The following is a 50,810-nucleotide window of genomic DNA, read 5'->3' on the forward strand; positions in this document are numbered from 1 at the left end:
GCCAGTGGTGATGTGTTGGCCATGGAGCCGGCAAACGCTTTGGTCGATGGAGCATTGGCGCAGTTGAACCAGTGGCAGGCGATCGCAGATACCCACAACAGCCGTGAGCCTGCCAGCCGTGGTCTGGAGAAGCTGCAAGGCGATATAAAGGATTTTCAGGAGCCGGCCATTCTGCTCAGTGCGCCTAAGGGCATTGCTGCCGTCACCCCGGCAGGTCTGTTGCTCAAAAGTGGCGATGCACTGCACGTACAAACGGATGACGATATCCACTTGGCAGCGGCACAACGATTATCCGCGCACGCTAACCAAGGGATTTCCTTGCTGGCGCAGCAGGAAGGGGTGCGTCTGGTTTCCGGCAAGGGGCCCCTGGAAATCGAGTCCCATGATGATGTGCTCAACCTGATTGCCCAGCAGGACATCACCGTTCAGTCAGTGCAGGGCCATTTGCAACTGACGGCCAAGAATGGAATCACGTTGGGCTGCGGCGGGGCCTTCATTCGGATTACCCCGCAAGGCGAAATTCAGATTCACGGCCCCGGCCTCATCAGTATCAGGGGACAGCACCGCTTCAATGGCCCCGATAGCGAAGCATTTCCATTACCAGAGTTGCCAGGTTCCGTGTGCAGGGAGTGCCTCAAACGGGCGCGCGCCGCCGCGCAGGCTTTGACGTTCAGGGGGGAGCAATCATGACCCACGCTCAAGTGAAAGACTGGCTGGAACTGTTGGAGTACGGCTGCACACAAGTCTCCACCACGTACCTGGACATCATCATCGACCAAGCCGGCCACGACGAGCCCATGCTGCCCAGTGTGCTCACCGTGGAACCTCCGCTGCCTTGGCAGTCGCTGTTCGACGGTTTACCGGAAGAGGGCGCTGTAGAGGTAGCGCCGCTGATGGTCCGTGTCGACTTCTCTCAACCGCTGCAACGCCAGTGGCTAGTAGGGCTGATGCATGAGCTGCAGGGACAGGACCAGTTACTGGTGCTGGCATCATTATGGCCTTTCCACGCCTTGGCCGAACACCTTGGCCAGTGCCTGGAGGCACGCCATGGCCGTCGCACCGGATTGCTGAGATTTTATGATCCTAGGGTTTTTCCGTTGTTGTTCAGTCACGTCCTCACGGCGGACCAACAAGCGCCGCTCTTGCTGCCCGCCGTGTTCTGGAGTTGGCAGGATCGCGATGGCAAGGCTCAGTGCTTGCCGGGTGTTGGGGGTTTACCTCTAGATGGCGTGCGGTCGCTGCCGTTATTGCTGAGCGACGACCAGATTCAGGTGTTGAGTTGCTGTAGTGAAGCCACTCTTGCAATCGCCACTGCAGAGGAGGCGTTGTTTGGTGGCAACAGCCCTGAGCAGCGCTTTCAGGCTTGCTACGGCGTGTTGCTGGAAGCTTGTCAGGCAGGCTTGCTGCTTGCTACTGAGCGGACTGCCTACCTCTTTGACAGGGCGGGCAGCGCATGATCTCGAGCAGGTTTTGCCAAACAGCGCAGTCCGACATGCTTGTCGGAGGAACGGATATGCCCGTTCTGAACTGCTCTCCCGTTCCAACATGGAAGCTGCTCATCAACCGTTCGATGCATTGGTTGGGCATGTCCGGACGATCTTCAGTTGTACCGACTCTGTTCCGTCCGGCACAAGCAGGCAACGTAATGCGAGGCAGTTGGTTCGCACTACTAACGGTGGTCGTCAGTCTGGATGCCGAAGCCAGTGCCATCCATGGGATCAACCACACTGATTTGTCCATCAGCCAGTTCAGCGTCAATGGGCGTTCGGGGATTGATGTGATTGGACCCTTCCAAGGTGGTGGAGGTGGATGCTGCTACGTCGTACCAGAACATTGGCAGCCGGGGATGACAGTGGAGGTAGATTGGCAGACGGGGGCGGGGGCGGGAAGCAGTTTATCTAAGGAGTTCCCAGGTTTTGCAGACGAAGCAAAATATGACGAATGGCTTGATAAATTGGAGGCGCAGAGACGCAAACATTCCCGGCAGGTGTTGGTTCCCGATTACACCGATCAAAAAGTATGCGGCATCACCGTCCATTTTTTGCCTTGCGATGAAATACAGGTCACCACTTCCTGTTTTGCCTTTCGCAGCCCCGAATATCCGATCAAGACGCCATTGCTCCCGCAGGCGCCGGAGGTATGCCCGAAATGAAACATGCACCTGTCTGGTATCCGCCAGCGTTCCCAGTTGAAGGGCGTCTGCCGCAGAGCGTCAACCAGGTGCAGGAGAATATCCTGCGCCAGTGCGAACTGGAGCAGGGCTATCACGACGCCCTGTGTCTAGCCGCAGGCTATCGCGTGACTCCTCCCTGCTGCAAAACCCTGCACATCAGCCTTTTCTTCGACGGTACCGGCAACAATCTCAATAACGACCTGATAACAGCCACTACCCCGCACCCCACGAATATAGCGCGGCTATTCCGTGCCACCATCGGCGAGGGTATTGCAGGCGGTACTGGCCACCTTGGACAGCGGGCCGAGGATTTGACCGATGCAGAAGGCACGGGGTATGGACAGTATTTCAAGTACTACATGCCGGGGGTAGGCACACCCTTCGTCGAAGTAGGTGACCTTGACTACACCACACTGGGCCTGGCGGGTGGCAGGCTGGGTGAAGAGCGGATCAACTGGGCATTGCTGATGATCATCGATGCATTGCGACGCACCCTCGGCCAGCCACGGTTGGATAACGAGGCGCTACGAGTCGCGGTCAAGGCCATGGGGACTTGGGTCGGCATGGGCGCGGCTACGGGACGTACCAACCGTGCTAGCCAGTTCGCCAGGCAAATCAGGGCTCTTGAAAAGCCACTGCGCAGTGCGCTGGTACAACCACAGCCTGGCCAGTCGAAATTATTGGGTATCAAGTTGTATGTGTATGGGTTTTCCCGGGGGGCTGCCGCAGCACGGGCCTTTGTCAGCTGGCTGAATGAGTTGTTGCGAGGTAGGTCGCTTTTCAAGGTGGGCGACCTTGAACTTCCTGTCAGTGTCGAGTACTTGGGCGTGCTGGATACCGTGGCATCTGTAGGCATAGCTGATCTGTTGCCAGGTGCCAGCGGTCATATGGGATGGGCTGATGGTAACCAAGAGCTGCCTAGCAGTGGACTGGTCAAGCGTTGTCTGCACGTGGTAGCTAGCCATGAACAGCGCTTGTGTTTCCCGCTGGAGTCAGTCCGACGCCAAGGTGGCTTGTATCCAGCCAACTGCCACGAGGTGATCTATCCGGGAGTGCATTCTGATATTGGCGGAGGATATCCGCCTGGAGATCAAGGAAAGGCGGTAGGTAGAGATGATCGCTCACTACTGTCACAGGTCGTTTTGCATGATCTATACGCAGACGCATTTACGTTTGGCGCACCGTTCAAAGTGCCGGAAAACGCAGTGCCAGTTGGAATTTACTTTGATAGATGGAGAATAATGGATCCCGATATAGCCGGACAATTCTCTATCTCGCCAGAACTCATAACGCGCTTAAATGCTTGGCGAAAATTGACGTTAAATTTGCCTGGTCCGCAACTCTCGACCGGTGAACAATCTACTCAGTACCACCCAATACCCGCAGAAACAATCCTAGAACACGCCCTCCGTTCCCAAATGGGGTGGCTCACCGCCTGGCGCATCGATCGCTACGCTTTCGCCAGCCTGCACGATAGCCCTTTCTACAGACAGTCCACCGATACCCATACCGACCCTATGGAGCGGAAGCGGGCGGAGCAAAACCGCAATGACCAGCAATCAAGGATAGAGAAAAGGCGCAAAGAGCAACTGGCATTGGAGCGCGACAGCTACTGGCCCAGAATTCCGCTTGAGCCCGGTATCGCGGACTTCGATCCTGACATTGCAAAAACTCAGCTACGCGAAGCCGCTCAAGAGTTCGCTGTAGCCTACCGCGATCCGAAACGTTTGGTGTCATCGTTGCACCCGCTGGTTCCTGCCAAGAGTGCCCCAGCGTTCGTCATGCGTGTCATTACTGCTGATGCCCGCCTGGAAGGGCAACAAATGAAGGCAGATGCCCAGGCCAAGGTCCGCCGACTTTTTCCGCCACTGTCCGGTTATCGCAGCCATCTTGATGAAAATACCCGTGGCTTCGTCGATGAGCTGCGCAACGCAACGCTGGCGGAGGGTTTGCTGCGTTCCCTGTTCGATGATCAGGTGCACGACTCCCGCGCGTGGTTTCTTTACTCATTGGGGCGCGAGCCGCTGGGCAGCTATTTCCGTGAACGCATGGTTTTCTTCGGTGAAGCCAGCCGCCGGGAGGTGGCAATGCATACCGAGAGTGATGCCACGTGCGTGGCGGGCATGGAAAAGGGCATGGAGCCGGAGCACATCGCTCAAGCGCAGCAGGCCATAAAAAATCGCTGGGAGGCTTACCATGCAGCAGCCAAGGAGGTGACTGATGGCTTGGCTTGACTCGATTCGGCCTACCGCGAAGCGGGACGCACAAGTGCATCCAAGATCAGGGTTCTGCTTTAGCCTCGGTTCAATGCGGGAACCTCAGTCACGCCCGGCACCCGATCAGGTTCATTCGAAGGGGGGCCGCACGTGAGGCCTTTCATTCGCCAAGGCGACGCATTGCGAGAGTACGGCGGCAAAGTGCTGCGGGGGCGCTATGTATCAGAGGACAAGCCCATCGCCTGTCAAGGCGATGCGGTGCAATGCGCGCGGCATGGGTTGAACCATATCGCCGAAGGCAGTGACCTGATGACGTTCGATAGCAAGCCGGTGGCGCTGGAGGGGCATGCGTGTGCGTGCGGTTGCACGCTTGTTAGTTCGATGCCTGACTCTTTGGTGGCTTCATGAAATCGGCACCGGAGTTCGGCGCCTACCCGCTAGCGCCGCCGCCTGCCTACTCCAGATGGTTGGCCAGTGGATTTGCCCTGCTGGCCCTGGCCGGTGTTAGCAGCAGGGTGCTGCGCTCCTTCCTACAACAGGACTTGGTGAGCCCTGTAGTGCTGATGGTGGCAGGGGTGTGGGGATCGGCTTTTTTACTGCGCGTGTTGCGTTATCGGCTGAATCGCCATAACGCCTCGGTTTACGCCCAAACCGCCCAGCACATTGAGCAGGCCTGGTGGACGCAACATCGGCAACAGGTAGCGCTGCTGGAGAGCGTTTTGCTCGGGCCGCAATGCAGTGAGCCCGCGCACCGAAGTCGGTTTTTCGGTTCCCATCACCCTATGCCGGTGGCAGGGCAACTCGGTGGGGGCGAAGTCCTGCGCCTACCTCAAGTGTTTGGTCCTGATGCCGCTGGCCGCGAATCGCAGTTGGCTAGATTGCTTGCCGTGCAGTGGCAAAAGCAGACGCCGGATTCTGCCAGCTTAACCATTCAAGATTGTTATTGGCACGGGTCCGCCGAGACTTGGCAAGCCTTCTCCGAACAGATGTCGACCAGTTGTCCGCACGTCAAGCTACCCCCTTTACCCGTGGTCTGGAACGGTATTGGCACGCTTGATTCAGTCATCGACAAAATTCAAAACGCGCCTGCTGACACTCGCATTCTCTGCGCTGGGTGTGAGTCGGCCATGCCGGTACCAGGCGCGGCTCTTCCGGCTGGCGAAGCAGCAGTACTGTGGGTATTGGCCTCCGAAGGCCGCATTCGATTTTTTCGAGGTGAGTGGGCCCGCGCCGGCACTGATGCTCTCGATGCAGCAGCCCGGCGTGCATTGCAGCAGGCCGAAATAGAGGGCGTGGTACCGGCATGCCTCGCCACATCTGCGTCGGCAATATTCGATATGGGGAATATGGGCTGGAGCAGTGAGCGATATCCGCAAGAACGGCGTTTTGGTGCATTGCCCGCGCTCGGAGGCATGGTTGTCCAAACACTCGCTGCCTGGCGCGCCGAGATGCACGGCGAACCATGCGCGTGGTTAGCCAATGACCCTCATCACACTCTGGCCCTGGGAATTGTGGAAGCTCATGACTCAACTACTTGAAACCCCGAAAATCGGTGTTTGGCCTACTTTACTGTTGATGGCGCTGGTGATCGCTATATTGGTCAGCGTTGGTGCCGCGGCTTGGTGGTTTTGGGCGGCCGCCCAGATATTTAGCCAAGCCGTTTTGACGGATCTTGTACTCAAGGCGGTGGCATGCTGGGCGCTGTTGTTCAGCATGGCAGTGGTCGTCTGGCACATCATGCAGCGGGGAATTGGCACGCTGGTGAGGCGCCCACATCAACCGTCGTTACCGCCTCCATCTGAAACAGTTGATTCAACACGCGTTGGGAACTTGCGCCACCACCTGCGCCTGCACTACGGCCTGTTCTGGCGCCGCAAAGTCCGCTTCCTGCTCCTGATCGGCGACCCCGCCCAAGTCGAAGCCATCGCCCCCGGCCTCACCGAGCACCACTGGCTGGAAGGCAATGCCACCTTGCTGCTCTGGGGTGGCAACCTCGCCGACACCCCGCCCGGAGATCAAGCCAAATGGCTGAAGCACGTCCGTGCCCGGCGCCCCATCGACGCCATCATCTGGGCCCTCACCGAACCCCAAAGCGCCAACGTCAAAGCCATGAGCTCCGGCGCCCGCTACCTGCGCGACCTGTCCCGTGCCCTGGGCTGGGAGGCGCCGTTGTACCTGTGGCAGGTGTGCCACTACCGTTTCCCCTCGCCGGACGACCCCGCGCAACCGGTCGGTTGCCTGCTGCCACCCAATGCCTCCACCGCAGACCTGACCGCTGCCTTGCAGTCCCTGGTCGAGCCGCTTCGGGTGCACGGCTTTACCCAGATGCAGGGCAGCGGCATCGCGCGGTTTTTTCCTCTGCGCCTGAGCCGGGACCTGGGTGCCACCGGCATCACCCATTGGGCCCAGGCCCTGGCGCCGCTGCTGGCCGAGTTCGCCCGGGGCACGCCGTTGCGCGGCGTGCAGTTCAGCCTGGCGCGTCAGGACGGCCCGGTGCAGGGCGCCGACCACCTGTTGCAACTGGACGGCGCCTGGGGCGCGGTGCTGGGGGATCGGGATGCACGCGGGCGGCGCCTGGGTGGGTACCCGGCGCGAGTGCTGTCCGTGGCCTTGCTGGCCACGCTGGGGGTATGGGCGGTCGGCCTGCTGCTGTCTTTCATCGGCAACCGCGCGCTGGTGGCCGAAGTCGCGCACCTGGCCCAGCAGCCGCTGTCCAGTGTGAAGGCACTCACCACCCTGACCTATGAACTGGACCGCCTGGAATACCGCCGCGAACACGGCGAACCCTGGTACCTGCGCTTCGGCCTGAGCCAGAACCAGGCGTTGATCGATTGGCTGTGGCCCCGTTACGAGCAGACCAGCGCCTTGCTGATGCGCGACGTGGCGGCGGCCAGCCTGGAGCAGACACTGCAGGCCCTGATGGCGGCCCCTCCAGGCAGCCAAGACCGCGCGCGCCTGGCACGCGCAGCCTACGCCCCGCTCAAGGCCTACCTGATGCTCGCGAACCCGGAAAAGACCGACCCTGCGTTTCTGGCCCGTGAACTCGAAGCCCGGGTACCGGCGATGCCGGTGCTGTGGCGCTTCTACGCCGAGCAGTTGCCCGCGCACCCGCAGTGGCGCATCCAGGCTGACCCGGCGCTGATCGCCCAGGCTCGCCAGGTACTGCTGGCCGAACTCGGCCAGCGCAATGGCGAAGCCAACCTGTACCAGCAGGTGCTGGCACGCGTGGGCCAGCACTACCCGGCCCTGCACCTGGCGCAAATGGTCGGTGACACCCACGCCGCTGCTCTGTTCAGCAGCCACGATGCCGTGCTCGGCGTGTTCACTCGCCAGGCGTGGGAAGGGCAGGTGCGCGCTGCCATCGACGAGATCGCCGAGGCGCGCCGCGGACAGATCGACTGGGTGCTCAGCGACCAGCCAGGCAGCGTGGCCGGCGCGCTATCACCGCAGGCCCTCAAGGTCCGCCTCGGCGAGCGCTATTTTCGTGACTTCGGCAACGCCTGGCTGGGCTTTCTCAATGGCCTGCGCTGGCGGCAGGCCGACAGCCTGCCCGATGTCATCGACCAGCTGACATTGATGAGCGACGTGCGCCAGTCACCGCTGGTGGCGCTGCTCAACACCGTGGCCTATCAGGGCCAGGCCGGGGCCCAGGGGCCGGCGCTGGCGGATTCGCTGATGAAGTCGGCGCCGCAGATGCTCGGCAAGCCGCCGCTGCCGGCGCTCGATCAGCCCGCGCCAATGGACGACACCTTCGGCCCGCTTGCACAGCTGCTGATCCAGGGCGACAGCCAACCCGGCCTGCACGCCTACCTGACGCGCATCACCCGCGTGCGCCTGACGCTGCAACAACTGCTCACCGCCCCCGACCCCCAGGCCATGACTCAGGCCCTGGCGCAATCGGTGTTCCAGGGCCACCGCGTCGACCTCACCGACACCCGCGACTACGGCAACCTGATCGCCGCCGGCCTCGGTGCCCAGTGGGGTGGCCTGGGCCGCAGCCTGTTCGTGCAACCGGTGCAGCAAGCCTGGGAACAGGTACTGCAGCCCTCGGCCGCCGGTCTCAACCGCCAGTGGCAGCGGGGCATCGTCGAGCACTGGAACAGCGTCTTCACCGGCCGCTACCCCTTCGTCGCCACTGGCAGCGACATCTCCCTGCCGATGCTGGGGCAGATGATCCGCACCGACACCGGGCGCATCGAGCAGTTTCTGCACCAGCAACTGGGCGGCGTGCTGCGCAAGGAAGGCCAGCGCTGGGTCGCCGACCCGCGTCACGCCCAGGGGCTGCGGGTGAACCCGGCGTTCCTGGCGGCGGTGAACCAGCTCGGCCACCTGGCCGACGTGCTGTACACCGACGGCGGCATGGGGCTGGGGTTCGAGCTGCAGGCCAAGCCGGTGCGCGACGTGGTGCAGACCACCTTCATCCTCAATGGCGAGCGTCAGCATTACTTCAACCAGAAAGAATACTGGCAGCGTTTCAACTGGCCGGGGCGCAGTGACCACCCGGGCGCTAGCCTGAGCTGGACCAGCGTGCACACCGGTGAACGGCTGTTTGGCGACTACCCCGGTACCTGGGGGTTGATCCGGCTGCTGGAAGAGGCGCAGGTCACGGCGCTGGACGACAGCGACACACACTTTCGCATCGTGCTGAAGGCGCCGGACAGCTTGCCGCTGACCTGGCACCTGCGCACCGAACTGGGCAAGGGGCCGCTGGCGCTGTTGAGCCTGCGGGATTTCAAGCTGCCATCGCGGATATTTCTGGCCGAAGGTGAACGGGCCGACGCCTACGCGATGAATGAGGTAACCGAATGAGCCTGAATATGTTGCTGACAACCTGCCTGGGCGACCGTGACGCGGTGGCGCTGGGGCGCGAGCAGGCGGCGCGCTGGTCAGATTGGTTGCTACCCATCAGCGCGCAGGCCCCGGCAGGAAAAGACCCGGGGTATGACGACGACTTCCAGCGCTTGCGCGAAGAAGTGAACAAGCTCTCGGGGGCCGATACCGAGCTGGTCGCGCGGGTGGGGCAGAAACTGCTGGTACATAGCTGCAAAGACCTGCGCGTCGCTACCTATTACCTGTGGGCACGCTTGCAGCACGATGGCGAAGCCGGGTTCGCCGATGGTTTGAGCCTGTTGGCGGCTTTGGTGGAGTGCTTCGGCGCCCACGTACTACCGGAGCGCGCCAATAGCCGGCGGATGGCACTGGAGTGGCTGGCAGGTGACAAGGTGTTGGGGAGCTTGTCGTTGTACCCCGAGGTGGTGCGCACGGAGGCGGAACGTACCGTGGCCGCGCTGGCTTGGTTGGACCACGGCCTGCAGGCATGGCCACCGGAACATCGTCCTGAGCTGGGCACCCTGTACGCGGCGCTGTCGGCGCGGCTGGCGCAGTCTGGCGGTGTCGATGCGGTAGTGCCGCAGCACAGCGCCAGCTTTGAGCCAAGCGGTGTCGCGGCGCCCGTGGCCACCATCACGTCCGGGCGAGACCTGCTCGACAATGGCAAGGCGCTGGCCTCGTACCTGCGCGACCAGCCGCAGGGCTGGCTGGCGGCCCACCGGCTGATGAAAAGCCTGCGTTGGGACACCGTGCATCAGGTACCCCCTCAGGACGCCAGCGGCAATACCCGCCTGGCAGCACCACGCGGCGAATATCGGGCCCAGCTCAAACGCCTGTACCTGCAACAACGTTGGGGCGAATTGCTCGACCAGGTGGAGCGGGTCTTTGCCGAGGGGGTCAACCATTTCTGGCTGGACCTGCAGTGGTACCTGTGCCAGGCGCTCGGCCAGCAACCAGCGCCTCAGGACGGCTGGGCAGGCATTGTCAAACGTGACCTGGGGATGTTGCTGGAGCGCCTGCCAGGGCTGGAAAGCCTGCACTGGAATGACGGCAGTGCCTTTGCCGATGAAACCACGCGTGACTGGATTACCCAGCAAGTCAGCGGCAATCACCCCGCACAGTGGTTGCCCACGGCTCGGCCTGCGGGGCCACCGGGCGAGGATGGGGTCTTCGAGCTGGAGAACGAAGCCCTGGCCCAGGCTGAAAGCCACGGGGTGGAAGCCGCATTGGCCTGGCTGAACGAGCGTCCTGGTGTGCGCAGCGGCTATCAGCATTGGCAGCTGCGCCTGCTGATGGCTCGTGTGGCCGAGCAATTCGGCAAGGCTGACCTGGCGCTGCACCTGCTGGGCGAACTGGACGCCGCAGGGCAGCGCCATGGCCTGGATGACTGGGAGCCGGAACTCGACTTCGAGGTCAAGGCGCGATTGCTCAAGCTGCTGCGCCACAAGGCCCAGCGCAACGACGCCGACAAACCTGCCCTGGTGCGGCGCACCGAGTCGCTGCTGGCAGCGCTGGTGGCCATCGACCCAGTGCGCGCCGCCGTGTTGTGCGGCTGATCTTCAAAAAAGGACGCTTACCTTGAGCATGGACAATTTGACCCTGCAGTACTTCGAGGCGGAGATGCGCTACCTGCGGGAGGCTGGCCAGGAATTCGCCCAGGCGTACCCCGACCGCGCCGCCCACCTGAACCTGGACAAGCCCGGCGCCAATGACCCTTACGTGGAGCGCCTGTTCGAGGGCTTTGCGTTCTTGATGGGGCGCCTTCGGGAGAAACTCGACGACGACCTCCCGGAGTTGACCGAAGGTCTGGTCAGCTTGCTGTGGCCCCACTACCTGCGCACCATTCCGTCGTTGTCGGTGGTAGAGCTGGCGCCAGACATCGCGAAGCTCGGCCGCAGCGAACGAATCGAGCAAGGTTTCGAAGTGCTGTCGCAACCCATCGGTGCCCAGCGCACCCGATGCCGCTACACCACGACCCAGGCCATGACCCTGCGGCCGCTGACGCTGGACAGTGTTCAACTGGCCCATGCGCCGGATGGTCGCTCCCGGCTGTGCATACGCTTTTCCCGCGGCCCGACGGCCACCTGGCGCGACATGGACCTGGGTAACCTGGTGATGTACCTCAATGGCGATGCGCCCCTGGCGACTGCCCTGCACCATGCCCTGACCTTGAACGCTCAAGGTGTGTACCTGCGCTTGCCCGACGATGAGCCACCCCAGGTACTGGACGCGTATTTCGCCCCCAAGGGCTTTGCCGACGAAGACCGTCTCTGGCCCAAGGGCGACAGCGCGTTCAGCGGCTACCAGTTGCTGCTGGAGTACTTCACCTTCCGGGAGAAGTTCATGTTCGTGACCCTGCGGGGGCTGGAGTGTCTGGAGTTACCTGCCGAGGCCCCCTGGTTCGAGCTTGAAGTGGAGCTCAAGCAGGCCTGGCCTCATGACCTGACGGTGAGCCACGAGCACCTGTGTCTGCATGCCGTGCCAGTGATCAACCTGTTCGTGCTGGAGGCAGACCCGCTGGCGCTCGACCCGTTGCAGACAGACTACCTGCTGCGCTCGATGCGTCTTCAGGACGGGCATACCGAAATCTATTCAGTGGACCACGTGACCGGCACCCGAGATGGCAAACGCTACGACTACGTACCCTTTGCCAGTTTCCGTCACAAAGGCGGCATGCTGCGTGACGAGGCGCCTGAGCGGTACTTCCATACGCGGCTGAAAAAGGGCGTGAACGGCTTGCATGACACCTGGCTGGTGCTGGGGGGGGAGGGCTTCGACGAAGACCGGCTGGTGAGCAATGAATCCCTTTCGTTGACCCTGACCGGCACCCACGGGCAATTACCGCGCAAAGCCTTGCAAAGCAGCCTGCTCGACACTGTCATGGCGGCCGGGAAGGCAGGCTTGAGGGTGCGCAACCTCTGCCCGCCGACGCTACCGTGTTACCCGCCCAGCCGTGATCGTTTTCACTGGCGCGTGCTCAGCCACCTGGGGTCCAATTTCCTGCCAATGCTCGATAGCGCCGAGGTGCTGCGTGGCACGCTAGCCCTCTATGAGTGGACTGCGAGTGAGCTCAACAGGCGGCGCCTGGAGGCGATCGTCGAGGTGAGCCACACGCTGACCCAGCGTTTTGAAAAGGGTTTTCTGCTGCGCGGTGTGGACATCGAAATCACCCTCGACGCCAACGGTTTTTGCGGTGAGGGTGACATCCACCTGTTCGGCGAAATGCTCAACCGTTTCTTTAACCTGTACGCCGACATTCACCTGTTCAACCAGCTCACGCTCATCCTGCAACCCACCGGCAAGTGCTTGCGCTGGAGCGAAAATCACAGCCAGAGGATTCCAGGATGAAGGTGCAACGCCTGCTGGCGGTGCTGCAGCCGCGGGTATCACACAGTTCGGTGTGGCGCTTTTGCCAATTGCTGGAGCAAGCCTCGCCTGACCGCCCGCCATTGGGCAGCACCTCGCATCCCGGTGACGATCCGGTACGCTTTCGCCCGGATCCCGGCATGGGCTTTCCCGCCAGCGAGCTCAAGGCCATCGAAACCTGCGTCGAACAGCCCCACCGGCCCACCACTGTGCGTACGCGCCTGCTGGGCCTCTACGGCGTCGACTCGCCGTTGCCCACTGCCTACCTCGATGACATCGCCCAGTGCCGGGAAGGGCATGAAGCGCTGGAAGCCTTCCTGGACATTTTCAACCATCGCATTTTCACCCAGTTCTACCGTATCTGGCGCAAGTATTGCTACCCCGCCACGTTCGCCGCCGGTGGTACCGACGCCACCTCGCAGTGCTTGCTGGGCCTGGTAGGCCTGGGGATTCCGGGCACCGCCAGGCATATCGCCACTCCGCTGTCACGCTTCCTGGCGTTGCTGGGCGTGATGCGCTTGCCCACGCGCAACGCCGAGGGCATCACCGCGCTGGTCAAGCTGCTTGCACCGGGTACCCGTGTACAAGTGACGCCTCACTGGCCGTTGCGCATTCCGCTGGCACGGCCTGCCGGGCTGTGCCAGCGACATCCGGTGAGCCTGTCCCAGGGTACGCCTTTGGGGAGCACCGGCCAGGACGCCAACAGCCAGTTGCAGATGACGCTGCTCACCGAGCACCCGGATGAAGCGGTGGGGTGGCTGCCGGGTGGGCCGTTGCACAGCGACCTCCTGGTGCTGTTGCGTGTCTACCTGGGCTGGCGCTGCACGGCCAGGCTGCGGTTGTCATTGGCGCCTCACTTGCTGCCGACGCCGTTGCTGGGGCGGGCTGGGGTCTTGCTGGGCATGACCGGGGTGCTGGGCAGCGCCGGCGACACCGCTATCACGATCAATCTGGGCCGCTATCAAGGCCTGCAGGAAAACCCGCAACTGAGGAAAACTGAACATGTCGCGTACCGTTTTCAAGGCAATGATGACCGCCGCTCTCAGCATCATGCTCAGCGGCTGTGGCGTGACCCAGGCCGTGAGTGACGGCACTGCGTCCACGGCCCGGGCGATATTCCACAAGCAGGTGGACACCCTGCACCTGGACTTCAGCGGCCGGGAGGCGTTGAACACGGTTGGGCCGGACATGAGTGCGCTGTCGGTCACGACCCTGGTGCGGGTGTACCAGTTGCGTGATGCCAAGGCGTTCGAGAAGGCCAGTTACGACCGCATCGTCGCCAATAGCGAATCACTGCTGGGGCCGGACCTGTTGAACGAACATGCCGTGGTGGTGAAGCCCGCCCAGGGCGCGGTGTTGAATGTGCCACTGGCCAAGGAGGCGAAGTTTGTCATGCTGGTGGCGCTGTTTCGCCAGCCCGACACGCAGTTGAACACATGGCGCCTGACCTTGCGCCGCGACCAGTTGGACCCGGACCACGCACGCCGGCTCGAGCTAGTTGGCAACCGCCTGACGTTACAACCATTGGCCAAGGAGTGACGCATGGACGAGTCAGGCCCATCACTGTATGAGCGCCTCTTGCTTAATTTCACCGGCGAACTGGCGGTGCATGCCGTCAACGAGGAGGACCAGGCTACCCTGTCGGTACTCGACAACCTGCAGCGTATTCTCAATAGCCGCGCCGGCGCGCTCGCCCACCTGCCAGGCTATGGGTTGCCAGACATGGGCCTGATACTGCAGGGCTTGCCGGCTTCCGCCCATGGCTTGTTGGGGACCATGGCCGATACCTTGCTCAGGTACGAGCCGCGCCTGGCGAGTCTGCATATTGAACTGCTACCACAACGACAACCCGGGCACCTGGAGTATGGCTTGGACATTCAACTCAAGTGCGGCGCCAAGGTCGCATTTGGTACCACGCTGGCGCCCGAGGGCAGGGTGTTGGTGCGCCACCTGACGCGCCAGCACTATCTGGCTCGACCGCAGACGATGAGTGAACGCGGGACTGGCGACGGTTGAACGGTGCGGCGCAGGACAGCTCTGGAAAATCCCGCCACTGAGAATCCATTGCAGTTGTAACCTTTTCATTAACAATTGATAATGGTTTGCATTAACCCGCCACGGTTCTGAACCATGTCTTCGACACCCGCCCTCCACGGCCCTGCATTACGCCGCCATGTGCTGCACTGCCTGTTCGGTGACCACCATGGCTGGTTGTTGCAACGCCTGCGCGCTCGCCTGGGTTGCCAGCATGACGCCGCCGACATGGCGGCCGAGACGTTCATGCAGGTGGTGGCCTTGCCGGCCCCCGAAGGCATTCGGGAACCGCGTGCCTTGTTGACTACGATAGCCAAGCGCCTGATGTACGACACCTGGCGGCGCCGCGATCTGGAACGGGCTTACCTGCAGGCCTTGGCGTTGCAGCCCGAGGCGGTGGAACCCTCGGCCGAAGAGCGTGCCCTGACCATGGAAACCTTGCTGGCCATCGACGCCTTGCTCGATGGTTTGTCACCCCGTGCGCGCACGGCGTTCCTGTGCAGCCAACTGGATGGCATGAAGTACGCCGATATCGCCGCCATGCTCGGTGTATCGACCATTCGCGTGCGCCAGTACGTGGCCAAGGGCCTGAAGCTGTGCTGCCGGGAGTTGCTGGAGTCATGAACCTGCCCCGTGCGGCCCTGGAACAGGCCATCGAATGGACCGCGGTGCTTCGCGATGAACCGTTGCCCGCCAGCGATCGCCGCGCCTTTGAACGCTGGCTCGGTGCCGATCCGGCCCACTCGGAAGCCTGGGCGCGGGTGCAGCAGCATCTGCATCGCTCGCTGGGGCCGCTGTCGGCCCGTGACGCACCGGTGCGCCAAGCGTTGCAGGCACCGCGGCCCAGCCGTCGTCATCTGTTGCGCGGCGCATTGGTGTTGGCCGGCGTCGGCATTACCGGCATTACCCTGACACGTCAGGGCATGCCGCTGGCAGATGTTGCTGCCGACCTGCGCACCGGTACCGGCGAACGGTTATCCCGTGACCTGGCCGATGGCAGCCACCTGCAACTGGATGCCCGCAGTGCGGTGGACCTGGCGTTCGACGCCCATGAGCGGCGCGTGGTACTGCGCACGGGCAAGTTGATCATCGACGCCCATGCCGACCCTCGCCCCCTGCGGGTGGTGACTGCTTTTGGCTGTGTGCAGACGTTCGATGGACGCTGCATGGTCGCCACCTACGAAGACCGCGCCCATGTCTGGGTGATGCGCTCCAGTGTCACCGTTGAACTGGGCCGGGGCGGGCAGACGCAGCTGGTACGTGCCGATCACGGTGTGAGCCTGGGCCGCACCCTGCAGCCACTCACGGCCGAGCGCAACGGTGAAAGCACCTGGGGCGATGGCTTTCTCAATGTTGTCGACTGGCCGCTGGGGGATGTGATTGCGGCCCTTCAACCCTACCGCCATGGTGTATTGCGCATCAGCCCCAAGGCGTCGGCCTTGCGGGTTTCCGGGCTGTTTTCCCTGGATAACAGCGACCGGGCACTGGCCTCGCTGGAACAGACCATGCCGGTGCGCGTGCGGCGCTATTTCGATTGGTGGGTCAGCGTCGACACCGTGTGAATTTTTTTTCGAGTGCCTATATCGCTTTTTCGATCTCGCGGGACATAGCTCAAGAACCGCACTGATATGCGGACACACCTGGAGCCCTTTCATGTCCCGCCGTAGTCCTCGCTTCGCCGTTTCGCCTTTGTGTCTTGCCCTGCTACTGGCCGGCGCGCCGCTGTTCACCAGTTCCGTCAGCGTTGCCGCCGAAACACAGGCCACCTATAGCTTCAACCTGCCAGCGGCCCCCTTGGCCACGACCCTGGGGCGCATCGCCCAGTTGAGCGGCCGCGAGATCGTCTACGCGCCCGACCTGGTCAGCGGCCGGCAGGCTCCGGCGGTTCAAGGTGAGTTGAGCACCGAGGTGGCGCTGGCGCGGGCACTGGAAGGCTCCGGGCTGGCATTGCAGAGCACCGATGGCGGCGTGTTGACCCTCAAGCCATTGCCGGTTGGGGCGCTGAACCTGGGCGATGTGAACATCAACGGCCGTTCCCAGACCGATGCCGGTGACAGCAACCAGACCTACGTGGCCAAGCGCAGCCGCGGTGCCACTAAGACAGATACCCCGCTGGTGGAGGTGCCGCAGTCGATCTCGGTGGTGACCCGCAAGCAGATGGACGACCAGGCGGTGCAGGGCGTCAGTGAAGCGATCCGCTACACCCCGGGTGTGTACGGTGAATTCACCGGCGCCAACAATACGCGCGAACAGTTTCGTATCCGCGGCTTCTCGCCGTACGTGTTTCAGGACGGCCTGATGCTACCTTACGGCGAGAGTGGCCAGGGCAGCGTAGCCGAGCCTTATGGGCTGCAAAGCATCGAGGTAGTGCGTGGCCCCAGTTCCATGCTGTACGGCCAGAGCCGTCCCGGCGGCCTCATCAACCTGACCAGCAAGATGCCCACCGAGACGCCGCTGCATCAGGTACAAGTCCAGGGTGGCAGCCATGACCTCAAGCAATTGGGCTTCGATTTCGGCGGCCCGCTGGATGCGCAGAACACCCTCAGCTACCGCCTGACTGGCCTGGTCAAGGACAGTGGTACCCAGGTCGACCACGTCGACAACAACCGGCAGTTCATTGCCCCGGCCCTGACCTGGCGCCCTGACGACGACACCACGCTGACGGTGCTGGCCCAGTACCAGCGCGACTGGGGCGGCACCACCGAACAATATTACCCGGCCAGCGGCACGCTTCATGCCTCGCCCTGGGGGCATATCAGCAGCCACACGCTACTGGGCGACCCGGATTTCGACAAATTGCGGCGTGAGACCTTCCAGCTCGGCTATCTGTTCGAGCATCGCCTCAACGACACCTGGACGCTGCGCCAGAACCTGCGCTGGAGCAAAGTCAACGTCGAGAACCGCTCGGCCTATGGCAATGGTTACGTCAGCGCTACCAGCCCGTTGCTGGCCCGCGCCACCTCGGACATCAAACGTAACCTGCAAATTTTCAACGTCGACAACCAGGCCCAGGCCAACTTCAACACCGGCGCCCTTGAGCACACCTTGTTGATGGGTATCGATTATCGCCGGACCGGCTTGCTGAATACGGCGGTGAACGGCACGTTCACTTCCATGAACCCTTACACGGGTGCAGGTACCGATGGTACCCAGGGTACTACTCGCGTGGGCCGTGACCTTTATCAGACGCTCAAACAGACCGGCATCTATTTTCAGGACCAGATCAAACTGGACCACTGGATCGTCACCTTGGGCGGGCGCTACGACCGCGCCGATGCCGATAGCCATTTCCGCCCTGACGGCAGCAATCCCACCGACCGCTACATTCCCCAGGATGATGACAAAGGCACCTGGCGCGGTGGCCTGGGGTACCTGTTCGATAACGGTCTGATGCCATACTTCAGCTACTCGCAGTCCTTCGACCCGATGCTCAACACCAGCGTCAGCGCCACTACGCCGATCTTCAAGCCGACCGAGGGCGAGCAGTACGAGGCGGGGATCAAGTATCAGCCACCTGGCCAGGACAGCTTTATCACCGCGTCGGTTTATGACCTGAAACAGAAGAACCTGACCACTCCCGACCCCCTCAACATCAACAACACCGTGCAGATCGGCGAAGCCCGCAGCCGTGGGCTGGAGCTTGAAGGCAAGGCGGTGCTCAATGACAACCTCAGCTGGCTGGCGTCCTACACGTACACCGATAGTGAAGTGACCAAGTCGGGCTACCTGACCTCGCTGTATCGCGACAAGGGCAACGAATTGCCGTTCACGCCGCGCCATCAAGCGTCGACCTGGTTCGACTACACCGTGCATGACGGTGTATTGGATGGCTTTGGCCTGGGGTTGGGCGCGCGTTACACCGGCACCTTGTGGGGCAGCAGCGTCAGTTCGACCAGCGCCACTGTCAACCGCATCAAGACCGGTAACATCACGGTGTTCGATGGCGCCGTGCACTACGACCTTGGCAAACTGAGCCAAGGTCTGCGCGGTACCCGCGTGGCCGTCAACGCCAGCAACCTGTTCGACAAGGACTACGTGACAGCCTGCACCAACGCCAGTGCCTGCTACTTCGGCCCGCGTCGCAATGTGATCGCCACGCTGACATACGACTGGTAAACGGCCCGTGGCCGGCGTATGACATACCCGGCATCAGGCCAGGTCCGCTGAATGGGGCCTGGCTAGGGCCGCGACGCCAGCAGGCGCCACAAACCGCGCACGGTCTTCCTGTTCCAGTGGCGCAGGGGGATATCGCGCAAGGTGCTGCGTGCCAGGGGCTTGTCGCGGCTGGCATACTTGAGGAACATCGAGTTGCGAAAGCGCATGCACACCTGTTCGTACTGGGGATGCTCGCGGAACAGGGCGTAGGTCTTGAGTACGTTCTCCACCATGAAACGGCCATTCTTGAAGGTGTTGGTAGGGTGGTCCCGGTATTGGGCCAGCACCTCGCCCAATACGTCGATGCAATAGCCGACCCGCAGGATCGACAGGGTGATGTAGATGTCCTCCAGGCGGATGTCGGGGTCGAAGCCGCCCACCTTGTCCAGCGCCTCGCGGCGGAACATCAGGGTGGCCGCGGCGGGGCCCGGCTTGCGACCCAGGAAGAGGTCGTCGAAGTCCAGGCGTCGAAACGGCAGGTCCCGGTTGCGCTGCTCCCGGGCGCCCATGACATTGCCCTGATGGTCAATCGTCTCGATGTTGGCCGAGCACACGCCCACTTCAGGCTTGCCCTCGAGGTACTGGACCTGGGTGGCGATGCGATGGGGCAGCATGATGTCGTCGGAGCCAAACGGAACGATCAGCGTGCCCCGGGCACGTGCAATGGCAGCATTAAGGGTCGCGGACAGGCCCTGGTTGGCCTGAACCCGCAAGTCGAAACCATGCGCGGCCTGAAGCTGCTTGAGCAGGGCCACGCTATTGTCGGACGAACCATCATCGATGACCAGCAGTTCAATATGCGGGTAAGTCTGGCGAAGCACACTGTTGATACTGGCCTCGATGTAAGGCGCATGGTTATAAGACGCAATGATGACCGTGACCAGCGGTACGTCGGGAACAACATCAAACATGGCACTACCTTCGAAATACCAATACAGGGCGGCGCGATGAATATCAGGCGGTTTGGAATCAGGGCCGGCGGGGCGCTTAGCCATTCAAAGCTGGAGAAACAGGGACTGGAAGCCTGCCATGCCCAGGCATTCAATGCACGTTTTTTATGTATGTATTAGTAACTTGAAGAGTCGGTGTCAGTGGTAATGTCAGGGTAGGTAAAGTTGAGTATTTTTTGCGTACGAAGTTGTTTGGTTTTCATCATGACAGTTTCAAAGTCTACGCGAAAGATAGAGCGTCGGGATGACGCTCAAGTGGCGGGCGGGTCATAGCGCCCAAGGCAGGCGCGCGCCAGCACTGCCAGCACCGCCAGGTTACCGCGCACGCTACTGATCTTGGTCGGCACCTCGCCCTTGGGATAACGCCGCACGGTAGGCAGTTCGACACAGTGGTAACCCAGGCGAGGTGCACGGTATGACAGGTACGCCAGCAGTTCATAGGTCATGAACACATCGCGAAAGATCGCCACCTGAGGGTCCAGCAGTAGTCGGCGACTGTAGGCGCGGTAGCCCTGGGTGGTGTCACTCCAGCGATACCCCGAGGCCCAACTGAGCAGCGGGGCGTGGATGTAGCGGATGGCGAAGTCGCGCGAGGGCGGTGTGTTTTCCGCCACACCGCCCTCGATGAACCGCGACGCCTGCACGAAATCCACGCCGCGGCGCAGGGCCTGGATGAAATCGGGAATGGCCCGCGGGTCGTCCTTGTCGTTGCCGTCGATAGTCACCACGCCTTCGTAGCCCTGGTCCAGGGCGAAGGCGTAGGCGCAGCGCAATTGGGCACTGAGCTTGCCCGGCCCGGTCTTGACCAGCAGGGCCCGTACCCGGGTCTTGCTCAGCAGTGCGCTATTGAGGGAGTCATCCTGGCTGCCGCCGTCGACGATGATGATATCGGCCAGGTGGTCCAGGGCCATGATCGCCATGCGCTCAAGCAGATGGCGGATGCGCTCGCCTTCGTTGATGACGGGGATGACCACGCACCAGTTGCGCTGGCGCCCCAGCCACAGGGGCAGGTCGTAGGTGGGAACCTGGCGTGCGGCCAGTTGGCCGGGTAGAAATTGGGCGGATGTCATGGGCAATACCTCAGGCAACCCGGGCGGTGATCAACGCCACCCCGGCAATAACCAGAAAGACCCCGGCGCCGGTGGTCCAGTGGAAGGGTTCACGCAGCAAGAGCACTGATGACAGCGCCACCGTGGCCACCGCGCCGGCGGTCAGCACCGGGTGGGCGACATTGAGGGGTAAACGTGCCAACGCCGCGGCGTACAGCAGGAAGGCGGCGCCGTACAAGGCCAGGCCGAGCCAGAAAGGCCAGTTCGCCAGGGCCGCCAGGGGCTCGGCCAGGGAGGGGAAGCGCCGGGGAGGCATCATCGCCATTTTCACCAGCACGCTGGCCGAGGCGTTGGACAGAATGCCCAGGATCAGGATCGCCCATTTCATGCACGTACTCCGCTTTCATGGTGTCGGTAATGGCGGGTCGCGGCGTGCAGGGCACGTTCGATCGCCGGGAGTGTGGGCTGGTCGGGTGGCGTGAGCATTTCGATGGTCACCACCTGTTCGGGCAGGTAGCCACGCAAGGCAGTCAGCATGCGGTCATGGTCGGTGCACCCCTCGCCCAGGGGCACAAGGTGCGGCTCGCTGGCGTGTACATGGCCGATCAGGTCGGCGTGCTCATGCAGCACCCGGGCCGGGTCTTCGCCGTTGAGGGTCAGGGCGCCGGTGTCCAATTGCATGCGGATCGCGCCATGGGCCACCTGGCGTACCACTTGCGCGGTTTCATCGCTATCGAGCATGAAATTGGCGCCGTAGCAGGCCGGGTTCGGCTCCAGGCAAATCACTACCCCGTGGTCGTGGGCGATGTCGCCCAGGCGGCGGAAAAAGTTCAGGGCGATCTCCAGGCTGTGCTGGTCATCCAGGCCGGCCCGGTCACGGTTTTTCGGCGAGCCGAACACCAGGCGCCGGGCCCCCAGCCCAGCAGCAATGCGGCACACGGCAGCCAGGTGGTCGAGCATGCTCGCCTGGCTGTCGGCACCGGCAAACAGGTTCAGACCACGGGTGCCAAACAGCAGCGCCTGCATGCCGTAGATCTCGATGCCCCGCGAGCGCCACCACCGACGTACCTGGCTTATCTGCGCCTCGGTGGCCTTGGCCGGGTTGGGAAAGTATTTGCCGGGGGCCACGTCGATCGCATCGATCTGCAGTTGTTGCAGCAGCCTGCTCACGGCCGTGTCCTCGGCGCGGTCCCAGGCAATATTGGAAATGGCCAGCCTCATGCGTGTGCCTCCAGGGGCAGGGCAATGCCCCGCGGTTCAGACTGGGCATAGGCGCGTACCGCCAGCAGGGTATCGCGCGCGCTGTAGGGGTAGCGGCCGGGCGCGCCATACAGGTTGGCGAAACGGCTGTGCAGGTCGTAGCGGGAGGGGCTGGCGCTCAGATGCTGCTCCAGTACCCGGCCGAAACCCTCGCGGGCCAGGCGTGCGACGCTGATGGGTTCAGCACACAGGTGAACCAGCGAGAGGCCGGCCTGCAGCGCGATCTGGATGTCATACCAGAGGTTGACCATGGGGTAGAACTGAAACACGCCACGGCTGTCGACAGCGGCCAGGTTGTTGTTGTGCAGCAGGTCGAACACCACGTTTTTGCGTAGCCCCGGGCCTACCAGGCCAGGCAGGCGCACGATCAAGTGGCACGGGAAATGTTCGGCGACGAACTTTTCCAGGCGCCTGCGGTGCAGGCCATAGGGCTGCAGCCCGGTTTCATCCACGGTGCTGTATTCGTCTACCCCCACGGGGTGGGCAAACACGTCCACCGTACTGATCAGCACGAATACCTTGCAGCGCACGGTGCGCAGGTGTTCGATCAGCGAATCGATGGCATGCAGGTCGGCTTCCGGCTCGCGGTTGGCGAGCCACTTCTGGGCCGGCGCGCCGGCGCATACCAATGTGTCGAACGGCAGGTGATCGATCTCGCCAATGGTGGTGGACCGGTAGTGGGCGGCAAAGGTGGTCTGGCGCAACAGGGTCGAGCCAACGAAACCGGTGTAGCCGATCAGTGCATCGCGGGTCGTGGTCATAGGGGGCCTCGGCAGTTGAGGTGCAACAATTCGGCGTCCGTCACGCTCAGTTCCGAGGTGTAGGCGCAGCGGTACTTGTCCAGGGCGGCTTGCATCAGGTTGCCCACGCCGGTTTCTCCCGGTTGCAGGTCCAGGTGTGACGTCAGGAAGTACACCGAATCACTGGGCCGCTGGGCGAGCAGTTGGTCGATGTCGTTGGCCATGGTGGCCATTTCCTGATTCGGGTCGCGGCGCCGGGTGGTGTCGTCCAGCCGGGTGAAAAAACGCTGACGGGCCAGTCCGGGGTCCAGCAACTGGTAATACTCCAGCGACGGCTGGGCATTGGGGTGCACCAGTATCTCGCTGGGGGGCATGGCTGAGAGGTACTGGTACAGGGCGTTATTATCGGTGTACTGGAAGTTGTCGCCGTCCAGGTTGTTGTGCACGGCCTTGCCGGCTTGCAGCGCCAACAGCGCCAACAGCGCCCAGCCCAGCACCTTGAGGCTTTTGCTCATGCCCTGGGTAAACGTGAGAATGGCGAAGGTATCGATGACCAGGCTCAGGGGCACCATCCAGATCACGTGGCGGGGGTAGGTGGCGGGGTACACGCCTGCGACCTTGCCTGCCAGCACCAGCAGCACCAACACGCAGAAGAACTGGTTGACCCGGTGAATGAAGGTACGCGGTGGGTACACCAGCAGCATCAGGCTCGACACTACCGAAACCGCCATCAGCACCTTGCCATAAGCGCCCAGCAGCGCGTGCAATACGCTTTCCAGCGCGTCCAGCGGGCCAGAGCTGGCGTAGGTGTTGTAGTTGCTGATCTGGTAGGTGGTCAGGTATTTCATGCACAGGTACGAGAGCGCCACGCAAGCGGCGGAGACAACGAAGCCGCCGATTTTGTACAGCCGTTGGCTGCCGTCATCGCGGCTCACGAACCACCAGCACGCGTACGCCAGCAGGCCGCCAGCGATGATCAGGGTGGAAAACCCCAGCAGGCTGATCAGCGCCGCCACCAGCAGGGTCCAGTAGATGTCGTCGTGGTCTTCGGCTTCGCGGATGGCCAGAACGGCCATGAAGCTGCCGCTCATTTCCAGGAAGTAGAACTTGAGTTCGGTGAAGTGGAAACCGGTCGAAAACGAGTTGCCAATCACCGCCACCAGGAACACGAACACGCCCCAGCGATAGGGGCGGAACAGCAAGGCAACCGGTATGGCCAACAGCAGCGACACCGCCAGTACCGACAGGCGCAATGGCCGAATGTCGTAGTGAAACACGGCCATCACGAGCTTGAAGAATACCGATGCCAGTACCGGCTCGGCCTGGTCGTAGTAGGGCAGGGGAGCTGCGAAGTCGGCGGGGTTGCTGATGGCGATGATGTTCTTGAGCAGCATCGCCTCGTCCATCCACACCGAGCGCGCCGACAGTGTGACGAAGATACTGGCCAGTACCAGCAGGGCTACCAGGGTGCAGAGTTTCGACAGTTCAAAGTGCTTCATCATCGAGTTTCTCCAGCACGTCGTAGAGGTTGTCGATTTTGCCGCCCAGTACCGAAAAGCAACCGGGTAGCGTGGCATGGCGTTCGAAGAGAATCGGCCTGCCGTCGTCGTCTTCGTTGCGCTGCAGCACGGTTTTCACTTCGTACAACGAATCCATATGCTGGGCATCGGCTACCGCGGGAATGTAGCGGGCCACGTCGCGCACCATCCGCTCGACCCGGCTGACCCGCTCGTAGTCGCGCAATTTGCGATAGGGGTCCAGGCCGGGCCTGTCCTGCCAGTTCAAGTGGGGGGTGAAGCGCACATGGGACAAGGTATGCAGGCCCCGGGCGGGGAATGGCATCAGGGAAAAGAACGGCCCGTCCATCACCGTGATGCCCAGGCCTGACAAGGCGGGCGGCATGGCCATCAGTGCCATTTCGGTGATTTCCTGCTTGAGGGGGCTGGTAACTCCGGGAAAGTCACCGCCCAGCTGGTTGGTGCCGCTGTAGCTGCAATTGAACACGTAGCGGCTCTCGACGTGGGTCTTTTCGCCACGCTCGTTTTCTAGGTGCACCCGTAGCCCGTCCGGTACCTTGTCGATCGCCAGGGCGCAGGTTCGGTAGTGCACCTGGACCGCGAAACGGTCCAGTTCGCGCAAGGCCCACTCGGCCAGGCGGGTACTGTCGAAGGCGTATTCCTGCACGGCGAACACGTCTTCGATCAGCCGGGTCTGAAACAGCTCGCGCAAATTCGCTGGTGCTTGCTGCACCGGCGCGCCGATGTCGCGGCAGAAACGCTCGAATTGGCGGGCGGTCAACTTGGAGTTGTGCCGCGCGATGGCGTAGAGCTTGGTGAAGTCTTGCCGCACTGCCTGGGGCCAGTCGCGCACGAACCGCGGCAGGTTCACCCGGCTGCGATAGGCCGTGGTGTAGCTGCGGGGGTAGTGGTAGCCATTGTGCACGCGGGCCTGGTTGTTGTAGGAGGCGCGCAGCATCAGCGCCGGCTCGCGCTCCACCAGCAGCATGTGCCTGAACCCACGCTGGGCGGCCAGGTAGACGGCAATGGCCGCGCCGTAGAAACCGCCGCCGATGATCACCGCGTCATGGCGTGGCGGGTGGGCGGCCATCAGGAGAACCGTCCAGTGACGACGACCGCCGAGTCGATGGCGGGCGCCGCTGCTTCTTCGATATTCAGCCGCTCGCGCCGGGTCATGCGCGCGCTGGTGAACTCCTGAGCCACGTGATAACCAGGGCCTTGCTGGGTGGCGCTGGCCATGTTCATGAGGTATTCGCCCAGCACCATCAGTACTAGCGAGATCAGGAAAAACATCCCCGATTGTTGCAGCGACAGGCTGATCCAGCCGGGTGCCACATCAGCCTTGAAGAAGCCGATGGCCACCACGTAGACGCAGTACACCAGGTTCATGACCGCACCGAACAGCGACAGGGCCGTGACCAGGCGCATGGGCCCGCGAGTGGTGGACAGCAGCAGGCCGACCCCGCGGTCGATGTTGTCGCGCAGACGCTTGCGTGGCTGGGGCCGAGGTGGCTCGCTGTAGCGCAAGTTGGCGCGCGCGAAGCCGCCGGTCGCCGGCAAGTGGCGGTAGCCGATCACCGGCTTGGGGTGCTGCAGGATGAAGTTGATCACTTCCCGCGACATCAACCGGTAGGGCGGTGCTTCCTTCGCCAGGTTGATGCCGTTGAAACGGTGATAGCACCAGTGGAACACCCGGAACGCCAGGCGGTAGAGCGGCCCCTGGCGTGGCCGTTGTTCGTTGCACACGAACACCACGTCGGCCCCCTGGCGCGCTTGCTCCAGCAGGTTGGGCAGGTAGCGAATGTCATCGGTCATGGGGTCGATCACTGCCACATGGTCACCCAGGGCGTTTTCAAGCCCAACCCACGATGCGGTGTCGATGTCCACTTCCTTGGTCAAGGCGTAGACCTGCAAGTTGGCAATGCCTGTCTCGCTGCTCAGGTGCTTGAGCACGGCGATGCTGTTGTCCATGGAGGCGTTGTCGACCACGATCAGTTCGTAGTCGCGCACCATGGCACTGACCACCTCGGTGGCGTCCAGCAGCAGGGCTTCAAGAAAGTCGGCATGGTTGCGAACGACAAACACCACCGACAGGAAACTCGGGACGTGGGCCATGGGGGCGGTTCTCTATTCGACGGGGGCGAGGTGCCGGGCAGGCGCAAGCTGGCCAGACGGCATTGGCAATCACGTTGAGGGTGGGCAGTGCGAAGGGGGAAACGGAATAGCGGGTAGGCTACCGCCAGGCAACGCAAAGGTTGCCGCGGGCCTGTCTGAGGCTGGGCGTCAGGTTTTCCATATATGTATCCTGACTTTAAACGTCCTGTTACAACTGAGGCTAGCGCAGCGCCATGATCTTGGCTACCGCTGGATAATTAAAAGCGCCGAATGGCCAACGGCTATCTGGCTGGAGACGGAATGTTCTGTCAGCCAATGGTTGGCTGCACTACGGCCGGATACATCGGGTACCCGTTGCGGGTCGGGGGTTGGCGCCTCTCGGGCTTAGAGCGCTCCATTGCAGGCCTCCACAAAAAAATCTTTGGAAATCATTCCGATGGCTGTAGCCTTCCTCGGCCTGGCGGTCTGTACCACCAGGGAAACAACACCTAGGCTCGCGTAAGCCGGGTGGTATACTCGACTTTCGCGCACAAGCGCCTGCAGGTCTTGCCAACATGACGCAGATTTCCGAACGCCTTCTGGTCCAGGCCCACCTCGACGCCAAGCAGCCCAAACCGCTGACCGTCGAGCAGGAAGCCGACTACCGCGCTGCCATTGCCGCCGAGCTCAAGGCTCAGGATGCCGTGCTGGTGGCGCATTTCTATTGCGACACGGTGATCCAGGCCCTGGCCGAGGAAACCGGTGGCTGCGTGTCCGACTCCCTGGAAATGGCCCGCTTCGGCAAGAACCACCCGGCCAGGACCGTGGTGGTGGCCGGTGTGCGGTTCATGGGCGAGACGGCCAAGATCCTCACCCCCGAAAAGCGCATTCTGATGCCGACCTTGGAGGCCACCTGCTCGCTGGACCTGGGGTGCCCGGTGGAAGAGTTCTCGGCGTTCTGCGACCAGCACCCCGAACGCACGGTGGTGGTTTATGCCAACACCTCGGCGGCGGTGAAGGCGCGGGCCGACTGGGTGGTGACGTCCAGCTGTGCGCTGGAAATCGTCGAAAGCCTGATGGACAACGGCGAGACCATCATCTGGGGGCCGGACAAGCACCTGGGCCGCTATATTCAGAAGCAGACCGGCGCCGACATGCTGCTGTGGGACGGTGCCTGCATCGTTCACGAAGAGTTCAAGTGGCGCCAGTTGGAAGACATGAAGGCGTTATACCCGGACGCTGCGATTCTGGTGCACCCGGAGTCGCCGGAGTCGGTCATCGAATTGGCTGATGCCGTGGGTTCCACCAGCCAGTTGATCGCCGCCGCTCAGCGCCTGCCGAACAAGACCTTCATCGTGGCCACCGACCGCGGCATCTTTTACAAGATGCAGCAGTTGTGCCCGGACAAGATCTTCGTCGAGGCCCCCACCGCCGGCAACGGCGCGGCATGCCGCAGTTGCGCGCATTGCCCGTGGATGGCGATGAATACCCTGGAGCGCACCCTCACGGCCTTGCGCGAAGGCCGCAACGAGATCTTCGTCGACCCGGCGCTGATCCCCAATGCCGTGCGCCCCCTCAAGCGCATGCTTGACTTCACCCAGGCCGCGCGCATGAAGGCGGCAGGCAACGCCTGAGGCCTAAGCGCTGCTGACCACGCCCGTTGCCGTTGGCGATGGGCTGGTCAAGCGCTTGTTCCACTCCAGCCACTGGGCCAGGCCAAGCATCAGGCCCAGGCCGGCCAAGGCTGTGGCGACCTGCATGGGCAGGCGGTCATCGCCCAGGGCGTTGGCCATGTCGGCCAAGGGCGCCAACACCACGCTCAAACAGAAAATTTCCAGCGAATAACGGCCCATCATCGCCACTTTCTGCACCAGCCAGTGCTGCACCCACGCCCCGGTGGGGATCAGCTTGGCCACGCAATACGCCAATGCCAGGAAGTGCACCAGGCGCACCGGCGCCAGGTTGGTCTTGCTGATGGGGTACAGGTGTTCGCTGACCCACTGGGGCATGACGGCGTCATGCAGCGCCGGCCACTTCCAGCTCAGGGCAATGGGCACGCTGAGCGCTGCGATGCCGGCGCAGGCCATGAACAGTGGCTGGCGATGCAGCGGGCGCGGGTCCGCGGCGTGGGGCTGCTGGCTGTGCAGGGCCGCCGAGCCTCCGAGCACGAACAGGGCTTGCCACGCATAAGGGTTGAAGTACCACAGGCCATTGCCATGGGCGGGAATGTTCCAGCCAAACCACTGGGTCAGGCCGTAGACCGCCAGCGACAGACCCACGGCATGGCCGGTGTGCTTGACCAGCAGTGGCAATACCAGCGGCAGGCCTGCCAGCAGCACGATGTACAGCGGCAAGGGGTCCATGAGGTTGGGCTTGAAGCGCAGCAGCAGTTCATCCACCAGGGCCTGTTGCGGGTCGAGGAGGAAATAGTTGAGGTTCATTTCCTGGATCATGTCGCGGGTTTCGACATGGCTGTTGGCAACGAAGATGATGCCCATCAGCAGCACCAGCAGGAAAATATGCACCACGTACAGCACCCAAGCTCGGCGCAGAATCCGCACCCCGGCGATCAGGTAGCCGCTGCGCTCGGCAATCCGGCCATACGCCAGCACGGCTGCGTAGCCCGCCAGGAACACGAAGATCTCCGCCGCGTCGCTGAAGCCGAAATTGCGCAGGGTGAAGTTGGCGAGGGGATTTTGCGGTATGTGATCCCAGAAAATGAAGATCAACGCCAAGCCTCGATAGAAGTCGATGCGGTGGTCGCGGCGGGTGATCATGACGATTGGCCTTGAACGAAAGGTGGTTGAATAAGGATAGGTGCGCGGCAGGGCTGGTTCCGCCAGAACGCAGGCTGCCGATCAGCGGCGGGGAGGTTGGCGCTTTTTGGGGGGGAATGCAAAAGAGGGTTATTACCGGATGTCACAGCGCCCCTGATGACCCGCATCCCCCTGTGGAACCGGAACGGGGCGCCGCGCACTACCAGTATGCCGGAGGTGCCTGCTTCCCGAGCTTGCGCCCGGTCCCACAGGGGCGCGCCGCCTTGGCCTGACGCGCCCTGGTGGTCACCGCTCCCCCTTGTGGGACCGGGCGTGAAGACAGATGCCTAAGGTGCGGTTCCAAACCCTGCATTGCGCGCATGCCGGTATTCGCTCACCGCCTCGTACACCGCTTTGCGCAACCGGTTGATACCGCCAATCGGCCGGTGGGCTTCGATACCGTGCCAGGGGTTGAACGACAGGTTGTCGCACATCAGGTTCTGCGCCGGTGTGTCGAAGTCCTGCGGCGCAACGCGAATGGCGGCGACTGTCTGGAAGGGCGCGTCGCTTTCCTTCCACTGCACGCTGGTATCCTCGATGGGCATGTATTTGCTCGGGTCCTGGCGCTGCACCTGCAGCATGAAGCACGCCGGTTGCTGGTCGGTGGTCAATTGCTGGTGCAGGGCGGTACGCAGGAAGTTGGGCAGGTCCTCGTTCTGCTTGGCCACTGTGTACGGCGGGCAACTGGCCGGGTCGGGCACCACGCGGAACTTGGCGTTGGCGCTGCCGAACTTGTACGGCGACACCGAGTAATAGGTGGCCAGCGTCGGGCTCAGCGGGGCGTTGGCCAAGGTGGCCTTGGCGATCAGCAGGTGGCGCAATTGCCAGCTGCGTGGGTCCAGGCTGGGGAAGAAGGCCAGCGCTTGCTTGCCATCCGCCTGGGCGCCGATGTTCTGCCGGTATTCAGCCACGTCGCTGACAAAGAAGTTCGGGTGGTTGAACATCACGAAATCCTGCTCGTGACGCTCGGCCTGGTCAGCCATCAACTGCTTGCCCGGCACATCCAGCAACTTGATCGCCATGCCGCGTGCGTCCTGCAACTGGTCGAACTGGGGGTAGGCGTTGCCGTTGGACAGACGGATCCAGGCCTGCCACGTCTTGCCCGGTTCGGCGAACACGCCCTGACGCAGGTCGGGTGCCAGGTTCTGCGGCACGCTGACCTGGGCCGTGACGCAGCCGTGAGCCTTGGCGTGGGCATCGCGCAGGTAACGGGTGGGTTCACGGTGTTGATCGACGATGCGGATGGCGGTCTGGATGATGTCCTGGGTCATGGCCGCTTCCCCGGGTGGAACCTGTTCTTCAGCGGCCACCGGCCCGGAAAATTTCCAGGCGTAGTAGCCATAGCCAGCGGCGAAAGCCAGCGCGGCGATGGCCAGCAGCCATAGGGCCAGCTTGAGCAAGGCGCGGCCAAGGCGGCAAAAGAATCCCGGGCGGCGGGTTGTGTCACTGAACATCATGGCAATTTCTCCTCGAGCGGGCCGCCCAGCACTTTCAGGTATTCGATCAGGGCGCGGCGCTCTTCGGGCGCCAGGTAGCGGCCGATCACGCCGCGGCCACGGGGGCCGTCGCGGAATTCATGGCCGCTGTTGTGGTTGCCGGTGATGGCGGTGTCGTACAGGAACGCGCCGTCGAAGCGTTCGGTGCGGTAACCCAGGTTCCGCGGGTCGTACTCCAGGCTGCCCCGGTAGAATGTGCGGGGGCGTTCGTCCTGGGGCGAGAGCAGCAGGTAGACGCTGGGTACCGAACCGTTGTGCAGGAACGGCGGGGTGGCCCATACGCCATCCAGTGGCCGCGCCTTGTAGGCTTTCACTTCCAGCACGCCGATGCCCAGGCCGAAGCCGTCGTAGCGCGCCCGCTCCGCGCCCTCGATACCGGCCGCGCGGTAGGCGTGGTCTTCGACGAACGCGGTGACATAGGCCAGGCCCTGGGCCACGGATACCTGGGTGAGGTCCAGCGTGCCCGGGTCGGGATGCACGGTCACGCCCAGCTTGCCCAATTCGTCGGGGTTCCACTTCAGGCTGCTGACGTCATAGCGGTAGGTGGCGATATTCTCGGCCACGGCAGGGTCGGTGCCGATTTCGTCGACCGGCTTGAGCACCATGGTGCGCACCGGCCGGCCTCCTTCCTGTTTTACCGGGGGCACGTGGCACATGGCGCAGTTGGCATCGAACAGCGCTCGGCCAGTGGCCGCCTTGGCCAGGTCGACCTTGCCCAGAATGTCTTCCGGCCAGGCAGGGGGCTTGAGGTGCTGCAGGGTTTCCTCGATGCGGTACAGGTCATGTATCCGCACGCTGGAGGGGTAGCGAGCGTCACCGGTCAGCGGCTGGCCATGGTCGTCGAAGAACTGCAGCGTGGTGCCCACTCCCAGCGACTCGCCCACGTTGCGGGCCATGGGCTGCTGGGCCGAACCGGTCCATTGCACCCAGTCGAACGTCCAGATGTCCCACAACTGCGGGTAGTCCACCGGGGCGTTGGCCACCCGGTAGTTGGCTGGCGAGATGGCGTCACCGAACGTGGCGTTGGCGATGCGCCCGAATGCGTCGGTACGGCCCGGGCCTTCCTGGGTCGGGTACAGGCCGCGATGCCAGTCATTCCAGGCCGTGTGGGCGAAGGTGTCCAGCGAAGCCTTGAATTGCTTGCGCAGGGTGTCCTTGTCACGGTCGTAGTGGTCGCCCAGTACCCGGTGAGCAAAGCGGCTCCACTTCCAGGGCAGGTAATAGGTGGCCGCCAGGCTCGACACCAGCGCCTGGCCGAAGCTGCCACCGCGCAGCGTGGGCACGCTGGAGGGCAGCACGTGCTGGGCCGTGCCGCCGTCAATGCGCACAGCCTGGCCATTGAAGCGCAACTCGCCGGTGTGGCAGGCGGCGCAGGTGATGTCCAGGTACTCGGCGGGGTCGCCGTCGTTGCGGTGGCGCGCGAAGCCTACCGGCAGGTTGCCAGGGTTGGCGGCGCTGGCCTGCTGGTTGGGCTCGGTCAGGAAGCCGAAGCGGGCCATGTACTGAGGCGCGGCGAAACGGTCTTCGGAGAAGGGCAGTTCCAGCTGGGTGAACCAGTCGTAATGCAGGCCCTTGACCTGGGTACCCTGGGGCGTGAAGTAGTAGAGCTCGCGGTCGGCGGCGCTCCATTGGTCGAGGTAGCGCAGGTTCTGCACGGGCTCGTAGCGCGGCAGGTTGGGCCGGGCGGTGTAGTAGAGCACCACCGCCAGGGCGATGATGACGAGAGCGAGCAGCACCAGCAGGCTGCGACGGATCAGGCGCACGGTAAACATCCATGTAGGGAAAAGATCGCCTGTTATGCCTGATTATATATACAGTGGCAAGTGGCTATTTCCCTACTTTTTGTAGTTTTTTCGACAAACGTTGAAAGAACATTCCTACTCAGCCGAACCGCCTGCACGGCTCGCTGGCAAGCCGGCGCTCACCTACGTAACATCAGGACATGAATCTCGACACCCGTATAAAATTTCGCCACCTGCTGTGCTTTCTCGAAATTGCCCGCCAAGGCAGTTTCGCCAAGGCCGCCGACGCGGTTGCCATCAGCCAGCCCGCCATCTCCAAGACCCTCAAGGAACTTGAGGATTTGTTGCAGACTCGCCTCTTCGACCGCGACAAGAGCGGCGTGGAACTGACCCCCGCCGGCGTGCGCTTCATGCGCTATGCCGCGCCCTGCGTGCAGGCCCTGCGCGATGGTGTCAGCACCCTGCGCAGCGAGGAACATGAGCCGCCCCAGGTTCGGGTCGGCGTACTGTCCACCGTTGAAAGCCTGCTGATGCCCGAGGTGCTGTGCCGCCTCAACGAACGCCACGCGGCCCTGGTGGTCAGCGTGGCCACCGGCCCTGGCGCCCACTTGCTGGCGCAATTGCACGTCGGCGAGCTGGACCTGGTGATCGGGCGCATGACCGACAGCCCGCAGATCCAGGGCCTGATGTTCGAACACCTGTACAGCGAAGCCATGACCCTGGTGGTGCGCCCCGGCCACCCGCTGCTGGGCCAGGCGCCCATTGACCGCGCCAGCGTCAACCGGTATCCGCTGGTGCTGCCACTGGCTGGCACCACCATCCGCAAGCATGCCGACAGCCTGTTCGTGCAGTGCGCCATCGAGCCCGCCGCCCAGCGCCTGGAAACCCTGTCACCGACGCTGAGCCGCCGCTACGTGCTCAGCAGCGACGCTATCTGGGTGGCGCCCCGTGACGCTGTATTGCTGGATATCCGCCAGCAGGAGCTGTTCGAACTGGACTTGGGGGTACGCGAACCGGGCGGGTCGGTGGGTATCTGCAGCAATGCGTCACTGGCGCTACCGTTGCCAGCGCAATGGTTGTGCGATGTGGTGCGGGAGGTGGCGGCCAGTTACCGTGAAGGCTGAACCCGGTGTTGCCTGTTCAACTGTAAGGTTTCGGTAAGGTTCGCCCTCATTTCGATGAAACCCTTTAAACCCCTGAACTTATCGTCATTTCCTGGCTCTCATGCCGGTAGCCATTGGTCGTGGCCGCCTGATAAGCTCGCGGCTTTACTCGATTGCCCATTTGGCGCATGAACAAGGAAATAGCATGAAACAGCATCGGTTGGCGGCGGCGGTTGCCTTGGTCACTCTGGTACTCGCAGGTTGCGACAATCATTCCAGCGTGGAACTGAAAACCCCGGCGCAGAAGGCTTCCTACGGTATCGGCCTGAACATGGGCAAGAGCCTGGCTCAGGAAGGCATGGATGATCTGGACTCCAAGGCCGTCGCCCAAGGCATCGAAGATGCTGTCGGCAAGAAACCTCAGAAGCTCAAGGACGATGAACTGGTCGAAGCCTTTGCCGCGCTGCAGAAGCGTGCCGAAGAGCGCATGACCAAGATGAACGCCGAAGCCGAGGCCTCGGGCAAGAAATTCCTGGAAGAGAACGGCAAGAAGGAAGGCGTGGTCACCACCGCCTCCGGCCTGCAGTACCAGGTCATCAAGAAAGCCGACGGCCCACAGCCGAAGCCGACGGATGTCGTGACTGTTCACTACGAAGGCAAGCTGACCGATGGCACCGTCTTCGACAGCTCCATCGAACGTGGCAGCCCGATCGACCTGCCGGTCAGCGGCGTGATTCCAGGTTGGGTCGAAGGCCTGCAACTGATGCACGTTGGCGAGAAGGTCAAGCTGTTCATCCCGGCTGACCTGGCCTATGGCGCGCAAAGCCCAAGCCCGAAAATCCCGGCCAATTCGGTGCTGGTGTTCGACCTGGAACTGCTGGCTATCAAGGACCCGGCCAAGGCCGACCAGGAGCCTGCCGCGGCTGACGCCGACAAGGCTGAAGCTGCCGACAAGGCCGACAAGGCTGCTTCGAAGTAATTCGTCGCCTTGTGCAAAAAACGCCCCGCCTCGCGGGGCGTTTTTTTTTCGCGCGGGCGGGTCTTGCGACCGGGCGTGAAACTGTCAGGGTGCAAGCGGGTCTCAATAACAGCCCTGTACAGGGGCCCGCAAACGTTCACGCCGCACTGGCCTGGGCGATGTCGAAGTGTGTAAAAAACGCCCGATCCAACCCGGGCCCTTGCATAGCGTGGCTTTCAGCCATTAAAACGACCGCTGTTCACAAGGTTATCCACAAAAACTGTGGATAACCTGGCCAGCCAGTTTCCCTGCGGAGGGCTAATGAAAGCACCCTGGAATTTCGCCCGTTTCGTCCCATTGGCCGAACGGTTGCTCAGCCGCGGCCGGCTGCCGGCCCTGATCTTCGCCGTGGTGCGCAAGAGCAAGGGCCAAGCCAGCCGTTTCAGCCAGTTGAAAACCAACGCCAAGCTGCTGCAGGACTTGTGCGTCGCTTACTGGCGCGGCGAATACCGGCAGGTCAACCCGCGCGCGCTGGTGATCATCGTCGCGGGGCTGATGTACTTCGTCAGCCCCATCGATGCCATTCCCGACTGGATTCCGGGCATCGGCTTCCTGGATGACATTGCGGTGCTGGCCTGGGTAGTGCGCAGCCTGGAAAACGAACTCAATGCCTTCAAAGCCTGGCGCGAGAGCCTGCGCCCGGAGAACCTGCGCAAAGTCGAACGCCTGCCGGCCAGCCCCCAAGCCCTGCAACTTGAACACAACAGCGGCGAAACTCGCGGTTTGTAAGCAAGTTGAAATAGGAAATCCCGTTCCGGGCCGCCTACTGTTACTATATTCGGCATAAGGATTATGCCTACAGATTACATATGGTGATCCTACAGGGGGTTGTAATGGGTGTTCAGGTCATCAGTCGCGATGGCAAGCCGGAATATGCCGTGCTGCCGTGGGAGCAATACCAGGCGTTGCTGGCTGCCGCCGGGCAGCCGGTCGCCCAGCCGACAGCCGCCGCGGTACAGGCGCCGCCCGCCAACGAGGCGTTGCCGGCCTTGTCGCGCCTGGCCCAATTGCGCGAGGCCAAGGGCCTGGCACGAGACCAGCTGGCGCGAACCGTGGGCATCAGCCCCTCGTACCTGGCCATGATCGAGTCCGGTGAGCGTGTGCCTGACGCGGCCATCCGACGAAGCCTGGCATGGGAGCTGGGGGTTCCCGGCTGGGGAGAGGTGTCGTGAGCGTGCGCATCAGCCGTCAGCAATGGGATGGCCTGCTGAGTGAGCTGGACATTGCCCGCCGCCAACGCCATTTGCTGACTTACCGCGCCCTGCTTGAACGCCTGCAATTGCCCACCCCGGCCATGCAGACGCTCACCGCGGCCCTCGAATACCTTGCCGTCATCGATGCTCGGGCCGAGCAGCCCCTGCGCAGCTCGCTGGTGATCAGCCAAGGCGCCAGCCGCCTGCCGCGCACCGGCTTTTTCGAATGCGTGGAACGCCTGGGGCGCTTTTCGGGGCCGTCCGATGGTGTCGCTGCCGCGTCGTGGCATGCTTCGGAAGTGGTGCGGGTGTTCGAGTTCAGCTACCCGGAAGAATGCATATCGTGAGACCGGGGCTGTGGCTGCTCCGTGTCAGGATCAGCTATTGGCTGGCGCGTCGCTTGTTCCACTGGCCCTGGCTGGTGCGTCAGCCCTGGGGCTGGCGCTGGCTGGAACGCCAATTTTCGCGCATGGCCACGCTGGGCAACGTCGATGCCATGGGCTTCTATGGCCATATTCTGTTGCTGCGCGGCACCGGCCTTGCCGCTCGTGATGAAGGGTTGCGCCTGCTGCGCCTGGCCGCCGAGCGCGGTAACGCCAAGGCGGCTTATCAGATGGGCGCCATCAGCCTGGCGGGTAGCTTGCGCAGTGCTCCCGACGCCGTCGCGGCGCTGCACTGGTGGGAGGCCGCCCTGGCCGCTGGCCACCCGGTTGCGGCATTCAAGCTGGCGCAACTGTACCGCCAAGGTGGCCCGGGCCTTGCCCCGGACCTGGCGAAGGCGGCGCATTACGCAGCTGTTCAAGGGTAAGCGGGTCGAGCACATGGATGCTGTAGCCGGGCACGATCTTGGCTTGATGCTTGGCCTGGGAGGCCAACTCGGCCAGCAGGCTGGCATCCAGGGCTCCGCAGTCCTGGGCCGGCAGGTGCACCACCCCGATCGATAGCGACAGCAGGGCGAACGCTTGCCGCTGCCCCTGGCGGTTATGGGCCACGAAACAACCCTCTTCCAGGTGCTCGGGGCGGTAGAAGCGTCGGCATTGCGACTGGAAATCCTCCAGCAGGTCGGTCAAGCGCTTGCGCCAGTCGGCTGAACCCAGCACCAGCATGAAATCATCACCGCCAATATGACCGACGAAGTCGCGCGTCGGGTCCACCCGCTCATTGAGGCATTGCGCCAGGCACAGCAGCACTTCATCGCCACGGCCGTAGCCGTAGATATCGTTGAACGGTTTGAAACTGTCCACATCCACGTAGCAGATCGCCGCCTCGCGTCCCTGTTGCAGCACCCGGGTCAGGCATTGCTGGATGGGTACGTTGCCGGGCAGCAGGGTCAGCGGGTTGGCATAACGTGCTTGCTGGATCTTCATTTCGGTAATCAGCTTGAGCACGTCGATCACCCGGCCCAGGCCCAGGTAGCGGCCTTCAAGGGTGATGATGAAGTCTTCTTCCATGCGCTGGCGCGCGCGGCTGGTCAGCAGGCGGCTGACCTGTTGCAGTGACTGGCTCATTTCCACGGCCAGAAAATCGTCGCTCATCAGGCGGCTGATGGGCTTGCGGGCAAACAGGTCCGTGGCGAAGGGTTTGAGCAGTGCCTCGGACAGGGAATGGCGATGGACGATGCCGCACGGTTGCTGCTGTTCATCCAGCACAGCCAGGGAGTTGAGGTTGGCCTGGCTGCGGAACGCCTCCAGCACGGCGGCGGTCGCCAGGTCATGGCGCACGGCCACCTGTTCGATCAGTAGGGCGCTGAGGTCGCTGCCGTCTTCACCCAGCGCAAGGCTGCCGGGGTCCAGCTTGGGCAGCAGGTTGCGGGCATCATGGGGTGGCTGTTCCTGGGGGCGGCACAATAAGTAGCCCTGGACCAGGTCCACGCCCATTTCCGCCAGCACCACCAGCTCTTCCTGCAACTCGATGCCTTCGGCGATCACCTGGGCGCGGGAGGCCTTGGCGATCTGCAGAATAGACCCGACGAACTCGCGCTTGAGGGCGTCCTGGTGGATGCCGTCGATGAAGTGCCGGTCGATTTTCACGTAGTCCGGGCGCAGTTCCGACCACAGGCGCAAGCTGGAATAGCCCGCACCCAGGTCGTCCAGGGCAATCGAAAAGCCCATGGCGCGGTAGTGGTGCAAGGCGTTGTACAGCAGTTGGAAGTCGTCGGTGGGGGTTTGCTCGGTGAGTTCGATGACCACGTCACTGGGGGCAATGCCATGGGCCTTGAGCACCTTGAGCGTCATGCCTGGCGGATGGTTGGCCTCAAGCAGCGACTCGGGGGATACGTTGAGGAAAATCTTGCCCGGCAGCTTCTGCTCGCTGAAGCGTCGGCACGCGGTGTCGCGGCAGGCGATTTCCAGTTCACTCAGGCGCCCGGCCTGGCGTGCCACGGTGAACAGGTTGATGGGCGAATGCAGCGCACTATTGGATGGCCCGCGGCTCAAGGCCTCGTACCCCAGTATGCGCCGCTCCGACAGCGAGACGATGGGCTGGAACAGGGTATGCAGGCTGCCCTGGGCCAGAATGCTGGCCAAAGCGCCTAGCTGTTCGGTGATGGTCATGGAGATCGCAACCTCAGGTGGACTCGGGCCGACCCTGGGAACGGCGGAGGGCGATGGAACAAAGTCATAAAAAAGGCCGGGCACTTATACCAGTGCCCGGCCTTGTATTTCACGACAGTTGCATGACCATTTGATGACAAATGGCCATCATTTTATCAATGCTTGGCGACGGTCGAGTTCAGCTTCAGGTAGTCCAGCAGGATGCGGCCTGTTTCGGCCAGGTAGGCGTCGTCTTCCGGTTTGGTCTTGTCCGGCTCGGCCGCCAGGGCGTCCTCGTCTTCCTTTTTCATTTCCTTGAGCGGTGCTTCACCCTTGGCCTTGCGGCGGGCGTTTTCCAACGCCAGCTGCTTGGCTTCGATGTCGGCGTGCTGGGCACGGCGCTCGGCTTCGTTGAGGCTGACGGTCTTCTCGTTCATCAGCTTCTCGGCCAGGGCCAGGCGGTCACGGATGTAGATGAACTCGGCATCCTTGTCGGTGCGCGCGTCATGGTCAGCTTTGAGCTGGGCAATGAACGGCTTGAACGGGTCGGTGGTCGGCTTGATCGACGGCTTGATGGTGTCCCACGGCATTGCTTCGGGCAGCGCGCTCTCGCCGATTTCCTTGGTGTCGATGATCGACGGGAAGGCCACGTCAGGCAACACGCCCTGGTGTTGGGTGCTCTGGCCGGAAACACGGTAGAACTTGGCCAGTGTCAGCTTCAGTTCGCCATGGTTCAGCGGCTGGATGGTCTGCACGGTGCCTTTGCCGAAGGTCTGGCCGCCGATGATCAGCGCACGGTGGTAGTCCTGCATGGCGCCGGCGAAAATCTCCGAGGCCGAGGCCGACAGGCGGTTCACCAGCAGGGCCATCGGGCCCTTGTAGAACGCGCCGGGGTTTTCATCTTCCAGCACGTCCACGCGGCCATCGGCATTGCGCACCAGCACGGTGGGGCCTTTTTCGATGAACAGGCTGGTCAGCTCGGTGGCCTCCTGCAGGGAACCGCCGCCGTTGTTGCGCAGGTCGATGACCACGCCGTCGACTTTCTCGGCTTGCAGTTCAGTCAGCAGTTTCTTCACGTCACGGGTGGTGGACTTGTAGTCCGGGTCACCGGCACGGAAGGCCTTGAAGTCCAGGTAGAAGGCCGGGATGTCGATGACGCCCAGCTTGTAGTCCTTGCCATTCTCGGTCAGGTGCAGGATGGATTTCTTCGCCGCCTGCTCTTCCAGTTTCACCGCTTCACGGGTGATGGAGACGATCTTGCTGGTCTGGTCGTTCGGCGCATTGGTGTGCGGGATCACTTCCAGGCGCACCACGGAGCCTTTGGCGCCGCGGATCAGCTTGACCACTTCGTCCAGGCGCCAGCCCACCACGTCGACCATTTCCTTGTCGCCCTGGGCGACACCGATGATCTTGTCGGACGGGGCGATCTGCTTGGTCTTGTCGGCAGGGCCGGCCGGTACCAGGCGTACCACCTTGACCTGGTCATTGTCGCTTTGCAGCACGGCGCCGATACCTTCGAGCGACAGGCTCATGTTGATATCGAAGTTTTCCGCGCTGTCGGGCGACAGGTAGTTGGTGTGCGGGTCATACGACTGCGCGAAGGTGTTGATGTACGCCTGGAAGATGTCTTCGCTGCGGGTCTGGTCCAGGCGCGCCAGCTGGTTCTTGTAGCGCTTGGTCAGGGTGTCCTGGATCTGCTTGTTGTCCTTGCCGGCGATTTTCATGCGCAGGACTTCGTCCATCACGCGCTTGCGCCACAGGTTGTCCAGGTCGGCCTCGGTGGTGATCCACGGGGCGTCCTTGCGGTCGACCAGCAGGGTCTCGTGGCCAGTGAAGTCCATCTTGTCGACACCTTTGGCCAGTTCGGCCAGGGCGAAATCAAGGCGCGCCTTCACGCGGTCCAGGTAGCGTTTGTAGATGGTGAAGCCGGGGTCCAGGTCACCGCTCTTGAGGAAGTCGTCGAACTGCGTCTTCCACTTGTCGAATTCGGTGATGTCACTGGCCAGGAAGTAACTGCGCGACGGATCCAGCAGCTTCAGGTAGCTGTCGTAGATAATGACCGAGCGTTTGTCATCCAGCGGCGGCTTGCTGTAGTGATGGCGCTTGAGCAGCTCGACGATGTTGAGGCTGGCGATCACCTCGTCACGGTCAGGCTGAAGTTTATCCCAGCTGTTGGCTGCGAATGTAGTGGCGGACATCGACAGCGCGCCGAGGCCGATGCACAGTGCAAGGGCGGAGCTTGGGAGTAGATGCTTCATGCTGATTCGACGAGGGGACAATTGATCACGCATATTAGGCCGTCTTTGAAGTCGCCGGTTCCATGGGAACCGGACGCATAATGCAAAAAGCCCGTTGCCTAAAGCATCGGGCTCAGTCTTGAGTCAACTATGGAGGCACTGTGAAGGCATTGCAAGGCGTTGAAGGACATGTGGAGTGGGTAGACCATCCGAGCGTGGTTTGTGACGTGGGTCAAGTGAAAATTCGGACAGCTGCCGCGGGGCTCAATCGAGCCGACCTGTTGCAGCGCGCCGGGTTGTACCCGCCGCCGCCAGGTGCCAGTTCGGTGCTGGGCCTGGAATGCTCCGGCGTCATCAGTGAAGTCGGGCCAGGTTCGGCGTGGCAGGTAGGTGACCGGGTGTGCACCCTGCTGGCAGGCGGCGGCATGGCCGAGGAAGTGGTGGTCGATGGCCGCCACGTGCTGCCGGTGCCCGCCGGGCTGTCGCTGGTGGAAGCCGCGGCCATCCCCGAGGTGTATGCCACGGTGTGGTTGAACCTGTTCCAGTTGGCGGCCCTCAAGCCGGGCGAGAAAGTGCTGCTGCATGCCGGCGCCAGTGGCATCGGCTCGGCGGCTCTGCAGTTGTGCAAGGCATTCGGCAACCCTGCGTGGGTCAGCGTCGGTTCGGCCGAGCGCCTGGCCTACTGCGAAAGCCTGGGTGCCCAGGGCGGGGTGGTGCGCGGTGATGGCCTGGAGGCCTTGAGCGATTTCGGCCCGTTCGACGTGATCCTCGACCCGGTTGGCGCCAACTACGTGGACGTCAACCTGAAGGTGGCAGCGGTGGATGCGCGTTGGGTGCTGATCGGCCTGATGGGCGGTACCAAGACCGATATCGACCTGGCCAAGGTGCTGGGCAAGCGCGTGCATTTGCTGGGCTCGACCCTGCGCAGCCGCAGCGACCAGTTCAAGGCCGACCTGCTCAGCGACCTCGGCCAGCACGTATGGCCGTTGTTCGAGGAAGGCCGGTTGAAGCCGCAAGTGGCGCGCACGTTCCCGGTGCAGGATGCCGAAGCGGCGTTCGCCGAGCTGGCCACCAACCAGGTGTCGGGCAAGGTCGTGCTGGTGATTGATCCGACCCTGGTCTGAAGTGACGATCGGCGGCGCCTGATTCCCGAGCTTCGCCTGGTCCCACACGGGTGAAGCTCGGGAACGGCGCGGCGCGGTCAGCGTTCGCGCATGGCCTCGGTGCGTGCCTTGAGCACCGGCTTGAGCAGGTAGTCCAGCACGCTTTTCTCACCCGTGATGATGTCCACCGTGGCGGTCATCCCCGGGATGATCACCAGCGGCTTGGCATCGCCACCCAGGTGGTTCTTGTCGGTGCGTACCTGGATCAGGTAGAAGCTGTTGCCCTTGTCGTCGGTGATGGTGTCGGCGCTGATCAGCTCCAGCTTGGCCTTCAAGCCACCGTAGATGGTGTAGTCATAGGCACTGAACTTGACCATGGCCGGCTGGCCGGGGTGCAGGAAGGCCACGTCCTGGGGGCGGACCTTGGCTTCGATCAGCAGGTTGTCCTCCAGCGGCACCACCTCCACCATGTCGCTGCCCGGCTGCACCACGCCGCCAATGGTGTTCACTTTCAGGGTCTTGATGATGCCGTGCACCGGTGACACCACAGTGGTGCGGCTGACCCTGTCATCGATGGCGATGCTGGTGGCGGTGATCTTCGACAGGTCGGTACGCTTGGCGTTGAGGTCTTTGGCGGCGTCAGAGCGGAACTGCTGGTTCGACTCATTCATCTTGCTCTTGATCTCGTTGATTGCCGCTTCCGCCCGCGGGATCGCCAGCGTCGTGGCGTCCATCTGCCCGCGGGCCTCCACGGCACTGCGCTTGAGGCGCAGAATCTCCACTGGCGAGATCGCCCCGGTGCCCACCAGGGGCGTGGACATGTTCAGTTCTTGCTGCAACAGCGCCAGGCTGGACCGGTACTGGTCCTGTTTGGAGCGAAATTCAGCCAGTTCCTGGGTTTTCTGCCGCAGTTGTTCGTTGAGGGTCTGCTGTTCGCTGGCCAGGCGCCGCTGACGCGAGGTGTACAGCGACATCTCGTCCTCGGCCACTTGCGGCGCCTTGCTGCGCACGGCGTCCGATACCGTGAACGGCTTGCCGTCGGTTTCAGCCTGCAGACGTTCCACCTGGGCCATCAACGCATAGCGGTCAGCCTCGCTTTCGCCCTTGTTGGACAGAAAGCGCGTGTCATCCAGGCGCAGCAGGGTGTCGCCCTTGTTCACCACTTGGCCTTCACGCACGTAGATCTCGGTGACGATACCGCCCTCCAGGTTCTGAATGACCTGAACCTTGCTGGAGGGAATGGCCTTGCCTTCGCCCATGGTGACTTCCTGCAGCACCGCGAACCTGGCCCAGACCAGCGCCGCCACGATCAGGCCGGCACACAGCCACACGGTGATGCGCGTCAGGCGCGGTGAATCCTGAAGCGCGGCGCTGGCCAGTTCAGGCATGAACTCGCTTTCGCCGGTCTTGCCGAAGCTGCTGAAATAACCGCGCAGGCCTTGGGAAGCTGACATCGATACCACTCCTAAACAGGCGTCTGGCCGACGCGGCCTTTGCGCAGGGCTTCAATCACCGCTTCCTTGGGACCGTCGGCAACGATACGGCCGTTGTCCAGCACCAGCAGACGGTCGACCAGGCTGAGCATGGAGGTGCGGTGCGTGACCAGCAGCACGGTCTTGCCCACCACCCAGTCGTGCAGGCGCAGGCGCAGGGCGTCCTCGCTGGCGTTGTCCATGTGGCTGGTAGGTTCGTCCAGCACCATGATCGGTGGGTCGAGCAGCAGCGAGCGGGCCAGCAGCACAGCCTGGCGCTGGCCACCGCTGAGCAGTTGACCACGCTCGCCCACCGGGCGGTCGAACCCTTGTGGGTGCTGGCGGGCCAGCTCGGTGACGCCGGTCATTTCCGCCACTTCCAGCATGCGCGCGTCGCTCACGTAGCGGGCGCCCATGGTCAGGTTATCGCGCAGGCTACCGGCCAGCAGTGGCAGGTCATGGGCCACGTAGCCGATCTGCTGGCGCAGGTCGGCCACATCCAGTTGCCGCAAGTCCAGGTTGTCCAGCAATACCTGGCCTTCCTCGGGCTCATAGAAACCCATCACCAGGCGCGCCAGGGTGCTTTTGCCTGAACCGCTGCGCCCGATGATGCCGATACGTTCGCCGGCCTGCATGCTGAAGCTGATGTTGCCCAGCGCCGGGGCATTCTGCCCGGTGTAGCGAAAGGTCACCTGGCTCACGGCCAGGGCGCCCTGCAGTTGCGTGCGTTCCAGCGGCCGTTGGCGTGGGTCACGTTCCTGGGGCAGTGCCATCAGGGCGTCGGTGCTGACCATGGTCAATTGGGCCTGTTGGTAGCGCGTGATCAGCCCTGCGATCTGCCCCAGGGGCGCCAGTACACGGCTGCTGAGCATGTAGCTGGCCACCAGGGCACCGACGCTGAGGTTGCCGGCGATAATGGTGTAGACCCCGGCGACGATCACCGCCATGCCGGCGAATTGCTGGATGAACAGCGTGCCGTTGGTGGCCAGCGCCGATAGGTTGCGGGCATGGCTGTCCAGGCGGGTCAGCGCGCCATGGGTTGACTCCCACATGTACTGGCGTTCGCTTTCAGCGCTGCACGCCTTGATGCTTTCCAGGCCGCTGAGGGTCTCGATCAGCAAGGCCTGGCGCTCGGCGCCCAGGGCCAGGCTTTTTTGCACGGTATCGCGCAGGCGCACCTGGATCAGCAGGGCGAAACCAATGGTCAGGGGAAAGGCGACAATGGGCACCAGCACCAGCCAGCCGCCCAGCAGGCCGATCACGGCCAGCATCAGCACGGCGAACGGCAAGTCGATGATACTGGTCAGGGTCACGGCTGTGAGAAACTCGCGCAGGCCCTGGAAGTCATGGATGCTCTGGGCGAAACCGCCGATGGTCGCCGGCTTGGCCTTCATGGCCATGCCGGTGATGCGTTCGAACAGGGTGGCGGAAAGAATCAGGTCAGTCTTCTTGCCTGCGGTGTCCAGCAGGTGCGCGCGCAGTACCCGCAGCACCAGCTCGAACAGGGTGCCCACCAGCAAGCCGATGGCCAGCACCCACAAGGTCGAAGTGGCCTGGTTGGGCACCACGCGGTCGTAGGTCTGCATCACGAACAGGGGCACCATCAGGCCCAGCAGGTTGATCATCAGGCTGGCCAGGATGGCGTCGCTGTACAGCCAGCGCGAAAGTTTCAGGGTGTCGCGAAACCAGGCATGCACCCGTGGCATCAACGGCTGGCGCAGGTCTTCGAGTTCATGGCGGGGGCGGGCGAACAACGCCTGGCCACTGTATTCGGCGGCCAGTTCCTCGCGGGTTACCCACTGTTCGCCGCCGTCGGCCTCGCTGGGCAGGATCAACGCGCGGTCGTCCTCGCCCCAGCGTCGCAGCACGGCGCAGCGGCCGTCGCGAAGCAGCAGCAATACTGGCAGGTTCAGGCCGGATATCGCGCCCAGCTCGCGGCGCAACAGGCGCGCCGACAGGCTGGCGCGGGCGGCCGCGCGCGGCAGCAATTCCAGGCTCATGCGCTGTTGGGCCAGCGGCAGCCCGGCGCTGAGGCTGGCGCGGCTGACGGTACAGCCGTGCAGCTTGCAGAGGATCAGCAAGCCATCCAACAGCGGGTCATCGAAACTCAGGCGCGGGTCCGTTGCCGGCCCCGCAGGTTGCATGCTGGTCACGTGCGGTACTCCAGACGCCAAGAGGCGATCACTTCATTTCCGGAAGGCGGGCTTCGTTCTTCACTTCCGACTGGGCGATGGCCTCGTTGGGCAGTACCACGCGTTCCTTCTCCAGCAGCACGCCCATGTTGGCGAGCACGCGGTACATGGAGAACTCTTCTGTGTAGCGCACTTCGGTGTAGCGGCTGTTGGCGGTGTACAGCTCGTTTTCGCTGTCCAGCAGGTCGAGGAGGGTACGCTGGCCCAGGCCGAACTGGTCCTGGTAGGCCGCGCGCACCTTGGTGGTGGTCTCGGCGTATTCGCGGGCGTACGGGGTCTGGGTGTGGGCGTTGTTCATGGCGTTCCACGCCAGCGACAGGTTCTCGTTGAGCATGCGCAGGGCGTTGTTGCGAATGTCCATGGCCTGGTTGATCTTGTGCGCGTCGGACTGCAGGCGAGCCTTGTCGCTGCCGCCCTTGAACAGGTTGTAATTCATCACCACGCCGGCGCGCCATTCGTTGTCGCGGCCCTGTTCGCCGGAAATGTTGTTGTTGGCGTCCACCGCCAACTCGGCGTCGAAGCGCGGGTAGAAGGGCGACTTGGCCACTTCGTATTGGCTTTCGGCGGCCTGCACGTCGGCCTGGGCCGACTTGAGGTAAGGGTTGTTGGTGAGCATCGCCTGGCGCGCGGCGATCAGGTCGGTGGGTACCTCGCCGCGGATGCTGGGCGGTGCTTCCAGTTCGTCGGGCATGCGCCCCACGGTGCTGAAGAAGTTCGCTTCGGCATCGGAGAGGTTGACCTGGGCAGTGTTCAGGTTGTTTTCTGCCAGCGCGCGACGGGCGCGGGACTGGTCGACGTCCGCGGTGCTGCCCACCCCGCGTTCGCTGCGCAGGCCGATCTGATCGTTGACGCGCAGGTGAGCCTGCAGGTTGTTCTTGGCAAGGTCCACCAACTCGCGGGCCTTGAGTACGTTCAGGTACACCTCGATGGCCCGCAACGCCTGCGTCTCAGCCGTGCCGCGCAGGTAGTACGCCCGCGAGTTGACCACTTGCTGGGTACGCGCCACCTCGTTGGGGGTGTTGAACCCATCGAACAGCATTTGCCGCAGGCGCAACTCCGACTGGGTGTAGTTCAGGGTCTCGGCGTTGTTGCCTTCGATGGCCCGTGTGGTGGGGTTGTCCGTGCGGGCGCGGCCGTAGGCGGCTACCAGGTCGACAGTGGGGTAGTACCCACCGCGCGCGACTTTCTCATCCTCATCTGCCGACAGGCGATTGTTCAGATTCGACTGCACCTCGGGGTGGTAGTTGATGGTGCTCTGAATCGCATCTGTCAGCGTCATGCCGTGGGCCTGGGCGCAGGCCAATGCCATCAGGACAGCGCTGCAAATGGGGGTGCGAGTGCGCATTGTGGTTCTCCCTGGAGTCTCTAAGTGCCGCAGTAATCGCCAAAAAAATGGCGAAAAAAGAACTTAAACCGTTTCAGGCTTGTAACATGAGAGCTAAGAACATCCTTAGCAAAATCTAAGAACTTTTTTGCATAACTTCTATTCCAATAAAAACTTATGCAGCGTGTCGAAATCGAGACATTGTTCACCCCAGGCAGCTCGTACAAGCCAGATAAACCAACGTTTTTCGGGCGTCAAAGAAAAGTTCAACAAACTTTTGCAGCATAGGGCAAGGAAGTAGCGAAGGGAGGAAAACAGAGGGAGTTTGGCGACAAAAAAATGTCACTTGCAGTGCCTGAACCCCTCCTGTTGCCTCACTGGTACGTCGTCATTCCGGATGTTCCTGATTTTCTTCAGGTTTTGGTGGGTGGGTTGGCGCTGTTCCAGGGGTAGGCAGGGCGAGAACGCTTGCGTCGATCCAATGTCCGCAGCGCCAACCGCCCCGCCGCTAAGCGAAGCCGACCGCACTTTCCTGCAAAACCCCATGCCCTAGCGGCAGATGAGGAGTGCACATGGCAACGTTGATTGGTGTAGTCAGTCAGGTAATCGGACAGGTTTTCGCGATTGGCACCGACGGCAGCCGCCGCCAGGTGCACCAGGGGGACCGGTTGTTCGCCGGTGAACAACTGGACACCGGTGCCGATGGCGCAGTAGCGGTGCATTTGCAGAACGGCAAGGAACTGACCCTGGGGCGCGGCAGTGAAGTCACCCTCAACCAGAACATGCTCGGTGACATGGCGCCCCATGTGGCAACCCAGGAAGTGGCGGCGCCCAGCCAGGCCGAGCTCACCGACGTGCAGAAAATCCAGCAAGCCATCGCTGCCGGCGCCGACCCTACCCAGGCCGCCGAAGCGACCGCGGCAGGCCCTGCCGCCGCAGGCACCCCTGCCCAGGGTGGCGAGGCGGGCGGTAGCCACAGCTTCGTGCTGCTGACCGAAACCGGTGGTGCAGTCGACCCTGTGGTGGGCTTCCCCACCGCCGGGTTCAACGGTGTGCCCGAGTTCACCGTGCCTGAGGTGGCGGCACTGACCAACACCAACGCCGCCGCGGTACTGGTCGACAACCCGGTGACCCTCTCCGGCCTGACCGGTGACGGCGCGGGGGTGAGCGTCAACGAGGCCAACCTGGCCGATGGCTCCAACCCGCAGCCGGGTGCCCTGACCCAGGCCAACAGCTTCACGGTGTCGGCGCCTGACGGCCTCACCAGCCTGAGCGTGGGCGGCATCAGCGTGGTCAACAACGGCGTGGTAGTGGGTGTGGGCCAGTCCGTCACCACCGGCCTGGGCAATACGCTGACCATCACCGGCTACAACCCTGCCACCGGCCAGGTCAGCTACAGCTACACCCTCACCGGCCCGGATACCCAGCCCAGCGGCGGTGGCGCCAACACCATCACCGAAAACCTGCCGGTTACCGCCACGGACAGCAATGGCTCCAGCAGCAGCGGCTCGGTAGTGGTCAGCGTGGTCGACGATGTGCCCCAGGCCATCAATGACAACCCCACCACGCCTGCCACCGAGCAGAACCTTGTGCTGACCGGCAACGTCTTGACCAATGACATCCAGGGCGCCGACCGCATCCCGATCACCGCCACCAGCGGCCCGATCACTGCCGGTACCTACACCGGTACCTATGGCACCCTGGTGCTGGCGCCTGACGGCAGTTATACCTACACCCTCAACGCGGCCGGCCAGGCGTTCCATGATCTGCACGGTGGCGGTACCGGCACCGACAGTTTCACCTATACCCTCAGTGATGCCGACGGCGACACCAGCACTGCGGTGCTGACCCTCAACATCGCCAACATCAACGACCAGGTCACCATCACCGCGCCTGAAGCGGGCGGGCTGTCGACCAGCGTCAATGAAGCCAATCTGGCCGATGGCACCAGCCCCAACGCGGCCGCGCTGGTGCAGACCGGGCAGTTCACTGTCGGCGCCCCCGACGGCCTGCAGACCCTGACCGTGGGCGGCGTCGCCGTGGTCACCAATGGCGTGGGCATCAGCTCGCCGGTCAGCGTCGTTACCCAATTGGGCACCCTGACCATCAACAGCTACAACCCCACCACGGGCGTCGTCAGCTACAGCTATACCTTGACCCACACCGACACCCATCCCGACGTGCAGGGCCCCAATGCCCTCAGCGAGACGTTCGCGGTGGTGGCCACCGACACCGACGGCAGTACCGCCAGTACCCAGCTCACCGCGACCATCGTCGACGACGTGCCCCAGGCCATCAACGACAGCCCCACAACACCGGCCACCGAGCAGAACCTGGTGCTGACCGGCAACGTCCTGACGAATGATATCCAGGGTGCCGACCGCATCCCTGTCACCGCCACCAGCGGCCCGATCACGGCCGGCACCTACACCGGCACCTACGGCACCCTGGTGCTGGCGGCCGACGGTACTTACACCTACACCCTCAACGCCGCCGGCCAGGCCTTCCATGACCTGCACGGTGGCGGCAGCGGCATCGAGACGTTCACCTACACCCTCAACGATGCCGACGGTGACACCAGCACCGCGGTGCTGACGCTCAACATCGCCAACATCAATGACCAGGTCACCATCACCGCACCTGAAGCAGGCGGGTTGTCGACGACCGTCAATGAAGCCAACCTGGCCGATGGCAGCAGCCCCAACGCGGCCGCGCTGGTGCAGACCGGTCAGTTCACCGTCAGCGCCCCCGACGGCCTGCAGACCCTGACCGTGGGCGGCATTGCCGTGGTCACCAATGGCGTGGGCATCAGCTCACCGGTCAGCGTCGTCACCCAGTTGGGCACCCTGACCATCAACAGCTACAACCCCGCCACGGGCGTCGTCAGCTACAGCTATACCTTGACCCACGCTGACACCCATCCCGACGTGCAGGGCCCCAATACCCTCAGCGAGACGTTCGCGGTAGTGGCCACGGACACCGATGGCAGCACCGCCAGCAGCCAGCTCACTGCAACCATCGTCGACGATGTGCCCAAGGCGGTCGCCGATACCGCCTCGCTCACCGAAGGTCAGACGCTGCTGACCGGTAACGTGCTGACCAATGACGCCTCGGGTGCCGATGGCTTCGGTGGTGTGGTTGGCGTCAAGGCCGGTAGCGAAATCTCTACCCCTGTCAGCACCGGCGTTGGTGTGGCTATCGCCGGTACCTATGGCGTGCTCACCATCGCCGCCGATGGCAGCACCACCTACCATGCCAACCCCAACGTCGCCAACAACGGCAATGTCACCGATACCTTCACCTACTCGGTGGCGGACAAGGACGGTGACATCAGCACCACCACGCTGACCATTACCATTACCGACGCGGGCCTCAAGGCCACCAACGTCAATGACGTCACCGTGTTCGAAGCGGCGCTGCCCAGCGGTAGCCATCCCGACTCGCCCCTGGAGGCCGGCAGCGGCACCGTGGTGGGCTATGTCACCGGAGGGGTCGGTGCGCTGACCTACAGCCTGGCGGGCGCCGACACCAACGGCAACGTCAGCAGCCAGTACGGCACCTTGCACCTCAACGCCGACGGCACCTATACCTACACCCTCACCAGCGCCCCGCAAGTGCCCGGGCTGGGAACCCTGGACACCTTCACCCTGGTGACCACCGACAGCGTCGGCAACCAGGTGGAAAGTCAGGTCACCATCAAGATCGTCGACGATGTGCCCACCGCGGTACCTGACGCGGTCACAATCGTGGAAGGCCAATACGCCACGGGCAATGTCCTGGCCAACGATGTTTCCGGCGCGGACGGCTTTGCCGCAGTGGTCGGGGTCAAGGCCGGCAGCGACACCTCCGCGCCGGTGAGCGGTGGCGTGGGTACCGTGATCGAAGGCACCTACGGCAGCCTGCTCATCAAGCCCGATGGCACCAGCGTCTACTACGCCAAGCCCAACGTGGCCAACGATGGCACCGTGACCGATACGTTCACTTACTCGGTGGCCGACAAGGACGGAGACATCAGCACCACCACGGTCACCGTCACCATCGACGGGGCGGGCCTGAAGGCCACCAACGTCGATGGCGTCACCGTATTCGAAGCGGCGTTGGACAAGAATCAGGACGGCAAGGACCTGGCGCCTGGCAACACCACCGGCAGCCACCCGGACTGGACGTCGGAAACCGCCAGCGGCACCGTGGCCGGTTCC

Annotated in this window: 41 protein-coding genes; 24 read left to right on the plus strand and 17 right to left on the minus strand. The window is 62.9% G+C overall.

Annotation, left to right across the window (positions count from 1 at the left end; translation table 11 throughout):
• The 6 genes from QBK88_RS27040 to QBK88_RS27065 form a co-directional block, all read left to right on the plus strand.
• A partial coding sequence (locus tag QBK88_RS27040) for a DUF2345 domain-containing protein (RefSeq protein WP_277964453.1) occupies positions 1–690 on the plus strand: 690 nt, incomplete at its 5' end.
• Positions 687–1,457: a DUF4123 domain-containing protein gene (locus tag QBK88_RS27045; RefSeq protein WP_277964454.1), complete on the plus strand. Its 771-nt coding sequence runs from the start codon at positions 687–689 to the stop codon at positions 1,455–1,457. The genes QBK88_RS27040 and QBK88_RS27045, both read left to right, overlap by 4 nt.
• A 188-nt stretch (positions 1,458–1,645) precedes the next feature.
• On the plus strand, positions 1,646–2,152 hold the full coding sequence (locus QBK88_RS27050) for a DUF3304 domain-containing protein (RefSeq protein WP_277964486.1): 507 nt from the start codon (positions 1,646–1,648) through the stop codon (positions 2,150–2,152).
• Positions 2,140–4,407, plus strand: a complete 2,268-nt coding sequence (locus tag QBK88_RS27055; protein WP_277964455.1) for a T6SS phospholipase effector Tle1-like catalytic domain-containing protein — start codon at positions 2,140–2,142, stop codon at positions 4,405–4,407. The genes QBK88_RS27050 and QBK88_RS27055 overlap by 13 nt, the downstream gene beginning before the upstream one ends.
• A gap of 132 nt (positions 4,408–4,539) precedes the next feature.
• On the plus strand, positions 4,540–4,797 hold the full coding sequence (locus tag QBK88_RS27060; RefSeq protein WP_277964456.1) for a PAAR domain-containing protein: 258 nt from the start codon (positions 4,540–4,542) through the stop codon (positions 4,795–4,797).
• Positions 4,794–5,927 carry a hypothetical protein gene (locus tag QBK88_RS27065; RefSeq protein WP_277964457.1) on the plus strand — a complete coding sequence of 378 codons (1,134 nt, stop codon included), beginning with the start codon at positions 4,794–4,796 and terminating at the stop codon, positions 5,925–5,927. The genes QBK88_RS27060 and QBK88_RS27065 overlap by 4 nt, the downstream gene beginning before the upstream one ends.
• On the opposite strand, the gene QBK88_RS27070 is transcribed toward QBK88_RS27065, so the two are convergent.
• On the minus strand, positions 5,916–6,104 hold the full coding sequence (locus QBK88_RS27070) for a hypothetical protein (protein ID WP_277964458.1): 189 nt from the start codon (positions 6,102–6,104) through the stop codon (positions 5,916–5,918). The genes QBK88_RS27065 and QBK88_RS27070 overlap by 12 nt on opposite strands.
• Before the next feature lie 22 nt (positions 6,105–6,126).
• Here QBK88_RS27070 and QBK88_RS27075 point away from each other — a divergent pair, with 22 nt between their 5' ends.
• From QBK88_RS27075 to QBK88_RS27115, 9 genes are all read left to right on the plus strand, one after another.
• Positions 6,127–9,198, plus strand: a complete 3,072-nt coding sequence (locus tag QBK88_RS27075; RefSeq protein ID WP_445765007.1) for an ImcF-related family protein — start codon at positions 6,127–6,129, stop codon at positions 9,196–9,198.
• Positions 9,195–10,775, plus strand: coding sequence for a type VI secretion system protein TssA (tssA, locus tag QBK88_RS27080; protein WP_277964460.1), 1,581 nt, complete (start codon positions 9,195–9,197; stop codon positions 10,773–10,775). The genes QBK88_RS27075 and tssA overlap by 4 nt, the downstream gene beginning before the upstream one ends.
• A 22-nt stretch (positions 10,776–10,797) precedes the next feature.
• Positions 10,798–12,567, plus strand: coding sequence for a type VI secretion system baseplate subunit TssF (gene tssF / locus QBK88_RS27085; RefSeq protein WP_277964461.1), 1,770 nt, complete (start codon positions 10,798–10,800; stop codon positions 12,565–12,567).
• Positions 12,531–13,673, plus strand: a complete 1,143-nt coding sequence (gene tssG, locus QBK88_RS27090; RefSeq protein WP_277964487.1) for a type VI secretion system baseplate subunit TssG — start codon at positions 12,531–12,533, stop codon at positions 13,671–13,673. The genes tssF and tssG overlap by 37 nt, the downstream gene beginning before the upstream one ends.
• A complete protein-coding gene (gene tssJ, locus QBK88_RS27095; RefSeq protein WP_277964462.1) occupies positions 13,588–14,124 on the plus strand; it encodes a type VI secretion system lipoprotein TssJ in 537 nt (178 codons plus the stop codon). Before tssG ends, tssJ begins: the two co-directional genes overlap by 86 nt.
• 3 nt (positions 14,125–14,127) lie before the next feature.
• Positions 14,128–14,601 carry a type VI secretion system baseplate subunit TssE gene (gene tssE, locus QBK88_RS27100; protein ID WP_277964463.1) on the plus strand — a complete coding sequence of 158 codons (474 nt, stop codon included), beginning with the start codon at positions 14,128–14,130 and terminating at the stop codon, positions 14,599–14,601.
• Between the two features lie 114 nt (positions 14,602–14,715).
• Entirely contained in the window at positions 14,716–15,243 is a 528-nt protein-coding gene (locus QBK88_RS27105; RefSeq protein ID WP_277964464.1) for a sigma-70 family RNA polymerase sigma factor, read from the plus strand.
• Entirely contained in the window at positions 15,240–16,181 is a 942-nt protein-coding gene (locus QBK88_RS27110) for a DUF4880 domain-containing protein (RefSeq protein WP_277964465.1), read from the plus strand. The genes QBK88_RS27105 and QBK88_RS27110 overlap by 4 nt, the downstream gene beginning before the upstream one ends.
• A gap of 91 nt (positions 16,182–16,272) precedes the next feature.
• Entirely contained in the window at positions 16,273–18,735 is a 2,463-nt protein-coding gene (locus tag QBK88_RS27115; protein WP_277964466.1) for a TonB-dependent siderophore receptor, read from the plus strand.
• A gap of 62 nt (positions 18,736–18,797) precedes the next feature.
• Here QBK88_RS27115 and QBK88_RS27120 read toward each other — a convergent pair whose 3' ends face one another.
• From QBK88_RS27120 to QBK88_RS27155, 8 genes are all read right to left on the minus strand, one after another.
• Positions 18,798–19,685, minus strand: coding sequence for a glycosyltransferase (locus tag QBK88_RS27120; protein WP_277964467.1), 888 nt, complete (start codon positions 19,683–19,685; stop codon positions 18,798–18,800).
• Positions 19,686–19,975: 290 nt separating this feature from the next.
• Positions 19,976–20,794 (minus strand): glycosyltransferase family 2 protein, encoded by an 819-nt coding sequence (locus tag QBK88_RS27125; protein ID WP_277964468.1) that lies wholly within the window; start codon positions 20,792–20,794, stop codon positions 19,976–19,978.
• Positions 20,795–20,804: 10 nt separating this feature from the next.
• The gene (locus tag QBK88_RS27130) at positions 20,805–21,161 is read right to left on the minus strand and encodes an EamA family transporter (RefSeq protein ID WP_277964469.1); all 357 of its coding nucleotides are present in this window, start codon (positions 21,159–21,161) and stop codon (positions 20,805–20,807) included.
• On the minus strand, positions 21,158–21,994 hold the full coding sequence (locus QBK88_RS27135; protein ID WP_277964470.1) for a sugar phosphate isomerase/epimerase family protein: 837 nt from the start codon (positions 21,992–21,994) through the stop codon (positions 21,158–21,160). The genes QBK88_RS27130 and QBK88_RS27135 overlap by 4 nt, the downstream gene beginning before the upstream one ends.
• Positions 21,991–22,794 carry a pyridine nucleotide transhydrogenase gene (locus tag QBK88_RS27140; RefSeq protein WP_277964471.1) on the minus strand — a complete coding sequence of 268 codons (804 nt, stop codon included), beginning with the start codon at positions 22,792–22,794 and terminating at the stop codon, positions 21,991–21,993. The genes QBK88_RS27135 and QBK88_RS27140 overlap by 4 nt, the downstream gene beginning before the upstream one ends.
• Positions 22,791–24,275 (minus strand): hypothetical protein, encoded by a 1,485-nt coding sequence (locus QBK88_RS27145; protein WP_277964472.1) that lies wholly within the window; start codon positions 24,273–24,275, stop codon positions 22,791–22,793. The genes QBK88_RS27140 and QBK88_RS27145 overlap by 4 nt, the downstream gene beginning before the upstream one ends.
• Positions 24,259–25,380, minus strand: a complete 1,122-nt coding sequence (locus tag QBK88_RS27150; RefSeq protein WP_277964473.1) for an FAD-dependent oxidoreductase — start codon at positions 25,378–25,380, stop codon at positions 24,259–24,261. Before QBK88_RS27150 ends, QBK88_RS27145 begins: the two co-directional genes overlap by 17 nt.
• The gene (locus tag QBK88_RS27155) at positions 25,380–26,405 is read right to left on the minus strand and encodes a glycosyltransferase (protein WP_277964474.1); all 1,026 of its coding nucleotides are present in this window, start codon (positions 26,403–26,405) and stop codon (positions 25,380–25,382) included. The genes QBK88_RS27150 and QBK88_RS27155 overlap by 1 nt, the downstream gene beginning before the upstream one ends.
• A gap of 554 nt (positions 26,406–26,959) precedes the next feature.
• On the opposite strand from QBK88_RS27155, the gene nadA reads away from it, so the two are divergent.
• A complete protein-coding gene (gene nadA, locus QBK88_RS27160; RefSeq protein ID WP_277964475.1) occupies positions 26,960–28,018 on the plus strand; it encodes a quinolinate synthase NadA in 1,059 nt (352 codons plus the stop codon).
• Between the two features lie 3 nt (positions 28,019–28,021).
• Here nadA and QBK88_RS27165 read toward each other — a convergent pair whose 3' ends face one another.
• The 3 genes from QBK88_RS27165 to QBK88_RS27175 all read right to left on the minus strand — a co-directional run bounded on the left by QBK88_RS27165 (position 28,022) and on the right by QBK88_RS27175 (position 32,468).
• Positions 28,022–29,161 (minus strand): OpgC domain-containing protein, encoded by a 1,140-nt coding sequence (locus QBK88_RS27165; RefSeq protein ID WP_277964476.1) that lies wholly within the window; start codon positions 29,159–29,161, stop codon positions 28,022–28,024.
• Between the two features lie 326 nt (positions 29,162–29,487).
• On the minus strand, positions 29,488–30,654 hold the full coding sequence (locus QBK88_RS27170) for a catalase family protein (protein WP_445765009.1): 1,167 nt from the start codon (positions 30,652–30,654) through the stop codon (positions 29,488–29,490).
• Positions 30,654–32,468, minus strand: coding sequence for a di-heme-cytochrome C peroxidase (locus QBK88_RS27175; RefSeq protein WP_445765008.1), 1,815 nt, complete (start codon positions 32,466–32,468; stop codon positions 30,654–30,656). Before QBK88_RS27175 ends, QBK88_RS27170 begins: the two co-directional genes overlap by 1 nt.
• A 170-nt stretch (positions 32,469–32,638) precedes the next feature.
• Here QBK88_RS27175 and pcaQ point away from each other — a divergent pair, with 170 nt between their 5' ends.
• The 6 genes from pcaQ to QBK88_RS27205 all read left to right on the plus strand — a co-directional run bounded on the left by pcaQ (position 32,639) and on the right by QBK88_RS27205 (position 36,560).
• Complete coding sequence (gene pcaQ / locus QBK88_RS27180) at positions 32,639–33,562, plus strand: pca operon transcription factor PcaQ (protein WP_268149359.1); 924 nt, start codon at positions 32,639–32,641, stop codon at positions 33,560–33,562.
• A gap of 184 nt (positions 33,563–33,746) precedes the next feature.
• A complete protein-coding gene (locus QBK88_RS27185) occupies positions 33,747–34,520 on the plus strand; it encodes an FKBP-type peptidyl-prolyl cis-trans isomerase (RefSeq protein ID WP_268149361.1) in 774 nt (257 codons plus the stop codon).
• 300 nt (positions 34,521–34,820) lie between these two features.
• Complete coding sequence (locus QBK88_RS27190) at positions 34,821–35,288, plus strand: YkvA family protein (protein ID WP_277964479.1); 468 nt, start codon at positions 34,821–34,823, stop codon at positions 35,286–35,288.
• A 104-nt stretch (positions 35,289–35,392) separates the two neighbouring features.
• Positions 35,393–35,731, plus strand: a complete 339-nt coding sequence (locus QBK88_RS27195; RefSeq protein WP_268149365.1) for a helix-turn-helix domain-containing protein — start codon at positions 35,393–35,395, stop codon at positions 35,729–35,731.
• A complete protein-coding gene (locus QBK88_RS27200) occupies positions 35,728–36,099 on the plus strand; it encodes a hypothetical protein (RefSeq protein ID WP_268149367.1) in 372 nt (123 codons plus the stop codon). Before QBK88_RS27195 ends, QBK88_RS27200 begins: the two co-directional genes overlap by 4 nt.
• Positions 36,087–36,560 (plus strand): sel1 repeat family protein, encoded by a 474-nt coding sequence (locus tag QBK88_RS27205; RefSeq protein ID WP_277964480.1) that lies wholly within the window; start codon positions 36,087–36,089, stop codon positions 36,558–36,560. The genes QBK88_RS27200 and QBK88_RS27205 overlap by 13 nt, the downstream gene beginning before the upstream one ends.
• On the opposite strand, the gene QBK88_RS27210 is transcribed toward QBK88_RS27205, so the two are convergent.
• A complete protein-coding gene (locus QBK88_RS27210) occupies positions 36,472–38,304 on the minus strand; it encodes a bifunctional diguanylate cyclase/phosphodiesterase (RefSeq protein WP_277964481.1) in 1,833 nt (610 codons plus the stop codon). The two genes, QBK88_RS27205 and QBK88_RS27210, sit on opposite strands and share 89 nt — an antisense overlap.
• Positions 38,305–38,459: 155 nt before the next feature.
• Complete coding sequence (locus QBK88_RS27215; protein ID WP_268149373.1) at positions 38,460–40,541, minus strand: carboxy terminal-processing peptidase; 2,082 nt, start codon at positions 40,539–40,541, stop codon at positions 38,460–38,462.
• Positions 40,542–40,681: 140 nt separating this feature from the next.
• Between QBK88_RS27215 and QBK88_RS27220 the strand changes: the two genes are divergently transcribed.
• Entirely contained in the window at positions 40,682–41,644 is a 963-nt protein-coding gene (locus tag QBK88_RS27220) for a zinc-binding dehydrogenase (protein ID WP_277964482.1), read from the plus strand.
• A gap of 77 nt (positions 41,645–41,721) precedes the next feature.
• On the opposite strand, the gene QBK88_RS27225 is transcribed toward QBK88_RS27220, so the two are convergent.
• From QBK88_RS27225 to QBK88_RS27235, 3 genes are read right to left on the minus strand one after another with little or no spacing between them, the layout of a single operon-like run.
• The gene (locus QBK88_RS27225) at positions 41,722–43,077 is read right to left on the minus strand and encodes an HlyD family type I secretion periplasmic adaptor subunit (RefSeq protein WP_268149377.1); all 1,356 of its coding nucleotides are present in this window, start codon (positions 43,075–43,077) and stop codon (positions 41,722–41,724) included.
• An 11-nt stretch (positions 43,078–43,088) separates the two neighbouring features.
• Positions 43,089–45,239 (minus strand): type I secretion system permease/ATPase, encoded by a 2,151-nt coding sequence (locus QBK88_RS27230; RefSeq protein WP_445765010.1) that lies wholly within the window; start codon positions 45,237–45,239, stop codon positions 43,089–43,091.
• A gap of 37 nt (positions 45,240–45,276) precedes the next feature.
• Entirely contained in the window at positions 45,277–46,632 is a 1,356-nt protein-coding gene (locus tag QBK88_RS27235) for a TolC family outer membrane protein (protein WP_277964484.1), read from the minus strand.
• A 551-nt stretch (positions 46,633–47,183) separates the two neighbouring features.
• Here QBK88_RS27235 and QBK88_RS27240 point away from each other — a divergent pair.
• On the plus strand, positions 47,184–50,810 hold a 3,627-nt coding region (locus tag QBK88_RS27240; RefSeq protein ID WP_277964485.1), incomplete at its 3' end, for a retention module-containing protein.

Origin of the sequence: Pseudomonas sp. RIT-To-2, assembly GCF_029623465.1 — a bacterium.
Classification (GTDB): Bacteria; Pseudomonadota; Gammaproteobacteria; order Pseudomonadales; family Pseudomonadaceae; genus Aquipseudomonas; species Aquipseudomonas silvicola.

What these genes read in the sequence shown, in the direction of transcription:
- QBK88_RS27045 (WP_277964454.1), top strand. Translation starts at nt 687, where the DNA reads ATGACCCACGCTCAAGTGAAAGACTGGCTGGAACTGTTGGAGTACGGC.
- QBK88_RS27050 (WP_277964486.1), top strand. Translation starts at nt 1,646, where the DNA reads ATGCGAGGCAGTTGGTTCGCACTACTAACGGTGGTCGTCAGTCTGGAT.
- QBK88_RS27055 (WP_277964455.1), top strand. Translation starts at nt 2,140, where the DNA reads ATGCCCGAAATGAAACATGCACCTGTCTGGTATCCGCCAGCGTTCCCA.
- QBK88_RS27065 (WP_277964457.1), top strand. Translation starts at nt 4,794, where the DNA reads ATGAAATCGGCACCGGAGTTCGGCGCCTACCCGCTAGCGCCGCCGCCT.
- QBK88_RS27070 (WP_277964458.1), bottom strand. Translation starts at nt 6,104, where the DNA reads ATGCTGAACAACAGCGCCCAGCATGCCACCGCCTTGAGTACAAGATCC.
- QBK88_RS27075 (WP_445765007.1), top strand. Translation starts at nt 6,127, where the DNA reads ATGCAGCGGGGAATTGGCACGCTGGTGAGGCGCCCACATCAACCGTCG.
- tssA (WP_277964460.1), top strand. Translation starts at nt 9,195, where the DNA reads ATGAGCCTGAATATGTTGCTGACAACCTGCCTGGGCGACCGTGACGCG.
- tssJ (WP_277964462.1), top strand. Translation starts at nt 13,588, where the DNA reads ATGTCGCGTACCGTTTTCAAGGCAATGATGACCGCCGCTCTCAGCATC.
- tssE (WP_277964463.1), top strand. Translation starts at nt 14,128, where the DNA reads ATGGACGAGTCAGGCCCATCACTGTATGAGCGCCTCTTGCTTAATTTC.
- QBK88_RS27105 (WP_277964464.1), top strand. Translation starts at nt 14,716, where the DNA reads ATGTCTTCGACACCCGCCCTCCACGGCCCTGCATTACGCCGCCATGTG.
- QBK88_RS27110 (WP_277964465.1), top strand. Translation starts at nt 15,240, where the DNA reads ATGAACCTGCCCCGTGCGGCCCTGGAACAGGCCATCGAATGGACCGCG.
- QBK88_RS27115 (WP_277964466.1), top strand. Translation starts at nt 16,273, where the DNA reads ATGTCCCGCCGTAGTCCTCGCTTCGCCGTTTCGCCTTTGTGTCTTGCC.
- QBK88_RS27120 (WP_277964467.1), bottom strand. Translation starts at nt 19,685, where the DNA reads ATGTTTGATGTTGTTCCCGACGTACCGCTGGTCACGGTCATCATTGCG.
- QBK88_RS27125 (WP_277964468.1), bottom strand. Translation starts at nt 20,794, where the DNA reads ATGACATCCGCCCAATTTCTACCCGGCCAACTGGCCGCACGCCAGGTT.
- QBK88_RS27130 (WP_277964469.1), bottom strand. Translation starts at nt 21,161, where the DNA reads ATGAAATGGGCGATCCTGATCCTGGGCATTCTGTCCAACGCCTCGGCC.
- QBK88_RS27135 (WP_277964470.1), bottom strand. Translation starts at nt 21,994, where the DNA reads ATGAGGCTGGCCATTTCCAATATTGCCTGGGACCGCGCCGAGGACACG.
- QBK88_RS27140 (WP_277964471.1), bottom strand. Translation starts at nt 22,794, where the DNA reads ATGACCACGACCCGCGATGCACTGATCGGCTACACCGGTTTCGTTGGC.
- QBK88_RS27145 (WP_277964472.1), bottom strand. Translation starts at nt 24,275, where the DNA reads ATGATGAAGCACTTTGAACTGTCGAAACTCTGCACCCTGGTAGCCCTG.
- QBK88_RS27150 (WP_277964473.1), bottom strand. Translation starts at nt 25,380, where the DNA reads ATGGCCGCCCACCCGCCACGCCATGACGCGGTGATCATCGGCGGCGGT.
- QBK88_RS27155 (WP_277964474.1), bottom strand. Translation starts at nt 26,405, where the DNA reads ATGGCCCACGTCCCGAGTTTCCTGTCGGTGGTGTTTGTCGTTCGCAAC.
- nadA (WP_277964475.1), top strand. Translation starts at nt 26,960, where the DNA reads ATGACGCAGATTTCCGAACGCCTTCTGGTCCAGGCCCACCTCGACGCC.
- QBK88_RS27165 (WP_277964476.1), bottom strand. Translation starts at nt 29,161, where the DNA reads ATGATCACCCGCCGCGACCACCGCATCGACTTCTATCGAGGCTTGGCG.
- QBK88_RS27170 (WP_445765009.1), bottom strand. Translation starts at nt 30,654, where the DNA reads ATGTTCAGTGACACAACCCGCCGCCCGGGATTCTTTTGCCGCCTTGGC.
- QBK88_RS27175 (WP_445765008.1), bottom strand. Translation starts at nt 32,468, where the DNA reads ATGTTTACCGTGCGCCTGATCCGTCGCAGCCTGCTGGTGCTGCTCGCT.
- pcaQ (WP_268149359.1), top strand. Translation starts at nt 32,639, where the DNA reads ATGAATCTCGACACCCGTATAAAATTTCGCCACCTGCTGTGCTTTCTC.
- QBK88_RS27185 (WP_268149361.1), top strand. Translation starts at nt 33,747, where the DNA reads ATGAAACAGCATCGGTTGGCGGCGGCGGTTGCCTTGGTCACTCTGGTA.
- QBK88_RS27190 (WP_277964479.1), top strand. Translation starts at nt 34,821, where the DNA reads ATGAAAGCACCCTGGAATTTCGCCCGTTTCGTCCCATTGGCCGAACGG.
- QBK88_RS27195 (WP_268149365.1), top strand. Translation starts at nt 35,393, where the DNA reads ATGGGTGTTCAGGTCATCAGTCGCGATGGCAAGCCGGAATATGCCGTG.
- QBK88_RS27205 (WP_277964480.1), top strand. Translation starts at nt 36,087, where the DNA reads ATGCATATCGTGAGACCGGGGCTGTGGCTGCTCCGTGTCAGGATCAGC.
- QBK88_RS27210 (WP_277964481.1), bottom strand. Translation starts at nt 38,304, where the DNA reads ATGACCATCACCGAACAGCTAGGCGCTTTGGCCAGCATTCTGGCCCAG.
- QBK88_RS27215 (WP_268149373.1), bottom strand. Translation starts at nt 40,541, where the DNA reads ATGAAGCATCTACTCCCAAGCTCCGCCCTTGCACTGTGCATCGGCCTC.
- QBK88_RS27225 (WP_268149377.1), bottom strand. Translation starts at nt 43,077, where the DNA reads ATGTCAGCTTCCCAAGGCCTGCGCGGTTATTTCAGCAGCTTCGGCAAG.
- QBK88_RS27230 (WP_445765010.1), bottom strand. Translation starts at nt 45,239, where the DNA reads ATGCAACCTGCGGGGCCGGCAACGGACCCGCGCCTGAGTTTCGATGAC.
- QBK88_RS27235 (WP_277964484.1), bottom strand. Translation starts at nt 46,632, where the DNA reads ATGCGCACTCGCACCCCCATTTGCAGCGCTGTCCTGATGGCATTGGCC.